Here is a 57,671-nt window from a genome sequence, read left to right as displayed (position 1 = left end):
TTGATTTAACCGCGATTTTAGCACGAGCACCTGGATCACGAGCAGCACCCATGACTTCGATCAACTCGTCATAAATCTCTGGCACTTCAACCCGAAATAGCTCAATTAACATTTCAGGCTTACTGCGCGTTAAAAACAACTGCGCGCCACGGGCCTCTGGACGTACTGAGTACAATAATGCACGTACACGGTCACCAGGACGGAAAGATTCACGGCTGATTAAATCTTCTTTAAATAACACACCATCGGCATTGTTACCTAAATCGACAACCACACTTTCTCGTGTACTTTTCTTCACCACGCCGGTAACAATTTCACCTTCACGCTCAATAAATTGTTCAACAATTTGTGCACGTTCAGCTTCACGTACTTTTTGCACGATAACTTGTTTAGCGGTTTGAGTGGCGATGCGGTCAAATGCAACTGAGTCAATTTGATCTTCGATAAACTCACCCACTTGAATCTCTGGTTCTTCATAACGAGCGGCTTCAAACGTAATTTCGCTGTATGGATTTTCCAGAACTTGACCTTGATCATCAACAACCAACCAACGACGGAAGGTGTCGTAATGGCCTGTTTTACGATCAATGGCTACACGAACTTCAATATCGCCTTCGTATTTTTTCTTTGTTGCGGTAGCCAGTGCAATTTCTAGCGCTTCGAAAATTTTCTCGCGCGGAAGGCCTTTCTCATTGGAAACCGCTTCTGCGACTAGCAGGATCTCTTTATTCATTTGGTCTTGCCTCGTTCTTCACCTGAAACTATCAAAACTTAGCGATAATGCTGCCTTTACGGATATTATCCAAAGCAACAATCAAGTCTTTACCATCAACGGTGATGGTGAGCATTTGCCCATCAACGCTATTGATGACGCCTTTTAAATTACGACTACCGGCAACAGGCATAGTCAATTGTACTTTTGCATCTTCACCTACATAGGCCGCATATTGCTCAGCGGTAAATAAGGGTCTATCTACGCCAGGTGAAGAGACTTCTAATGTATATTCTGTAGAAATAGGGTCTTCAACATCCATAACTGCGCTAACTTGACGACTGGCTTCTGCACAATCTTCAATATTGATGCCATTCTCGTGCTCAATAAAAACACGTAATATTGAATGACGACCAGCTTGAATATACTCAATGCCCCATAGTTTAAAGCCTAACGCTTCAACAGGTACTGTTAACATTTCAACTAGCTTGGATTCTATTGTTGCCAAAAATGACCCCCAAAAAAACAGAAAAAGGGCTAGTAGCCCCCATTGCAATCCGTATAAAACACGGACATTTAAAAGTCTATATAACAAAAAACCCCGTAATCACGAGGTCATTTTATTATAAAACCTGTAAATTGTAATTTATCTTCTCAAGAAGTTAAATCACAAGGAGCTGGTTGCGGGGGCCGGATTTGAACCGACGACCTTCGGGTTATGAGCCCGACGAGCTACCAACTGCTCCACCCCGCGTCAACTCATGCAAGTATATTGATTTACTCTATATCTTGCAATAACTAATCAAACGCTATCCATGATTTGTTAGTTTAAATTTGGTGCCGAGAGCGGGACTTGAACCCGCACGTCCGTTAAGACACAGCCACCTCAAGGCTGCGCGTCTACCAATTCCACCACCTCGGCGACACCTGGTATACTAGTCAGGAATTTTCGTTTCTGACTGTTCGGTTTGCACAGGCGCATCATCAATGATTTGCTCTGCTGCTGGACCTAAATCTTGCCACTGATCATTTTCTTGAGTGTGATTAGCACTTAAATTACCAATCACTAAACTCAATGCAAAGAAACCAATGGCTAATACTGCAGTACTGCGAGTCAGGAAGTTACCTGAGCCACTTGAGCCAAATAATGTGCCTGAAGCACCGGCTCCGAAAGATGCACCCATATCGGCACCCTTTCCTTGTTGGATTAAAATTAAGCCGATAAGACCTAACGCTACCACCAAGTATACAACTATAAGAACTTCGTACATATAATTATGCGCTCATCGCTATGGTACATAAACTTAAAAACTCACTTGAGTTCAAACTTGCACCGCCAATCAGACCACCATCAACATCAGGCTGGGCAAATATATCTGCCGCATTGCTTGGGGTGACACTACCACCGTAAAGAATCCTGATATTCTCTCCTATAAAAGGAGACACTTCAGAGAGGCGACTGCGAATAAACGCATGTACTTCTTGTGCCTGCTCTGGTGTAGCGCTCTTACCTGTCCCTACTGCCCATAAAGGTTCGTAGGCGATAATTGCGTTATCAAAAGCCATGGTACCGTTTTTTTCAATTACTATATCAAGCTCTTCGGCAATCACCTCAAAGGTACGTCTTGCTTCACGAGCCGGTCCTGATTCACCTACACATAAAATCGGTGTCAGACCATTTTTTTGTGCTGCGGCAAATTTCTCTGCCACTATATTACTCGTCTCTCCGTACATACGGCGACGTTCGGAATGGCCGATAATGACATATCGACATCCAGAATCTTTTAGCATCTGCCCGGATATTTCGCCGGTGTAAGCACCAAAATCATGATGACTAAGATTTTGTGCGCCCATTCTAACAAGCGCTCCGTCTAAGGTTTGCTTATTGGCTTCAAGCAGCTGCCGAACACTTTCAAGATAAATTGAAGGCGGGCATAAAACCACTTCAGCTGAATCATTTTGGAGCTTGGTAGCAAACTTCTTAAATAGCTCTTGGGCCAAGGCCGAATTACCATTCATTTTCCAGTTACCAGCGACCATAGGACGTCTGAGTGCCATTCACTGTCTCCTCTGAAAGCGGCGTGAATAATAGCGAACCACTTATCAAGTTACAAGAGCTAAAAGGGGAATATTTCACATAAGCTGTCGAAGCGGCTACTTTTTGAGCGAGCAACAACAAATTGAATATTCAAATAATTAACATGCTGCCTTTACCGCGTCAGCAATACGGTTTGCATGTGCAAGCACTTGCGGATGGTCATCCCCCTCAACCATAACCCTGATTAACGGTTCTGTTCCCGACTTTCGCAATAATACTCGCCCACGAATACCTAATTGTTGCTCAACATCAGCTTGCGCTGATCTCACAGCATCAGTATCCAGCGGGTTTGAGTTTCCTTCAAAACGGACATTTACCAATACCTGCGGCAACATCTTTATTGATTCAGTCAATTGTTCAAGTGATGCTTTTTGACGTCGCATTGCAGCTAACACTAGAATACCTGCAACAATGCCATCACCGGTGGTGCCATGATCGAGATTAAGAATATGGCCAGAGTTTTCACCTCCGATACGCCACTGTTTCTCTTTGAGTATTTCCATGACATAGCGGTCACCGACCTTTGAGCGAACAAAAGGAATATCAAGCGCTTGTAATGCTAAATCTAACCCTAGGTTAGACATTAACGTGCCCACTACACCGCCTTTTAAAATACCACGTTTTTGAGCATCTACCGCTAAAATATATAAGATTTGATCACCATCAATCACGTCACCGCGGCTATTTACCATCATAATGCGATCGCCATCACCATCTAATGCGATACCTAAATCCGCTTTTTCGGCTAATACCGTTTCACAAATTTTAGCCATAGAGGTTGCGCCGACTTTGTCATTGATGTTTATGCCGTTTGGCTTATCGCCAATAGTAATCACATCAGCACCCAATTCACGAAATACATTAGGAGCTATGTGGTAGGTTGCACCATGTGCACAATCAACAACAATTTTCAAACCTTCAAGTGTTTGATCCGCTGGAAAATTCCCTTTGCAATATTCAATATAACGCCCTGCAGCATCTTCAACTCTTCGAGCCTTGCCTAATAAATGAGATTCAACACACACTAACGGCTTTTCAAGTTCAGCCTCTATTTCTAGCTCAATGGCATCATCTAGTTTACTGCCATTGTTTGAGAAAAACTTGATACCGTTATCATAATATGGATTATGTGACGCACTGATCACCACGCCAGCTTCCGCGCGAAATGTGCGAGTTAAATAAGCAACCGCGGGGGTAGGCATTGGACCAAGTAACAAAACGTTGAGTCCCGCAGCTGACAATCCAGCCTCTAAAGCCGATTCAAACAAGTAGCCGGAAATGCGGGTGTCTTTACCAATAATCACTTTTTGGGTGCCATTGCGAGACAATACCCGCCCTGCAGCCCAACCGAGCTTCAATGCCAGCTCAGGGGTCATTTTACCCGCCCCTACTCTGCCGCGAATACCATCGGTTCCAAAAAACTTTCTTTGCTTCACAGGTCCCCACTTAAGTGATTTGACTCTACTTAACCTTATCTCACGTTAAGAGATAGGGTAAGTAAGTTTCAATAAGACTATTCACCAATTTAATATCAAACTTGCCATTTTTTGCTCACAAGACACATTGACTTGCAATAGCTAGCCTATTGCCAGTCAATGCAACACAGATAGCAGAACAAACAGCGGTTTGATAACCATTGATTATCCCATTCTGTGGTTACTTATAACGTTATCATGCCGATGTCGCTATATATTGGCCATTGTTTCTGACATCACCTTAAGTACATCGGCAGTTTCTGGAACATCATGGACTCGTATAATATGCGCACCTTGTTGAGCAGCAATTAATGCCCCAGCAAGACTACCAGCAAGGCGTTGATCGATATCGCGCGCTAACAGGTCACCAATCATGCTTTTTCGCGACAGACCAACCAATAAAGGTAAGTGAAACTCATGTAATCTTGGTAATGTCGCTAATAGGCGGTAATTATGCGCTAAAGTTTTGCCAAAGCCAAAACCTGGATCGAGAATTAAGCGTTCTCGCTCAATTCCGGCGGCTTCGCAGTAAGCAATACGCAATTCGAAAAAAGCAACCACCTCATCAATCACATCCTGATACTCAGGTTCATCTTGCATGGTTTGCGGCTCGCCTTGCATGTGCATCAAGCAAATAGGCACATCTAACGTAGCGGCCATGGCTAATGCACCAGGCATTTGTAATGCGCGCACATCATTGATCATATTGGCACCGGCATCCACAGCCTGCTCCATCACTTCAGGTTTGCTAGTATCGATTGAAATCCATACATTGTGTGTTTTAGCCGTGTATTCGATGATAGGAATAACACGAGCGATCTCTTGCTCAAGAGTGACTTCAGCAGCACCAGGTCGAGTTGACTCTCCACCCACGTCAATAATTAATGCACCTTGTTCCACCATATCGTCGACATGGCGACAGGCTTGTTCAAATCCGATATATTCGCCGCCATCAGAAAAAGAATCAGGGGTCAAGTTTACAATGCCCATCACTACAGGTGCTGATAAGTCGAGGGTTTTATTGGCATGAGTTAATTGAAACACAGGTATTGTCCTACATAAGGTTAAAAAAAAAAAACCCCTTGCGGGGTTTTCTTTATTCACTAAATTATTTATTTAGCTGGTGATTCATCCGTTTCACTCGTGTCGGTTTTAGCGTCACTAGTATCGGCTTTAACCTCATCGACAGGTGTTTCAACTTCAGATTTAGGCGTGCTATTGCCATTATCTTTATCGTCAGATGATTCATCTTTTTGCCATTCAGCAGGCATACGCACTTCACGTCGCTTCATCAAATCATCAATTTGCAACGAATCAATCGTTTCATATTTCATCAGCGCATCTTTCATCGCATGTAAAATATCCAAATTGTCGTTTAGTAACGTTTGTGCCCGTTGATAGTTTTTATCAATAAACACTTTAGTTTCTGAATCAATTAGTGTCGCAGTCTCACCCGACATAGCCTTAGATTTACCCATACTGCGGCCTAAGAAAACTTCGTTTTCTTCTTCTGCATAGAGTAAAGGACCCAGTTTATCGGAGAAGCCCCATTGGGTAACCATGTTACGGGCAATCGACGTCGCGTATTTGATATCTTGCGACGCTCCAGTAGACACTTTTTCAGTGCCGTAAATAATCTCTTCAGCTAAACGTCCACCATAGGCAACTGAAATCTGTGATTCAAGTTTGCGACGGCTTTGGCTCACAGCATCGGCTTCCGGTAGGAAGAAAGTTACCCCTAATGCACGTCCACGCGGAATAATAGTCACTTTATGCACAGGATCATGCTCTGGTACTAAGCAGCCTACAATCGCATGTCCAGCTTCATGATAAGCAGTCATCTCTTTGTCCGCTTCAGACATCACCATAGAACGGCGCTCAGCACCCATCATGATTTTATCTTTAGCACGCTCGAACTCTTCCATACCAACAACACGACGATTACCACGAGCAGCAAACAACGCAGCTTCGTTAACAAGGTTGGCTAAGTCTGCACCAGAGAATCCTGGCGTACCACGAGCAATAACACTTGCTTTAACATCGTCTGACAAAGGCACTTTACGCATATGCACTTTAAGGATTTGTTCACGACCACGCACATCAGGCAAGCCGACAACCACTTGACGGTCAAATCGACCTGGGCGAAGCAATGCAGCATCAAGAACATCAGGGCGGTTAGTTGCCGCGATAACGATAACACCTTCATTACCTTCGAAACCATCCATCTCAACCAGCAGTTGGTTTAACGTCTGCTCACGCTCATCGTGACCACCACCAACACCAGCACCACGTTGGCGACCTACAGCATCGATTTCATCGATAAAAATGATACAAGGCGAAGATTTTTTAGCTTGTTCGAACATGTCACGCACACGGGATGCGCCAACACCAACAAACATTTCCACAAAATCAGAACCTGATATGGTAAAGAATGGCACCTTAGATTCACCGGCAATCGCCTTAGCTAGCAAGGTTTTACCCGTACCTGGTTGCCCTACCATCAACACGCCAGTAGGAATCCGACCGCCTAGCTTTTGGAACTTGGTTGGGTCACGTAAATAATCAACCAGTTCTTTTACTTCTTCTTTTGCTTCATCACAGCCAGCAACATCAGCAAAGGTGGTTTTAATTTGGTCTTCGCTCATCAGTTTGGCTTTACTTTTGCCAAACGACATTGCGCCTTTTCCACCACCGCCTTGCATTTGACGCATGAAGAATATCCAAACCCCAATCAACAGTAACATCGGGAACCATGAAATAAAGATTTGGGTTAAAAAACCTGACTCTTCAGCCTCTTGGCCTTTCATGGTGATACCTTTGCGATCAAGATCATTAATTAAATCTTGGTCAACAATAGGCATAATAGTGGTGAACTTTTCGCCGGTACGTTTAGTCCCTTCAATTGTTCGTTGGTCGCTTTTTATTTCGACCGTGTTAATTTGACCATTTCGAACATTGTCCAAAAAGGCGGAATAATCCATCTTCTGCGTATTCGAAGAAGAGGGGGAATAACCCTGAAACACTGACATCAGTACAACAGCGATGACAACCCAGAGAATTAAATTTTTTGCCATGTCACTCAATTTACTAGACCTCTTAACAGTCCTGCGATTATTAACGTTAGACTACTACAACTTGTAACCAGTCGCCACTAAGTAGACTTCTCGAGAGCGTGCTCTAGAGGAGTCTGGTTTACGGGTTTTTACTACTTTGAATGCCTGTTTAACTGTTTTTATGTAGTCGTCAAAGCCCTCCCCCTGAAAGACTTTAACAGCAAAACAGCCGTTGGGCGTCAACACTTGATGACACATATCTAACGCTAATTCAACTAAATACATACCTTTAGGTTGATCAACAGCATCCGAACCACTCATGTTCGGGGCCATATCTGATAGTACCACATCCACTTTATCTTGACCTACACGCTCAAGCAATGCTTCGAGTACTTTGTTTTCTCTAAAATCACCTTGAAGGAAATCAACACCAACAATCGGATCCATTGGTAAAATATCACAAGCAATGACTTTACCTTTGTCGCCAGCAAGTTTAACGGCCACTTGCGACCAGCCACCCGGTGCTGCACCTAAATCAACAACTGTCATCCCCTGTTTTATCAAGTGATCTTTTTGTTGGATCTCTTCTAACTTAAATGCTGCTCGTGAACGTAAACCGCGTTTCTGGGCTAATTTCACATAGTGATCATCAAAGTGTTCTTGCATCCAGCGACTTGAGCTCGCCGTACGTTTTTTTGTTGTCATTAAAATTCCGCAACGATTCAGAGTTACATAAGGTGTATATAAGGGTAGAATACCCGTTTTTCAACAGTAACTCAGCAAAAGTTGGTACAAATGAACTTAACAACCAAACAAAAACAGCATTTAAAAGGTCTGGCGCACAGTTTAAAACCAGTGGTGCTGCTTGGTGGCAATGGACTAACTGAAGGTGTTCTGGCTGAAATTGATAGCGCGCTTACACATCATGAATTGATTAAAGTAAAAGTAGCCTCTGCCGACAGAGAGCTCAAAAATGCCATCGTTGACGCCATTGTACGTGAAACCCAGTCTGCGAAAGTGCAACTTATCGGTCATGTCTTAGTCATTTTCCGTCAGTCTGCCGAAATGAAGATTGCTTTGCCTAAAGCCAAATAATCTCGCATTCTTTTATAAAAAGCCGCTGAATTCAGCGGCTTTTTTATTAGAGATGAATTATCATTAATCAAGGATGGTTGGGTAAAGGAACGACTTAATAATGTTGTGCCTTTAATCCTAAAAATTCAGGCAAGGTAGCATCAATTGAAAAAAATGACCAAGTACCTGTAACGATCCCAATAAATAATGCGATTAAATTCCCTCCAATAGTGCTCCACCCATTATCCGTAATCCATAATCCATAATCAATAATGCGTATACAGTTTATAATGTAGTCTCTGATGTCACCATTGAGCTCAAAAAAGTCGACTTAATAGCGCCATTATTAATGTCCGGCACATCCCACAAAGGCTTTGTAATAAGTTGTTTACCCATCTTATTTTCGATAATAGAGTCATTAAACGAGTAAGCTAAAATAGCCGCCAGTACGGTTAAATTTGATTCCATTTGGCTTACCGCAAAAAACCAACACAAACACCACATCATATACCAGAGCCAATAACGCACCAGAAGCTGTACGCCACTCAAAGCGAAAACTTGAATATTCCATAATACACGGCATAGCCATTAGACAACACAAGCCACCTTTGACGACCAATTATTGATCGACTTAAGACCCCCCCGTTGCTGCATAATACGTTAATACATTATTTAATACGGCTAATACCATTTTGAGATCAAAACGTTTATTTTTAATAAGAATATCGGCACCATTTATTGCCACAAACAAATTATCTTGTTGCTGTTCGATGCGTAACCTGTTGATCCCCGCTTAATATAGCAGATGATGGAATTGCTCTACTGTCAGTGATTGGGCCGGGTTAATTGTGAGTTTACCGCGACTCTTCACCATACCAAGACGCTAATGCACTCATAAACAAGATGATTAATATGCTAATTAATAACCAGTATTTCCACTGAGAATAATGATTTAATTAATGCGTTTTCGATTTGGATTTCATAATATTTGATCTCACTAAATCGAGGTGAGTTAAGCCTGGATAAAAAATGTATAGCCAGTAATGAGCGGTTTTAACCAACTCATCTATCTACAGTAAAGCTCATTAGTAAAGCTAATGACGTTTTCAATCAATGCAGAAAATCGTTAGCTGATGTGAGCGTGAACGAAAAGTAAATTAGATCTTTCTAGGCGGAAAGTCTTGAAGGGGCGACGTCGTTGACAAAATCCAGTCCAATTGTGGATTGACGTTAATTGGATACCCTATGGTTAAACTCGCTATTGGCGGCGAAAAAACTCATAGCCCAATACATCATTAGGACTTGTTTCATTTAATTGACGTTGAGCAATACTGATATAACGTGCCGAATAAGTGGCCACATAATAAATATCATTTGGATTAGATTGCTCAAAAATAGAGCCTGTTGATAATAGTTCCTAACTAGCTCAATAATGCACTGTTAACCTCTATGAGCGTGTCACTTAAGGCTGTTGGTTTATGTCAACGCACATCACTATCAATTGAACTATCAATTGAACCATCGACTAACTGAACTGAAGACAGCATTATATCAAGAGAGGTTAAACTTATTGGCTGTTGACAAATACGATCATCTGTCACCGTATCCACATCATATGGGTAAGAGTATCCAGGAGACGTAGCAAATGGCACCGACGCTAACACCAACACGTGGCTATTGATGAGAAAGATTGAACACAACCCCACAATTACCAGCATGAGTAGTATACGAGCCCATGGAAACGTCATAATGACCTTATTTTATCAAACGACATAGTTGCTAGTATTTGAAATCAAAATGTCGAAATATAATTTAAATAGAAGATAGAAGATAGAACATAATTTCAAAGCAATGTTTCAACGGGATCTGTCAACGGAATGTTTCAAAAAATGTTGTATTTTGCCCGACAAAATGTAACAGCAATGTAAATCCAGGCGATAATATCTGTTGCACCTTTAATGTGCAAATGAATTTTTTTACATTTATTTTGGTCTATATGGAATGCACTCTGTTTGTAATAGATATAAAAAAGCACTAAATAGTATTCTATTTAGTGCTAGGTCAGGCTAGTGATCATTTATATCGATAATGGATTTAGCATAAAATAAAATAAATACTTAACCGGCTTTTTTAATTTAACAATTAAAACATATTGTTAGAAAATATTTACCCTAGCTGACTCACATCGCTTAAATATATTTAACCGCAACGATCTCATAATCAGTCAAGCCACCGGGTGTGGTAATCGATACTTCATCGCCTTCACTTTTACCAATTAATCCACGTGCAATCGGTGAATTAACAGAAATTAAATTTTGTTTAATTTCTGCCTCGTCATCACCCACAATACGATAGGTCACTTCGGCATCCGTATCCAAGTTCAAAATAGTCACTGTAGTACCAAAAATGATCCGGCCGGTATTGTCTAATGTGGTGACATCAATAATTTGAGCATTAGATAATTTACCTTCAATGTCACGAATACGCGCTTCACAAATCCCCTGATCTTCACGGGCAGCATGGTATTCTGCATTTTCTTTTAAATCACCTAATTCACGCGCAGAAGCAATCGCTTCGGTAATTTTTGGACGGCGATCGAACTTTAATATTACCAGTTCTTTACGTAGTTGATCTGCGCCAATTACAGTCATTGGGACCTTACTCATAATGTCTTTGTCTCCTTTAAAAACAAAAGCATCCCGTGCTGACAAAATCAACACAGTCAAAATTCAGTTGGAAGTACGCATTCTAGTTAGCATGCGTCTCTTGGATGCATCTTTTAGATGATGGCAGACAGCTTACCTAAGCTTTTACCGACTTGCTAGTCATGCTTCACCAAAATGTCATAAAAAAGGTCGCCTAATGGCGACCTTAATCATTAGCACACAATAAAGTTAACCTTTAATGCGTTTGTGTAACTCTTGCACTGAGGTCACTTTGATACGATCATCTGCAGCATGCGCTAAACACGTCGCAAAAGCGGCATTTAATGTCGTAGTGTAATTTACCTTATAGCGCAATGCTCCACGGCGGATCTGGCGAGAGTCTTCAATGGCTTGACGACCTTCTGTGGTGTTAACAATGTAGGTATATTCACCATTCTTAATACGATCAAGAATGTGTGGACGACCTTCATGTACCTTGTTAACTAAACGAGGATTAATCCCAGCTTCACCCAAGATAATGGCGGTACCATGAGTGGCATCAATTTGATAACCTAGCTCAATTAACTTAGAGGCTAAATCAGCAACACGTTTTTTATCACTATTACGCACAGATAATAACGCACGACCAGACTTAGGTACTTCAGATGTGGCACCCAGTTGTGCTTTTGCATACGCTTCAGCAAAAGTATCGCCAACGCCCATCACTTCACCAGTTGATCGCATTTCAGGACCTAACAGTGGATCAACACCTGGGAACTTGTTAAATGGCAATACCACTTCTTTGACAGAGAAATAAGGTGGGATCACTTCTTTGGTAAAGTTTTGTGAAATCAGGCTTTGGCCAACCATGACACGCGCGGCAATTTTAGCTAAAGGAACACCTGTCGCTTTAGACACAAACGGGACGGTACGGGCTGCACGTGGATTAACTTCAATCATATAGATTTCGTTATCTTTTACCGCAAACTGCACGTTCATTAAGCCGATTACGCCTAACTCAAAAGCCAATTTAGAGACTTGGTCACGCATTCTCGCCTGAACATCAGCACTTAAGGTATAAGGTGGTAATGAACAACCTGAGTCACCAGAGTGAACCCCTGCTTGTTCAATGTGCTCCATAATGGCGCCAACCACCACAGTTTCACCGTCACATACAGCATCTATATCCACTTCAATGGCATCATCTAAGAAGTGATCAAGTAATACTGGTGATGCATTAGAGACTTTAACCGCTTCATTAAAGTAGCGCAGTAAATCTTGCTTGTCGTAGACGATTTCCATCGCACGGCCGCCCAACACATAAGATGGACGAACTACCAGTGGATAACCGATAATTTCAGCTTCAATCACCGCACTTTCAACCGTCGTCACGGTAGCATTTTCAGGCTGCTTCATGTTTAAACGTTGAATCGCTTGTTGGAAGCGTTCACGGTCTTCTGCACGGTCAATCGCATCAGGACTGGTACCGATAATCGGTACGCCTGCGGCTTCTAATTCTCGCGCGAGTTTAAGCGGGGTTTGACCACCGTATTGTACGATTACGCCTTTTGGCTTTTCGATACGCACGATTTCGAGCACATCTTCTAACGTTACAGGCTCAAAGTACAAGCGATCAGATGTGTCGTAGTCGGTTGATACCGTTTCAGGGTTACAGTTAACCATGATGGTTTCATAACCGTCTTCGCGTAATGCTAATGCCGCATGGACACAACAGTAATCGAACTCAATACCTTGTCCGATACGATTCGGTCCACCACCCAGAATCATGATTTTTTCACGGTTCGATGGGTTAGCTTCACACTCTTCTTCATAGGTTGAATACATGTAAGCTGTATCAGTTGAAAATTCAGCAGCACAAGTATCTACACGCTTATAAACTGGGTGAATTTCATGGCGATGACGTAGTTTACGAATTTCACTTTCATTGACACCTAACACATCGGCTAAACGCGCATCAGAGAAACCTTTACGCTTTAATTGGCGTAAGTAGTTTTTCTCTAAACCTGACATACCCAGTTCAGCGACTTTCGCTTCTTGGTTAATCAAATCTTCGATTTGAACCAAGAACCAATGGTCAATATTAGTCAATGTGAAAATATCGTCACGACTTAACCCTGCACGGAATGCATCAGCGATGTACCAAATACGATCACAACCCGGCTCTTTTAATTCATGACGAATACGTTGCATAGCTTCGGGTGATTGTAAATCAACAACCGAATCAAAACCGTTACGACCCACTTCAAGGCCGCGTAAGGCTTTTTGCAATGACTCTTGGAAAGTACGGCCAATAGCCATTACTTCACCCACAGACTTCATTTGCGTCGTTAAGCGGTCATTTGCACCAGCAAACTTTTCAAAATTAAAACGCGGTATTTTGGTGACAACGTAGTCGATAGCAGGCTCGAACGATGCGGGTGTTTTACCACCAGTAATGTCGTTACTTAGCTCGTCTAATGTGTAACCGACAGCCAGTTTTGCGGCGATTTTAGCAATCGGAAAACCAGTCGCTTTAGAGGCTAATGCAGATGAACGAGATACGCGTGGATTCATCTCAATAATGACCATACGGCCCGTATCAGGACAAATACCAAACTGTACGTTTGAACCACCGGTTTCAACACCAATTTCACGCAATACGGCTAAAGAAGCGTTTCGCATTAATTGATATTCTTTGTCGGTAAGGGTTTGTGCTGGCGCAACGGTAATTGAGTCACCGGTGTGAACACCCATTGGGTCAAAGTTTTCGATAGCACAGACGATAATACAGTTATCGTTGCGGTCACGAACCACTTCCATCTCATATTCTTTCCAACCAATTAATGATTCATCAATCAATAATTCGTTAGTTGGCGACAAGTCTAAGCCTTGAGAACAAATCTCTTCAAACTCTTCTTTGTTGTAAGCAATCCCCCCGCCGCTACCACCCATGGTGAAAGACGGACGAATGATACAGGGAAAGCCCACCATATCTAATACGCCATAAGCTTCATCCATGTTATGCGCAATTCCAGCACGAGGACAATCTAACCCAATAGATTTCATCGCTTTGTCGAAACGACTGCGGTCTTCAGCTTTATCAATCGCATCCGCTGTCGCACCAATCATTTCAACATTAAACTCTTTTAGCACTCCTTTTGCTTCAAGCTGAAGGGCGCAGTTCAGTGCAGTTTGTCCACCCATAGTCGGTAGAATTGCATCAGGACGCTCCTTGGCAATGATGTTGCGTACCACTTCCCAATGTATTGGTTCGATATACGTTGCATCGGCCATTTCAGGGTCGGTCATAATGGTCGCAGGATTAGAGTTGACCAAAATGACACGATAGCCTTCTTCACGAAGCGCTTTACAGGCTTGCGCACCTGAATAATCAAACTCACACGCCTGACCAATAACAATTGGACCGGCACCTAGGATAAGAATACTTTTTATATCTGTACGTTTTGGCATTGCGTCGTCTTCTCCCAGATAACTACTTAGCGTGCTGACGGTATTGTTCAATGAGCTCGATAAAATGATCGAACAGTGGCGCGGCATCGGTTGGGCCTGGACTCGCTTCAGGGTGACCCTGAAAACTAAATGCAGGCTTGTCAGATAGATGAATACCTTGTAATGAACCATCAAATAATGACTTGTGAGTCACCTTAATGTTAGCCGGTAACGTGGTTTCATCGGCAGCAAAACCGTGGTTTTGACTGGTGATCATCACGCTGCCATTTTTAAGATTGCTCACTGGATGGTTTGCACCATGGTGACCAAATTTCATTTTTAAGGTTTTAGCACCAGAGGCAAGCGCTAATAATTGGTGACCTAGACAAATGCCAAATACAGGGATCTCTGTTGTTAATATTTGTTGAATCGCTGTAATGGCGTAGTCGCATGGCTCAGGATCGCCAGGTCCGTTTGATAGGAACACCCCATCTGGGTTCATCGCAAGTACATCGGCAGCAGAGGTTTGCGCGGGTACTACAGTCACATCACAACCACGATCAACCAACATACGCAAAATATTACGTTTTACACCGTAATCGTACGCGACAATTTTATATTTGAGTTCCGCTTCTGGTGTTTCAGACGGTAAACCACCGACTAATTTCCAGCTACCCATGCGCCATGTATACGCTTTATCGGTGGTCACTTCTTTGGCTAAATCCATGCCTTTTAGCCCTGGGAACGCTTTCGCGGCTGCCAGAGCTTTCGCTTCATCTAGGTCGCCGACCATAATACAACCGGCTTGAGCGCCTTTTTCACGCAAAATTCGAGTGAGTTTGCGAGTATCAATATCAGCAATACCAACCACATTATTCGCTTTTAAATAATCGCTTAATGATTGTTGGTTGCGGAAATTACTCGCCATAAGCGGTAAGTCACGAATAATTAAGCCACATGCATGAACCGAATCCGATTCTGTGTCTTCATCATTAGTACCTGTGTTACCGATGTGAGGATAGGTTAATGTTACTATTTGGCGTGAATATGAAGGATCCGTAAGGATCTCTTGGTAACCTGTCATTGAAGTATTAAATACCACTTCACCAACAGATATACCTGTAGCACCAATTGCGGTGCCAGAGAATACGGTTCCATCTTCGAGTACGAGTAAGGCAGACTGTGTCAACGCGACCTCCAGAAAAGAGCCAAGCCACTTAAATTAGGTGTTTTTATTTTGCACTATTTTTATTTTGCATTAAGATATCAATTTTCATTACATTACGAAATTTTGACAAATTCTAGCGAGTCTATAAGAAATTAACTTTTACGTCTATATTTTGTCGGATTGTTTTCAAAAAAAAACACCAACGAGTGGTGTTTTTATTATCTAGTTCAATCCTAATACTTGCTGCATGTCATACAGACCTGCATTTTGATCTGAGAGCCAAAAAGCCGCCCTCATCGCCCCATTAGCAAAGGTCATCCTGCTCGTTGCTTTATGGGTTATTTCCAACCGTTCGCCCATATCAGCGAACATAGCGGTGTGTTCACCCACAATGTCACCAGCACGAACCGTTGCAAAACCAATGGTATTACGTTCGCGTTCACCGGTAATACCTTCACGTCCAAATACCGCACATTGCTCTAAATCACGACCCAATGTTTGGGCTATAATTTCACCCATTTTAAGCGCGGTACCTGACGGGGCATCTTTTTTATGCCGATGATGGGCTTCGATTATTTCGATATCGGTATAATCACCCATGACTTCTGTCGTCAGTGCGAGCAATTTCCACATCACATTCACACCAACAGACATATTAGGCGCTAACACCACGGGTACTTGTTCTGAATAGGCACCAATTAGCGTTTTTTGAGCATGATTAAAGCCTGTGGTACCGATCACGATTGCTTTGTGATTTTTCGCACACCAATCAAGATAAATAATTGAAGATTCTGGTGAGGTAAAATCGATCAGTACGTCAAAGTCATTAACAACACTATCAAGTGAATCGGTAATAGCAACATTCATTGCGCCGACACCAGCGAGTTCACCAGCATCAACACCAATTAGACTTGACCCGGTACGATCAATAGCAGCGCCAAGTACTATGACTTCTTGCTGTTTAGCAGATTCAATCAGTGTACGGCCCATACGGCCACTGGCACCAACTACAGCAATTCTCACTTTTGCAGTCATTTATTTCTCCCAGTTTTAACTAAAGGTAAACACAAAAACAGCATATACAAAAACGCCTAAGTTAACTTAGGCGTTTTTAATAACTAGATAATTTCTAACAACTCAATTTCGAATACCAAAGCTGAGTAAGGCGGGATTGATGCACCCGCGCCGCGCTCACCGTAAGCTAAGTGATGCGGGACATATAATTTAAGCTTAGTGCCAATAGGCATTAACTGTAATGCTTCAGTCCAACCGGCAATCACGCCAGATACTGGAAACTCAGCAGGCTGGTCACGAGCAACAGAGCTGTCGAATACATCACCACTGATAAAAGTACCATGGTAGTGAGTACGTACAGTTGAATCGTAAGTTGGTTTTTCGCCGTCACCTTGTACAAGCACTTCGTATTGAAGGCCAGACTCAGTTACCGTAATATCATCACGATTTGCGTTTTCTGTTAAGAATGCCTCACCTTCAGCAGCAGCTTCTTCTGCAGCAGCTTCTTGCTCTTCTTGTAAACGACGACTAATTTCAGTAAATGCAACTTGAAGCTCTTCCATTGATACTGCGCTTTCTTTACCGGCAAATGCATCAGCAAGACCAGCCTGAACGGCAGGGATATCAATACCTTCAAAAGAGTTTGCTGCTAGTTGCTCGCCCATTTGACGACCTACACCGTAGCTAGCATGCTGTTCCATTGTGCTGAACAAATCTGACATAATAATTTTCTCTCAATAAACATAAAAAATTCGCACCAGAGTTTATCACAATTAACTGCGTCAATGTTGGCAAAAAACGCTATTTAACGTGAGCCATTTTACACTCAGTCAAAGACTGTTTCCTTGCCTGTGTATAAAGCGGCATCACTTGATTTTGTGCCGCTTGCAAGTCTTCAATGCGATGACTGTGTGACGGATGCGTCGACAACAGCTCTGGCCCTTGCGCACCACCCGCTTTGGCCATGTTTTGCCACAAGGTAATACTTTGGTTAGGATTAAAGCCCGCTTTAGCCATTAACTCAAGACCGACGATATCAGCTTCTGATTCTTGGCTGCGACCAAAGGGTAAAATAATCCCCACTTTAGCCCCTAACCCAAGTCCGGCCATATACAGATCTTTATTGGCAACTCCCGATGCCCCAATAGCAGCATCCGCAGCCTGCATACCCAGCCCTGTTAGCTGGGCACGAGACACTTGCTCGTTACTATGTTGGGCTAATACATGGGCCACTTCATGTCCCATTACAGTAGCAAGCTGATCTTGGTTAACCGCGACGTTTAATAATCCACTATATACGCCAATGTGACCGCCGGGCAATGCAAATGCATTCACTTGATCTGATTCAAATAATACTACGTCCCATTGTTGCGACTGAACGGGTAATACTGCCGTAATACGCTTGGCAACACAGTTTACATAGTGGGTTTGCGCTTGGTTTTGACTTATTTTTTCAGTTTTCTTCATGGTCTCAAACGACTGAGCGCCCATCTGCTGCATCTGCGTATCAGAAAAAAGCAAGGTTTGCCCTCGACCTGTCGGCGATTGATTATTCACACAGCCAACTAATAAAGAAGTCAACAACATACTGAGTACTAACGGTTTCATCTGGTAAATCCTTATACTATTCACTTGCCATAGCGGTCAGTAAAATAATTATAGTCATTGATTATGGATAAGCGATGACTCATTTTACTGGGCAAACGTGTTATTGCCAAATGACAATGTCATTATGAGTGGCAGTCGAGACTAGATTACTGAGTATCAATTAAATCAATTAGGTCTTTTTATGGGGTGTAAAGTCACGAATACTGCGTTTGTTGGTTGTGCGTCGATTAGCTTGTTTGTCGCGAGGCGGACGTTTACTGCTTGAGTCGCTCGGTTTATCTGTCACCGGAAAACCCACTAATGCTTGCAAAGGTAATGCCTTTTGTGTCAACGCACGAATGGCATTTAAGCTTTCCATTTCACTATGACTCACCAAAGATATTGCAACACCTTGCAACCCAGCTCGGGCAGTACGGCCTATTCGATGGACATATACAGGAGCACTATTGGGTAAGTTAGCGTTTATCACCACAGGTAACGCTTCAATATCGATCCCACGAGCGAGTAAATCCGTTGCCACTAATACACTCACTTTTTGGGCTTTAAAATCAGCCAATGTCTGTCGGCGTAATGTTTGATCTTTATCGCCGTGAAGCGCGGCAGATGAAATTCCGGCTTTGAGTAGCTTTTTGGTTAATGAATCAGCATCATCTTTAGCATTAATAAACACTAAAACTTGCGACCATTGATGTTGATTAATCAAATTAATCAAGGCTTGTGCCTTGCTGCCTTTATTGACTAAATACAATTGTTGCTCAATTTCATCCACGGCGCTATTCAGGACGTTTGCTTCAATTCTTTGGCAGTTTTTGGACAAGACTTGCTGGGTTAATTGCACTAATGGCTCTGGAAATGTTGCTGAAAATAATAATGTCTGTCTGTTTGGCATTAGCGCTAATAGCTTGGTGATATCGGCTATAAATCCCATATCGAGTAAACGATCGGCTTCATCAAGCACTAATCGTTTTACTGAGCTCAAATCCACTATTTTCTGCTGGGTCAATTCCAATAACCGCCCCGGTGTAGCCACTATAATGTCTGCAGGCTTGTGTAAACGATCAACTTGTAACGATTGTAATTCTCCTCCGCAAAGCAAATCCATTGTGATATCAAGCGCCATTGCTATAGGGTTAAGAGTATCATGCACCTGTGAAGCCAGCTCTCTGGTTGGCACAATGACTAAAGCCTGTATTGCCGTTATATCGGCATTAACCTGGGCATTAACAGTCTGCAGTAAAGGGAGACCATAAGCATAGGTTTTGCCACTGCCAGTCTGCGCCAAGGCTAGTACATCTTTTCCGGCCAAAATAGCTGGAATAGCCAGAGTTTGAATACGAGTCGGCTCGTGGAGCCTTGCCGGTAATGCAGACAGTAAAGCAGGAGATAACGCTAAGGTTGAAAAAGGCATGGGATTATCACTAAGTGAACAATGGACGAAGTCTACTGAGGACGGTTGCAGAAGTAAAATAACTCACTATAAATAAAAAGGTTGCTTACCCTTGAGGTAAACAACCTTAATCGTCGTACGAGATAAAATAGGGCTATTAGCTATTTAAGTCTTGAAAAAAACTTTTAACCCCATCAAAAAAACCTTCTGCTTTTGGGCTATGTTTTTTTGATTCACCGGTTAATGTCGCTTCAAACTCCCGCAGTAACTCTTTTTGCGTGTCATTCAGATTAACAGGTGTTTCCATTACGACTTTGCACAACAAGTCGCCTACTGCATGGCTGCGAACTGACTTGACCCCTTTACCGCGTAAACGGAACATACGCCCAGTTTGAGTTTCTGTTGGGATCTTAAGGCTAACTTTGCCATCTAAGGTTGGTACTTCAATCTCGCCGCCTAATGCCGCTTTACTAAATGAAATAGGCACTTCACAGTATAGATTGTTGGCATCACGGGTAAAGATAGCGTGTTCACGTACACTGACCTGAACATATAAATCACCAGGAGGAGCGCCAAACTCGCCCGCTTCACCTTCACTGGTCAAACGAATGCGGTCACCCGTATCAACACCGGCTGGAATTTTAACTGACAGTGTTTTACTTTGTTCAACACGGCCTTCACCATGACATTTGCCACAAGGATCTTTAATGATTTTACCGCGACCATGACAAGTAGGACAGGCTTGCTGAACAGCAAAAAAGCCTTGGCGCATTTGTACTTGGCCTTGGCCATGACAAGTACCACAGGTGCTTGCCGAGGTACCTTTTTTAGCACCACTACCGTCACATAAATCACACGCGGCTAATGTCGGAATTCGCAGCTCTTTGGTCAATCCTCGTACGGCTTCTTCCAAAGACAATTCAAGGTTGTAACGTAAATCACTGCCTCGTGCAGCTTGACGTTGACCACCTCGGCGGCCACCACCAAAAATATCGCCGAAAACATCACCGAAGATGTCGCCAAAATCACCTTGGCCACCGCCGTGTCCACCACGATTAGGATCGACACCTGCATGACCAAATTGATCATAAGCCGCTTTCTTGTCGCTGTCGGTTAAAATTTCGTACGCTTCTTTAATTTCTTTAAAGCTGGCTTCTGCGGCTTTGTCACCCGGATTACGGTCAGGGTGAAATTTCATCGCTAAGCGTTTGTACGCTTTTTTAATTTCGCGTTCACTGGTGTCTCGTCCAACACCTAGAACTTCGTAATAATCACGCTTTGACATAGTGTTCAGTTTCTCGAAGGTGTGAGTAATTTGATAAACTTAATTTATACAAACGGGCGTTTGAGGATAACCCCAACGCCCGCTTTAATAGTAACTAACTGAAATTGCTAATTACTTTTTGTCTTCTTTAACTTCTTCGAACTCAGCATCAACAACATCATCAGCAGGCTTATCTTGGCCAGCATCTTGCGCTTGACCTTCTGCATCACCTTGAGCTTTAGCTTGAGCAATTTCCATTAGCTTAGCAGACGCTTCGATCAGACCTTGAGTCGCGGTATCAATGGCTTCTTTATCTTTGCCTTTAATGGCCGTTTCTAAAGTGGCGATTGCCGCTTCAATCTTTTCTTTTTCGTCGCTAGCTAACGCATCACCGGCTTCTTCAACTTGTTTTTTAGTTGAATGAGCTAAGCCATCGGCTTGGTTACGTGCATGAACTAACTCTTCAAATTTCGCATCTTCATCAGCATGAGCTTCTGCGTCACGTACCATTTGTTCAACTTCTTCATCAGACAAACCTGAAGAGGCTTTAATGGTGATGTTTTGTTTCTTACCTGTTTTCTTGTCTGTTGCAGACACATGTAAGATACCATCAGCATCGATGTCGAACATCACTTCTACTTGTGGTTGGCCACGTGGTGCTGGCTCAATACCTTCAAGGTTGAATTGACCTAATGACTTGTTCGCACTTGCTTGCTTACGCTCACCTTGAAGTACATGGATAGTCACGGCACTTTGGTTGTCGTCAGCGGTTGAGAATACTTGCTGAGCTTTAGTCGGGATAGTGGTGTTCTTCTCGATAAGCTTAGTCATCACACTGCCCATGGTTTCAATACCAAGAGATAGTGGTGTAACGTCAAGTAGAAGTACGTCTTTCACTTCACCAGAAAGTACGCCAGCTTGAATGGCTGCGCCAACGGCAACCGCTTCATCTGGGTTAACGTCTTTACGTGGCTCTTTGCCGAAGAAGTTAGTGACCGCTTCTTGTACTTTAGGCATACGAGTCTGACCACCAACAAGAATCACTTCATTGATGTCTGAAATTGATAAATCAGCATCAGCTAAGGCAACTTTTAACGGCTCTAGAGTACGTTGAATTAAGTCTTCAACCAATGACTCTAACTTGGCACGGGTAATTTTAACCACTAAGTGCTTAGGACCTGTTGCATCGGCTGTGATGTAAGGTAAGTTGACTTCAGTGTGGTTAGTGCTTGAAAGTTCGATTTTTGCTTTTTCAGCGGCTTCTTTCAAACGTTGCATAGCCAATGGATCGCGACGTAGATCTAAACCTTGGTCTTTTTTGAACTCATCGGCTAAATAGTTGATCAAACGGTTATCAAAGTCTTCACCACCTAAGTGAGTGTCACCATTGGTTGCTAACACTTCAAATGTTTGATCGCCATCATTGCTGTCGATTTCGATGATAGAGATATCGAATGTACCACCACCTAAGTCGTATACTGCAACAACGTTATCGCCTTGCTTCTTATCGATACCGTATGCAAGAGCAGCAGCAGTAGGCTCGTTGATGATACGCTTAACATCAAGACCTGCGATACGACCGGCATCTTTCGTTGCTTGACGTTGTGAATCGTTAAAGTAAGCAGGAACAGTAATAACCGCTTCGGTTACTTCTTCACCTAAAAAGTCTTCTGCTGTTTTCTTCATCTTTTTCAAGATTTCAGCAGAAACTTGTGGTGGTGCCATTTTATTTCCACGTGACTCAACCCATGCATCACCATTATCAGCTCCGATAATTTTGAATGGCATGATGTTCACATCACGTTGAACTTCGTCATCTTTAAAACGACGTCCAATTAAACGCTTAATGGCGAAAAAGGTGTTTGTTGGGTTGGTTACCGCTTGACGCTTGGCAGGTTGGCCAACAATAATTTCATCTTCGGTATAAGCGATGATTGATGGGGTTGTACGCTCACCCTCTGCGTTTTCGATTACGCGTGCTTTGCCGCCATCAAGGACTGCAACACACGAGTTTGTTGTGCCTAAATCGATACCAATAATTTTGCCCATGGGGTCCTCCGGAATTGACGTTATTCGTCGCTAATATGTTATTTGATGTTGATATGGGGATGATCAGCAAGTATTTCAAGCATTTTGTTACTTAACTTGAGATTCATAATTGACCACTCATATCAGCCTTGATACCTATATTGGGACAACAAAGTGAATTACAAGGGGATAAGTAAAATTTATCATCTAAAATTTATCATCAATTGCAGATATCGTTATAGCGCCAAGCTAAGTAAGTAAAGGGATATTATTTATCAATGCCATTGGCGGCTTAAGTGACCATAATAGTGAAAGCAACAACCGTGAGGTCAGCCCAATCGGGTACTGATATGATTTAGGCGCGGTATTATTATGGGCGACAGTGGCGACCGCCTTTTAAGTGCATTCGTTTTTTTAGCTCGTTACAACGGAGGTTGGTCGCAGTATTAACCTTAATAATGGCGTTGTTAATTATTCTGCCGTTTTAGCAATTTAATCCTCAACCGACAATATTAGCGCTAGGGTACTTTTAACACCGGTATTATTGATTGGTATTATTAATTGGAGGTTGAATTAGATACTAGGTTCTAGTGTCGCTGCTATAGCGGACTACGTCCTGCTAGTTCGCTACGCGGATAGAGCGCTGCGCTTCTAGAGCGGACTGCGTCCTGCTAGGGACAGCTTCGCTGCTAAGATCCTAGGCCGCTATGCGGATAGGCTGTTGATTTTATAGAATCTAGCAGCGAAGCGCTCTAGCCTCTAGGCCTATTACTTTTAGCTTATATAAAATCTAGCTGCTAGGCCTTTATTGTCATAAGCAACGCAAACAACACCGGTTATTGTCTACTGGTATAATCCCCCCAAGCTAGCCACTTATACGTGGTCAGTGCATCTAACCCCATCGGACCTCGGGCATGCAGCTTCTGCGTACTCACGGCCACTTCGGCGCCAAGGCCAAACTGTGAACCATCAGTAAAACGAGTACTGGCATTAACATACACAGCCGCTGAATCAACTCGGTTCAAAAAGTCACTCGCCGTATGAATGTTATCCGTTAAAATGGCCTCAGAATGCCCAGTAGAATATTGACGAATATGCGCCACAGCTTCGTCAATATGATTGACGATTTTGATCCCTAATGTGAGCGATAACCACTCGGTTGAGAATGACTCATCATGTGCCGGTGTCACCTCAAAACCTAACCCCTCAAGATAAGGTAAGGAGCTTGCACAAGCATGGAAGCGAACGCCCAACGAGTGCAAATGTGATGCTATATTGGGAATAAACTCGGCAGCAACGTGTTGATGTACTAACAAAGTATCCAGTGCATTACACACAGTAGGGCGCTGAACCTTAGCGTTGGCAATCACCTCGATTGCGCGCACTAAATCGGCTTGCTTATCGACAAATAAATGACAAATACCAATGCCACCTAAAATCACCGGAATACTCGACTGCTCAGCACACAATCGCTGCAGATTATGGCCACCGCGAGGAATAATCATATCCACATATTTGTCGAGTCTAAGTAAGCCGCTAACAAGACTACGCTCTGGTGAATCGATTAGCTGTACAGCATCTTTAGGCAAGTCTTCGCTAACAAGCGCATCACGGATCACGTCACTTAATACTTTATTTGTGGTTAAGGTTTCTTTACCGCCACGCAAAATCACTGCATTACCGGTTTTTAATGCTAACACGGCTATATCCACAGTGACATTTGGGCGAGCCTCATAAATAACCCCCACCACACCTACTGGCACACTGCGACGAGTTAATCGTAAGCTGTTATCTAATACCCGACTTTCAGCTTCTTTGCCGATAGGATCAGCCAGTGCGATAACATTATCAATGTCGGTAATAATAGCGCCCAAGCGCCCCTCATCAAGCATCAATCTGTCTATCATAGCTTCAGTTAAACCATTTTGTTTCGCCGCGGCAACATCTTGCGCATTCGCTTGTAAAATATCATTTTTACGCAGTGCTAAGCGATCGGCAATTGTCATTAATAATACCGATTTTTGTTTAGGGGTTAAACTCGCTAAGATAAAACTTGCTGCCTTAGCGCGTTGCCCTAATTGGGTTAAATATTCTGTTTCTGAGGCTGACATCTGCTTATCCTTAATTATCAAGTATGACCATATCATTGCGATGAACCACTGCATCACCGTAGTTATAGCCTAGTAAACTTTCTATCTCATCAGAGTGTTTACCGCTAATTTTGGTTAGATCATTGGCACAATATCGACTAATTCCTTTAGCCAAAATCTTGCCTGTTTGATTAACAATGAGTAAGGTCGCACCACGCTCAAAATGACCTTCAATATCAACAATACCTTTTGATAATAAGCTGCGACCATTAGCAACCACCGCGACAGAGGCGCCGGCATCAACAATTAATTTCCCTTGTGATGCGGGGCCAGCAAGGATCCATTGTTTACGACTCTCTAATGGGTTTTCTATCGCACTAAAATGAGTGCCAACCGACTCCCTAGCAGCCACTTTGGCAATCACATCAGGGTGATGTCCAGACGCTATCACGACTTCGATGCCTGCACGGCGCGCCACATCGGCCGCTTCTAGTTTAGTTGCCATCCCGCCGGTGCCAAGTCCGGAAACAGAGCCGCCAGCCAGTAAACGTAAACTGTCATCAATATTGACGACTTGTTTAATCAATTGCGCATTAGGATGAGTGCGAGGATCGGCATCAAATAAGCCTTTTTGATCAGTGAGTAAGATGAGTAAGTCAGCATCACAGAGCAGTGCGGCCCGCGCAGACAAATTATCATTATCACCGACTTTAATCTCATTGGTTGCGACGGCATCATTTTCGTTAATAATAGGGATAATATTATGCGCTAATAATGCATTTAAGGTGTCGCGGGCATTAAGGTAACGTTCGCGATCTTGTAAATCTGCACGCGTTAATAATAGTTGGCCAACTTGTAAACCATAAATACTGAATAATTGTGACCACGCCAAAATTAACTGACCTTGACCCACAGCAGCAAGTAACTGTTTGTTCGCCATAGTATCGGGCAACACCGGATAATGTAAATGCTCTCGCCCAGCAGCAATAGCACCCGATGTACACAAAACCACCTCAATGCCTGAACGCATAAGCGAAGCCATTTGCCTGGCTAATTCAACCATATGTGCTCTATCAAGCTTCTTACTGCCAGATGTCAGCACACTGGTACCCAACTTAACTACTACGCGGCGATAACCCATTTGTTTTACTCAATTTACCAAAACATTCAGTCCATTTTTATACCTAATTCACTCGATAATTCATAGTAAAAGCCGCTAATAGTAGATTATTTATCTAGATTAACCTCGGCTCGGGATAATAAACGGTTATCAAACAGTTCTTTGCCCCGCTAACTGCATTGCATTGACTTGCAATAGGCCGGCTATTGATGCGTCAATACGCCTTATTAGAAAAACAAAAAAAGGGCTATTAGCCCTTTTTTTATTGGCCTTCGCCAATTTATTACCGTTTGCCCATATTCATGGGATGCCCGTTAACCATAAATAAACTTGGCAATAAACAATGCCGCCACCACTAGAATACCTGAATTTAAATCTTTAAAACGCCCTGTCAGCAATTTGATCACCGCATAAGAAATAAACCCAAGACCAATAGCATTGGCAATAGAAAAAGTTAACGGCATTAATAAGCAAGTGACTACTACAGGAGCCGCTTCAGTTATATCGTCCCAATCAACATTCACTAACCCCGACATCATTAAGATAGCAACATAAAACAATGTCCCTGTTGTCGCATAAGCTGGCACCATAGCGGCTAAGGGCGAGAAAAATAATGACGCTATAAATAACAATCCAACGACTACTGCGGTTAAACCAGTACGACCGCCGGCACTCACCCCAGCAATACTTTCAATGTAGCTCGTGGTGGTTGATGTACCCAATGCTGCACCGGTAATGGTGGCAACGCTATCGGCGGTTAAAGCACGTTTTACACGAGGTAAACGCCCTTTTTCATCAAGTAATCCACCGCGTTGTGCAACAGCAATTAGGGTGCCTGATGTGTCAAATAGATCGACAAACAAAAAGGCAAACACCACAGATAGCATGCTCACTTCTAATACACTCGACAGGTCCATTTTCATAAATGTCGGTGCGATAGACGGTGGCATAGCCATTAACCCTTGATACTGCACATCACCAAAAAAGATGCCTAAAATCGTCACGATCAGAATACTGAAAATAACCGCGGCCTTTAGACCGCGATGAACCATGGCAATAATCAAGAAAAAACTTAACGCAGCCATCACAGCAGGAAACGAAGTAATATCCCCCATGGTCACTAACGTAGCCGGACTTGCTATCACAATCCCAGCATTTTTTAAGCCTATTAACGCTAAAAACAACCCAATACCGGCCGCAATACCAAAACGCAACGACATAGGAATACTATTGACAATCCATTCACGAATTCTGACTAAGGATAAAATCAAGAAGCACACCCCAGACATAAACACAGCGCCAAGTGCGGTTTCCCAGCTATAACCCATTTCCCCTACAACCGTGTAAGTAAAAAAGGCATTCAGTCCCATACCGGGGGCTAATGCAATAGGATAATTTGCCAATAACCCCATGACTAAACAACCAATCGCTGCGGCTAAACATGTTGCAACAAATACCGCACCATGGTCCATCCCGGCATCAGCAAGCATCATAGGGTTGACAAAAATGATGTAGGCCATTGTTAAAAAGGTAGTAAGTCCGGCCACAGCCTCTTGCTTAAGACTTGTGTTGTTCTGTTTAAGTTTAAATAATTTTTCTAACATGGAACGCGGTTCCTTGGGCAAAGGTTAAAATTGAATTAATAGCGTTAATAGTTTTGACAGTGTTATTAGCTACAGATGAGGATGCGGTAAGCCATATACCGCTTAACATTGTCACTACGTCGACATCTTTACAGAGGGCTTACTTTAATGCGGGGGAATTATAAGTACTTACGACCTTGATAGCTATAAATAGCCTTTTTCCTGAAAGATTTCAGTTTTTTATATAGCGCACGAAACTGCGACAATTCAGCTAATAACATCCTAAATCAATGCCGCTAACACTAAAACGATCCCAAATCACTACAACTAAATTATCACACCAAAATTGGGACAAAAAAAAGCCTACTCAATAGAGTAGGCAGACATGTTACAAGCATCCCATATGGGGAGAGGAAAACTAGCATCACTTAACATGATGAGGCGATAAATTAATTTACCACCCTGTCTAAAAACGTCAAACAAGACGAACAAAAGGTTGATGAATATTAAAACGACGTAAAGAGGGTCAATTCTTAACGTTTCATGGCGAATATACCGCCACGTAAAACGGTTACATCAGCAAACCAAGTGTTTTGCCAATAAAATTTGCTGTTACCTGTATAAGACATGGTCTTCTCCTGAATAATGTAAAGTTGCATAAACCTAGTAAAGCTTGGCTCGATTCCCTGGAACGTACATTTCTCAAATCCATTGAGACAACTTGTCACTCAGATCCTTGGAGGCTATATCCATCCTGGATTAACTAGAGCCGACAACCACAATGCTTGTCGACCCGATGAATTATACCGAACTGTAATTAAATTACAAGTATTATCGGCTTTAATTCACAAAAAACGCATTAAAAGTGACTTTATTACATTAAACCCGGATTATAATTATGTAATTATATTGTAAATAGCATGTTTTATTTATATTAAAATCTATAATATCATGCACTTAATAAGGTATTTACCACAACTTAGACAAGTGTAATAAAGCAACCAAAGGGCTTGCCGTTGGCTTACCATAGAGAGGATCGCCCTCAACAGCACTGCCAGCAATATCAATATGAGTGAATGCCAGTGTTGTTTGCATTAGTCCAGAGGCTTTTATTAAGAATGCTGCAGGATATTGATGTCCGCGAGCCGTAATTGAAGACGGTCCATTATTAGAAGACACCACATCGGCAACGCCATTTTTATCGGCAACCTTGTCAAAATCCTCAGTGCGTAAGCGAGAGACCTCGAACGGCTCACCCCATAATTCACCCACGTCTGCTAATAATGCGGCGACGCCTTGCTGTTTAGCGGCGCTATTTTCAACTAATGCTGGATAACCACCGTACGCGCGCACGACGTGACCGGTTAATGTTGCCAACGAAAATAATTGTGGATTCACAGCTGTTTGTGCCTGTATACGCAAATGTGATAACAAGTCAGCTAACACTAAACGACCTTCGGCATCAGTATTACCTATGCGAACTCGTACACCCGCATGGCTAGTAATAATTTCATCGGTGACAAACGCATCACTGCCGATACTATTTCTAACCAACCCAAGCTCTGCAACCACTTTGATACCTTTAGGTTTAAGTATCGACAATGCTTTCATTAATCCGGCGACAGCAGCTGCACCGCCTTTATCACGACTCATACCTGCCATAGAACCGGCCACTTTAATGTCAGCCCCGCCAGTATCGTAAATCACCCCTTTGCCCGCAAAGAATAACGTTTTTGTTATTGTTCCTTCGCCAACATATTCAAGCTTTACCACTCGAGGATGATGACGTTCAACCCCAAATGAGCTTCTGCCAACCGCACTCAATAGGGGATATTGCGCCTTCAACTGCTCCACTTGATCAATCACAGACACAGCTAAACCGCTATCAGCAAAAGCATCAATACAATATTGTGCAAACCCAATAGCGGACATCCGCTCAGGCTCTGTACCGCAGAGATCGCGTGCCAACACTCGCCCGGACTCCGCAGCATTAAGTAACATACTGTGTGCCGATGTATTCAATAATCCGATAGCCTCTAAACTTGGTAGTAATGACTTTGCTTCTCGCGCCTCTAAGGGTTGCCATAGCTCTTGCCCACACGCCAATGCTGCAACTTGTTCTGCATAGACAAAACGTTTATCGCTCACGGCGGGGACCACTAACAAAGGTTTAATGGCTCCCGCTGCTTTGGCAATGGCAATACCTTCTCGGGCGGCTTTAGCAAAAATTCTGACATCGCTGTACTCGTTAACGCTATCGGTCACGGGCGAGATAATCAAGCGACCGCCGGCTAAGCCAGGTGCAAATAATAGTGTTGCACTTTTACCGACACGCATATCGATTTGACTGGCGTGCGCCGCCAGTAAACTGATTTCATCTTGCTTAATCTCAGCCAAACTTGTCGCGACGACGACTACCGCATCCCAACCTTCACCTTCAAAAATGGCTTCATCACTGGCGACATCAATAATGGGCACTTGAAATGCAGTAACAGCTTTGTTTGCTTGGTTCATAAAAAATCCTTAATCAATGGGTATACCGGTAGATTGATGGGTTCATAATTATTTACAGGTTTTGTGGACTAAACCTTGGCAAATTGATATCGCAATATCAAGTAACCGCGCAGAATATGTTAAAATAAATGACATTATATTTTGTGTCGTATATCGACTAAATTCATCTTAGAGGGCGTTTCGTGACTGCATTAACTCAATTATATCCTCAGCCTCTTTGGCAATGGTTCGAACAAATTTGCGCTATTCCACATCCATCAAAACATGAACATGCGTTGTCGCAACACATTCAACAGTGGGCAAAAGCCCAAGGCCTTGAGGTTGTTGAAGACAAAGTAGGTAATTTAATCATCCGTAAGCCTGCCACTGCTGGAATGGAAAACTGTAAAATAGTGGTATTGCAAGCACACATTGATATGGTGCCACAAAAAAATACTGACAAAGTACATAACTTTGAAACGGACCCAATTGAAGCCTATGTTGATGGTGATTGGGTTAAAGCCAGAGGGACAACGTTAGGATCAGATAACGGCATTGGTATGTCTTCAGCGCTTGCGGTATTAGGCAGTAAAGACATCAAGCATGGGCCACTGGAAGTACTGCTCACCATTGATGAAGAAGCCGGTATGACAGGTGCTTTTGGTTTAGAAGCAGGTTACCTTGATGCAGACATCTTGATCAACACCGATTCTGAACAAGAAGGTGAAATTTACATGGGTTGTGCAGGCGGAGTTGATGCACATATCAGCGTACCTATGTCATGGCAAGCCCCTGAACACACAAATAGCAGTTTTCAGCTGACATTAGCTGGACTTAAAGGCGGTCATTCAGGGGTGAACATTCACCTTGGTCGCGCCAATGCAAACAAACTACTTGCCCGCTTTTTGTTTAAACACAGTGATGAACTGGCATTAGAACTTGTCAGCTTTAGCGGTGGCTCATTACGTAATGCCATTCCGCGTGAAGCCCATATCAGCTTTATGCTTCCTGCTGAAAATGTTGATAAATTACATCAAGCGATGGAGGCTTTCCAAGCATTAGTAAGACAAGAGCTCGCGCTCGTCGATCCAGCAATGGTGCTCAGCCTAGAGTCCATTGACGCCCCCACCAAAGTGATGGATGAAGAGGCACAAAATACCTTAATCGACTTATTGCATGCGAGCCCTAACGGCGTGATCCGCATGAGTGATGAAGTTCAAGGTGTGACTGAAACCTCGCTTAATATCGGCGTGATCAGTACCGAAGATGAAAGCGTTGAAGTCTTGTGTCTTATTCGCTCGCTAATCGATTCTGGTCGTGAAGAAGTCACAGGAATGCTCACCGCTCTGACTAATTTGTCGGGTGCAAGCATTGACCTAAGTGGTGCTTATCCCGGTTGGAAGCCAGATACAAGCTCACCCATTATGGCGATTGTGCGTGAAACTTATAACGACATTTATAAAAAAGACCCAACCATCATGGTGATCCATGCTGGTCTTGAATGTGGCTTATTTAAACAACCTTATCCACTTATGGACATGGTCTCAATTGGGCCAACCATTCGCTATCCCCATAGCCCTGATGAAATGGTCAACATCACCACCGTTGGTCAGTACTGGCAATTGCTACTTGCGGTACTAGAGCGTATTCCAGCTAAAGATGCTTAATCCGTTTTAGTGATGACGTTATCAACACAATAAACAAATTAAAAGGCGACAATAATGTCGCCTTTTAATTTTTGTATTGTTCCAGTGTTAAAACTGTAAATCGAGCTGGGTGATTTTATCCGCACCATTATCTGTCGCTGCCAACGTCACGTCGGCTAAACCAACACTCACGCCAATCAAACGAATACCCCGCCCTTGGCTACGCTGCAAAGCTTGTTGCAGCAAGTCATGAAACAAGTTAATCGAAATCTCATCACTGCGATGCTCGATTGTGGTCTGTTTAAAATCATTAAATTTAAGCTTAACAACCTGTTTGTGGATCTGTCGGTCTTTAGCACTGCGATGTACCCGAGCACTGAGTTCTTGAATAAGCTGTGGTAACACTTGATGACATTGTTCTAAGGTAAAAATATCCTTGGCTAAGGTGGTTTCAACCCCAACAGACTTACGCACTCGGTGTGGACTAATTTGCCTTGAGTCGATCCCTTGTGCACGCTCAGCCAACACATGGCCAAATTTACCGAAAGCCTTAATTAATTGAGCCTTAGGATATTGTTGCACGTCATAACAAGTGGTTAAGCCAATATCGGCTAACTTTTTTGAAGTAACCTTGCCAACGCCAGGAATTTTACTCAGTGGCAAGTCTTTTACAAAATCACTAATTTGATTAGGGGTGATCACATATTGACCATTGGGCTTATTTAAATCGGAAGCGATTTTGGCTAAAAACTTAATCGGTGCAATACCCGCTGAAGCCGTTAATCCTGTGGCCTCAAAAATATCGTTGCGAATGGCTTTAGCAATTAATGTGGCACTGCCTTGGTGAACGTTGCAATCGCTGACATCAAGGTAAGCCTCATCTAAAGATAATGGCTCAACGAGATCTGTGTATCGATGAAAAATCTCACGAATTTGCAATGAAACCGATTTATACACTTCCATGCGTCCAGGCACTAAAATTAACAGCGGACACAACTGCAGTGCATGATAACTGGACATCGCGCTACGCACCCCAAATTGACGGGCCTCATAACTGCATGTGCTTATTACACCTCGGCGATCACTTCTGCCACCGACAGCAATAGCTTTGCCTCGTAGTTCAGGAAAATCTCGCATTTCAACGGCAGCGAAGTAGCAATCCATATCGATGTGAATGATTTTACGCATTCTATGACCATCATCATTAACTCAATTACCATGATGATACTGTATATATAAACAGTATTCAATCATTGTCTCACTGACACAAAAAAGCCCAAACTCAGTTGGGCTTTAGTAAATGGTAACCTGTATCAATGGATACGTTACATTTTGGTCTGTAAATAATTCTGTAAACCAACCATCTCAATCAGACCTAATTGCTTTTCTAACCAGTACATGTGATCAGACTCAGTGTCATCCAACAACACCTCTAAAATTTCGCGAGTTTGATAATCACTTTTGTCTTCGCATAGCGCGATCACCTTACGTAAATGATCAGCAACATGATATTCATAGGCTAAATCACTTTTAAACATTTCTTGCACATCTTTACCAATGTTCAACGCTTCACGACTGGCAACATCGGGAGTGCCTTCAAGAAATAAAATCCGTTGGACTAATTTAGCAGCATGCAACTTTTCGTCGTCTGACTCGTGCAAAATTCGGGTATACAGTTCGTTGAATCCCCAGTCTTCGTACATATGAGCATGGACGAAATATTGATCCATGGCAGACAACTCGCCGGTTAATAAACTATTTAGTGCATCGATGACTTCTGGATGGCCTTTCATGATAATTTCCTATTAGTCGTTAATTTGTGATTGAAGATAATTTTGAATACCCGTTTGATTGATAAGCTCTTGTTGCGACTCAATCCAATCTAAATGTTCTTCTTCATCTTCGAGTAAATCTTCAAATAAATCGCGGCTAACATAATCTTGCTGAGTTTCGCATACCTTAATGGCTTCACGCAAAAGCGCAATTTGTGCTGTTATAGCCGCCAGATCGCAGTTGAGCATTTCTTCAGCATGCTCACCGATACGCAATTTATCTAATTGTTGCAGATTAGGTAAACCTTCAAGAAACAATACACGTTCAATCAGCTTATCAGCATGCTTCATGTCTTCAATCGATTTTTTATATTCTTTCTCATTAAGCTTTTCCAATCCCCAATGTTTAAACATGCGTGCATGTAAAAAGTATTGGTTAATGGCAGTCAGCTCACAGGTAAGTACTCGATTGAGTTGGCTAATGACTTTAGGATGACCTTTCATAGTAATGCCCTCGATAAATAACGTGATCTAGATCAATTACAAATAGAATAAAACACTATAGGGGAAAAGGCAAATTTTCCTTTCTTTTCACACACTTACTATTGATAACCATTATCATTATAACTAAGATTTGTAACTCACTAGTAATACACAAACATAAAAAAAGCCTTCAAAATGAAGGCTCTTTACAAAGCATTAGTTTGGTAACCTAGGCTTTAAATGACAAACGTCGTTAAATAATTCGATTTTGATTAAGCAACTCATTTCGAGCTTGCTCTTTTTCCATACGGCGTTTGCGGCTATCACATGGGTCGTCACAGTCACACGCCTTCTCAATACCTAAAACGCCTAAGCCACCACAACTGCCTGCTACGGCTTTCTTCTTTACAATATAACCCACAGACATAAATAAAAAGAACAATAATAATACTACAAACGCTGCAATAAATGTGCTCATCACAAACTCCAATTAACTCATTTAGATTAGGGTACTACTAGTTGAATCAATCAGTCGTTTAATCAACTAGTTTAAAAATAAGGAACCTACTCAAGATACGATTTAAACGCATCGCTGTAATAGACCTGATATCCCTGCTCTTGCTTCTCAATTAACATTACGGCTAAATTTTTCTCTCTAGCAAGTGTCAATGAAGCTTGTGTACCTAACACCATCATGGCCGTTGCATATCCATCCGCTGTCATACAACTAGAGTGTAACACGGTTGCAGAAGCAAGTTGATGCTTTATCGGGTAACCGTTACGAGGATCAATTAGATGTGAAAAGCGTTCGCCATTGTCTTGATAAAAGTTACGATAATCACCCGATGTTGCTAATGACATAGTCCCGGGCTCAATCACTTGCTGCACCGCTTGTCCTTCGCTTGTTGGCTGTTCTACTGCAACTCGCCAGGCGACATTATGGGCTTTAGTGCCTTTAACATTCAGTTCACCACCAATTTCGACTAAATAACCAGACACGTGATATTTGTCTAATATTGATGCAATTTTATCGACACCAAACCCTTTTGCTATTGAGGATAAATCAACATACAAGTCTGCATTGTGCTTAATTAATGTTAAGCCTTTTATCGACAGTTCCTTGATCCCCATCTTAGCTTTAGCGGCGTCAATTTGAGCTTGAGTCGGGATCGTTGTAGGCCGCTTATCGGGGCCAAACCCCCACAGGTTAATCACTGGCCCTAAGGTGATATCTAACGCACCATCAGTCTCTTGATAAAGACGCATGCCCTCTTTTATGACTTTAATAGTATCGGCCGATACTTTAACGCTTTGCTGTACTTGCAATTGATTAAACTTAGACAGTTCTGAGTCATGTCGGTAAGTCGACATTTGATTGTTAACCACGTCCAATGCCATATCAATTTCGGCTTGTAATAATTGTGGTCCTGGCAAGCTGCCATTGGGGACCACTTTAATATGATAAGTGGTCCCCATGGTACTACCAGATAATGAAATAATCGGATCTGGTGAGCTGCAGCTACTGGTCAATAATATTGGCAGTAACAATATTGGCAGTAACACTTGCTTGATTGATTTTACAGTCATCTCAAATTTACACTTGTATTAAATGAACAAAAAAAATTGCAGCGTGCAAGACTCGTGTTTGACCACCCTGTCTGCACTGCTGCAATTTAATGACTTACATGTCAATGTTATAAGTTAACGCATTAACCACCAAAATCATCTAATAAGATGTTTTCGTCTTCGACACCTAAATCTTTTAGCATACCAATAACCGCTGCGTTCATCATTGGAGGTCCACACATGTAAAACTCACAATCTTCTGGCGCATCATGGTCACGTAAGTAGTTTTCATACAATACGTTATGAATGAAGCCTGTATAACCAGTCCAGTTATCTTCAGCTTGCGGATCCGATAACGCTACATGCCATTTGAAATTTTCATTTTCAGCCGCTAAGCCGTCAAAATCTTCAACGTAGAACATTTCACGTTGCGAACGCGCACCGTACCAGAAGCTAATCTTACGTTTAGATTTAAGACGCTTTAACTGATCGAAAATGTGTGAACGCATTGGGGCCATACCGGCACCACCACCAATGAATACCATTTCCGCATCGGAGTCTTTAGCAAAGAACTCACCAAATGGACCAGAAATAGTCACTTTATCGCCAGCTTTTAAGCTCCAAATATACGAAGACATTTTACCACAAGGCAAGGTTAAATTACGTGGCGGTGGCGTAGCAATACGCACGTTTAACATAATTATGCCAAACTCTTCTGGGTAGTTAGCCATAGAGTAAGCACGAATAGTTTCTTCGTCTACTTTTGATTCTAACTTAAAGAAACCAAAGTGTTCCCAATCGCCACGGTACTTATCAGGCACTTCAAACTCAGCATATTTAATATGATGAGCAGGCGCTTCAATCTGAATATAACCACCGGCACGGAAAGGCACGGTTTCGCCATCAGGGATTTGCAGCTTAAGTTCTTTAATGAAGGTCGCTTTGTTATCGTTAGAGACAACGTCACATTCCCATTTTTTGATGCCGAATATTTCTTCATCAAGCTCAATTTCCATGTCAGTTTTCACGTTTACCTGACAAGATAAACGACACCCCTGACGGGCTTCGCCTTTACTAATGTGGTCAAGTTCAGTGGGTAGAATATCACCACCACCAGACATAATGTTGACACGACACTGGCCACAAGAGCCACCGCCACCACAAGCACTTGAAATGAAGATACCGTTGTCGGCTAAAACGCCAAGTAACTTGCCGCCAGCACCTGTTGTAATTGTTTTATCTGCGTTGCCGTTAATACCAATCATGATATCACCGCTTGCCACCAGTTTTGATTTAGCGAATAAAATCACTAATACCAACACTAAGACAATCACAGTAAACATACTCACACCTAGATAGACATCTAGTGGAGTAGATTCAAGAATACCCATTCACTTATCCTTAAAGGTTCAAATTAATGTGTCGACTCAGTGACTCTTACAGAGAAACACCTGAGAATGACATGAAACCTAGAGCCATAAGGCCTGCTGAAACGAAGGTTATACCTAGGCCACGTAAGCCATTTGGCACGTCAGAATATTTCATCTTTTCACGAATACCGGCTAACAATACAATTGCTAATGCCCAACCAATACCTGAGCCGATACCAAATACTACGCTCTCGCCAAGGTTATAATCACGCTCTACCATGAAAGAGACTGCACCAAAAATTGCACAGTTCACGGTAATTAAAGGTAAGAAAATACCTAACGCGTTGTACAAAGGTGGGAAATATTTGTCTAACGCCATTTCCAAAATTTGTACCAATGCTGCAATCACACCGATAAAGGTGATGAACTTCAAGAAGCTCAAATCAGCTTCAGGCAAACCAGCCCAAGCTAATGCGCCTGGAGCGAGTAAACTTTGATAAATAATTTGGTTAGCAGGAACCGAAATAGCCAGTACCACAATAACGGCAACACCAAGTCCCATCGCAGTAGTCACTTTCTTTGATACCGCTAAGAAAGTACACATACCTAAGAAGAACGCTAGCGCCATGTTTTCAATGAAAATTGAACGAATTAATAAACTAATATAATGTTCCATTGCGTTTACCCTTTTGCTTCAACTTGCTCTGGCTTATAAGTACGGATCAACCAGATCAACCCACCGATCAAGAAGAATGCACTGGGTGGCAACAGTAATAAACCGTTAGGCTGATACCAACCACCATCAGAGATTTTGCTGAGGATTTCTACGCCAAATAATGAACCATTACCAAATAGTTCTCGCACAAAACCAACAGACAATAGAATAGCTCCATAACCTAAACCGTTACCGATCCCGTCCATAAAGCTCATCATAGGAGGCGTTTTCATTGCGTAAGCTTCAGCACGACCCATTACGATACAGTTAGTAATAATCAAACCAACAAATACTGACAACTGTTTAGAAATGGCATAAGCATAAGCTTGCAGTAGTTCGTCTACTACAATCACTAATGAAGCGATAATGGTCATCTGTACAATAATACGCACACTGCTTGGAATATGATTACGAATAAGCGAAATAAACAGGTTAGAAAACGCTGTTACCGCTGTTAATGCAATCGTCATTACCAATGCTGTTTCTAATTTACTGGTCACAGCAAGTGCACTACACACACCCAAAATTTGCAATGCAATTGGGTTGTTATTGATAATTGGTCCGGTCAGAATCTGTTTAAGTTCTTTAGCGTCAGCCATTAGCTTAACCCTCCGTTGCGTGCTTTAGCGATAAAGTCAGCAAAACCTTCTTTACCTAACCAAAAATCCAATGAGTGTTGAACACCGTTACTGGTCAATGTTGCACCGGAAAGTGCATCAACACCATGAACAGAGCTCGCCACTACAGGGTTTTTAGTTACACTAATTGCCAAGTTACCTTGAGCATCAAATAACTCTTTACCTTTCCACAATGCTTTCCATTTTGGATTTTCAACTTCGCCACCTAAACCAGGGGTTTCACCTTGGTCATAATAAACGAGTCCTTGCACCGTATTTAGGTCTGTGTCTAATGCCAAAAATGCATACATAGTTGACCACAAACCATAACCGTGGATAGGTAAAATCACGCTATTCAGTTTACCTTCGTCATTACGAACAAGGTACACAACCGCTTTATCTGCAACACGTTTGATTGAGGCAACATCATTTTCAGGGATAGATGACCGGGCAGTATCACGAGAGGCTTTACGTTGATCATAAACGTTAGCATCACCCTCAACAAATTCACCGGTTTTAAGGTCAACTAACCGAGCTTCAACATATTGCTCGTACTTGCTTAGAATTTCTTTTTTGGTGACGTTACCTTCTTTGGTATTGATAAGGCTCGCCGCATCAAGAATATACTTTTGCTTATCGAGTAACTTATTTTCTTGCTGAATAGGTTTTAATAACACCGCCGCAGTTGAAACAAGCACTGAACAAATAAGACATAAGCCGACAACAACAAATAGCGTTCTACCGAACGAATCTTTATTACTAGCCACGAGCAATCCTCCGCTTAATATTTGCCTGTACTACAAAGTGGTCAAATAATGGCGCAAATAAGTTAGCAAACAGAATAGCTAACATAATGCCTTCAGGGAATGCAGGGTTAACCACACGGATAAACACCACCATTGCACCAATAAGGAAACCGTATGCCCACTTAGCCGTACTCGTAAACGACGCTGAAACAGGATCTGTCGCCATAAACATCATACCAAAGGCAAAGCCACCTAACACTAAGTGCCAATACCATGGCATTGCAAACATCGGGTTTGTGTCGCTACCAATCATATTAAGTAGAGTAGAAATTGCCACCATACCTAAGAAGACACCACCGACAATACGCCAAGATGCAATACGGGCATAAATAATAACTAGACCACCTAGTAAAATAGCAAAGGTAGACCCTTCACCTACAGAACCGGGGATAAAGCCCATGAAAGCATCAATCCAGTTGGTGGTTGAGGCATAGTCGAAAGTACCTTGTGCCGCTTGACTTAACGCCGTTGCACCAGAGTAACCGTCAGCGACAACCCATGTAGTATCACCAGACATGCTTAAAGGGTAAGCAAAGTATAAGAAAGCACGGCCAGCTAATGCAGGGTTTAAGAAGTTACGCCCTGTGCCGCCGAAGATTTCTTTTGCAACTACCACACCAAAGGTAATACCTAGTGCGACCATCCACAATGGGATAGTTGCTGGTAAGGTCAGTGCAAAGAGAACCGAAGTAACGAAGAAACCTTCGTTAATTTCATGGCCACGCACTGACGCAAACAGCACTTCCCAAAAACCACCGACAATAAAAGTCACTGCATAGATAGGTAGGAAGAAGCACGCACCATAGAACATCAAGGACGCAATGCCAGAGTCTGCAGAAAGTTGAGCTCCAAATAATTCAAATAAGCCTACTTGCCAAATATCGGGGGAACCGAAATCGGCGCCCATCGCGATTTGAGCTTGTAAACCTACGTTGTACATACCAAAAAACATTGCTGGGAATGTACATGCCCAAACCGTAATCATAATACGTTTTAAGTCAACATTATCGCGAACATGGGTTGCCCCGTGATTCACTTTACCTGGAGTATAAAATACTGTGGCAGCCGCTTCATAAAGGGCATACCACTTTTCGTACTTGCCGCCTTTTTCAAATTGCGGCTCAATACGTTCGATAAAATCTTTCAAACTCATTAGCCTTCCCTCTCGATCGTATCTAGACAGTCACGCAAATATGAACCGTAGTCATACTTACCTGGACATACGAACGTACACAATGCCAAGTCTTCTTCATCTAACTCTAATGCGCCTAAACGGGCTGCGCCGTCAAAATCACCAGAGAGTAAATCACGAAGTAGCATAGTAGGTAGGATGTCTAGAGGCATCACGCGTTCATAGTTACCAATAGGCACCATTGCACGGTCTGAACCGCAAGTGCTAGTGGTCATATTAAATAGACGCGATGGGCTTAAGTGACCTAAGAATGCACGAGTGATAGAGAACTTATCGGCACCAGGCATAGCCCAACCAAATAATTCTTTCTCATTACCTTCTTCCAGTACACTTACCTGTTGATGATATCGACCCAAATAAGCTTGAGGTCCTACCGCAGTAAGGCCGCTTAACACTGACCCCGAAATCACACGAACACCATCACCAACCGTTTCATCAGCAGTCAGTTCAGTGATGCTAGCACCTAAAACGCTACGAACAAGACGAGGGTTTTTCGCTTTAGGACCGCCAATCGCAACCACACGCTCAGTGTTTAACACACCTTGAGTAAACAGTTGGCCAAAAGCAATCACATCCTGATAGCCAACATGCCAAACAGTTCGTGCTGCAGAAGCGGGAAGAACGTGATGAATATGCGTACCCACCAAACCTGCTGGGTGTTTACCCGCAAATTCTTGAACGTGAGCATTGGCTGCTGGAATATCGGCACCTTGTGCTTTACATAGGTAAACTTTACCTTCAGTTAATCGTGCTAGGACATTAAGGCCGTTAGCAAAATCTTCTTTATGTTGAGCTATGACTACCACAGGATCGGCAGCAAGAGGTTGGGTATCAATGGCAGTCACAAAAATACCTGCTGCAGTAGAATCTACGGCGGGCACTTTACTGAAAGGGCGTGTACGCAAAGCCGTCCATAAACCTGAGTTAATCAGATTATCACGAACAACTTGTGCGTCTAACGTGTCTAACTTATCAGCATCATATTGAGCAAAAGCAACGCTATCGTCACCTTCCACAGCAATAACTACTGACTGAAGTACACGTCTTGCACCTCGGTTTATTTCTAAAATAGTACCACTGGCTAAAGCCGTATATTTAACGCCTAGATTCTTTTTATCTTCAAAAAGAACTTGGCCTTTTTGTACTTTGTCGCCCACTTTGATCTTCATCGTAGGACGTAAGCCAATATACTCTTCACCCAAAGTAGCTACGTGTCTAATGGCTGGGCCATTATGGATAACTTGCTCTGGACCGCCTGCTATAGGCAGTTCCAATCCTTTCTTAATTGTAATCATATCCACAAGCACTACGTTTGAAGGAAAGACAATGCGCCACGTTCCGCTAAAAAAACAAAGTATTAACATATACTTGCTATTTGAGCTAGCGCAGATTTAACTCGAAAATGCGATCATAATCACGCTGGTCGCGCGCATTTTACCGCAAATATGAGACTATCGCCACGAAAATTATAGGTGTTTTCATAACAATACATTACTTTGATAAATGGATTTTAGATCAGACTAAACGGATAAGAACCTGAGGGGGTTATGCCGTATGCTAGATTCTAACAAAGAGACTATAGCATTAATTTTAAAGAAATAATTTTAGTTGTTCACTCACAAAAACAGTTGTAGCAAAAATAATACCACCCAAATGAGTAGTCACTTGGGTGGTATTGGTGTTTTGACATAAAAACAACATAAGCTGTAACCAAATATGACTCAAGCTTGCCAGCGTCTAGAAACGACTCTCTAGAAATGACCTTTATAACCAAAATACGTGGTCATTTCCGACTGTCCTTGAAATCCCATTGCAGTGACATTTGCGACTAATTCTTCCTCTAACAGATTTTCAACTCGAGCATATAATTCATGTTGTGCGGTCAAACGATAAGTTGCGGCTAAATCAACCTTCCACTGACTGTCAATAGTACGCTCATTAGTAAGTGTTGCTTGATAACCTAACTCAGATTGATACAAGGCTTGCGCTATAATAGACATGTCGCCATAAATAACACCCGAGCTTAACGTCAGTTGTTGTTCTGGTACCCATGGTAATTGGCTATTAGTAGCAAAGCATCCCATCAACTCATTGCAATCGGCGTTATCGGTTTCAGCTTGGGTATATTGGTACTTTACGTTCAATGGAATAGAAAAGTGATCAAATGTCAGCCCATACGCTATGCTCAAGTCTGCGCCCACAACAGAAACGTCATTAATATTCTCTTGTAATGATATTTGTTCGTAGTCACATATCATGCCCTGCATACAGCTTACGTGTTGGCTATCGTAATCATGCATATAACCCGTCATTGCAATCGATAAAGCATCTTGCTGGTAGCTTAATGCTAATTGATATTGCAGTGCTTCTTGAGCAGTTTGCTCAATATTCCCCGCTGAAGCGACTGTCCAAGCTTGTTTGACTTGCAGCGCGGTTAACCATGATCCACTCTGATAAGCCACTTCAACAGAAGGCGACCAGCCATCATCAGAAAAGTCCGCCGCATTAAGGCTCGTATTTACATCACCAAGCTCACGAGAAACGCTGACATGTTCATAACCTAAACCGAGATTGATAGACCACTGATCATAATTTAATTTAGTGTCTACCGCTGATGAAAAAGCAGAAGCATCATCAGTATAGGTAAGCGCATACTCATCATCTGTTGTCGGCGTCAGTGATAAATCATTGTTCCACGACCACTCACGTTGACCTAAACGCATTTCAGCTTTATCTGTATGGTAGCGCGCACTATAAGTCACCTGATGCTGACCATACATGCTGACACCTTTGGTTTGCATACCAAAGCCTGCAAAATCGTTATTTTGTGTTAACGATCCTAAGTTCATCCCATCCGCGGTGGGAACGGCTTCAAACATGGCGATACTAGACAACAAAGCGCTGTCAATTTGCTGACCATCAACAAAACGCATTTCTCGAGATTGTTGTGAATAGGTTTGGTAATAAAAGTCTGTCGCCATCGTCGAAGTGGCAGACAATATGACCTTATGGGCTAATACGTAGCGTTGACGTTCGCCTTCAATATTGTCGGTGCTGGCTGCGGAGTATAATTGAGTCGGGTCTAACGAAAAATCAGCAGCTGTTAACCCCAATGTTCCTCGATCATCATCTTGCGATGAATATTGATAACTGAACTCGGTCGTTTGTTGATTGCTTGCACCAGCTAAACTATCGGCCGCAATTTTGAATAGAATATCTTTATGAGTAGCATCTGCATCTTGCGGGGCACGATAACCCACATCGTCAGATGCCGATTGATAATCGAGTGCCAGTAACATGCCATTTTGCTTTGTAGTACCGCTCACTACTACGCCACCATTTATTGCATTACTGTCACTGCCTTCGAGGTTGAGATCAGTTGCATATTTTTGGGGACTAATTTTTATAGACTGATAGTCAAGCTTACCAAAAGCCGCTTGCGAACTCTCCGTCACACTGGTCATGCTCGAAAAAGACACTTTTTGCTGGTGCAATAAATTGGGCTGCAACACTAAATGTTGTCCAGAATACGGCGCAGGAGAAAAGAAAATACCATCCTGTAAAATGGCTACACCGTCAATGGCACCTGCATGTGTGATGGTCACATCCTGATGTGATCCGGTAGGTAACACTGTCGCGCCCGTCAACCCTAGCGCAATATCACTTTGGCGATAATGAAATTGGCTTATCGATGACTGCTGCAAATCGAGTTGATTATTAAGGTTATCAATAGACTCTGTTACCGTTTCTGCAACGGCATTGGTAGAATGACAAACATAAAGCACTGCGGCTGCTAGCACTGACAGGCTAAATGGGTGGTTAGACATATTAATCTCCGTATATGTGTCTGTTCACGCAAAAGATCGTTTAAAATGACGAATAAATCACTAAGTTACGCTTATTACAATAACGGTTTCAGTTACATAAAAATAGCGTGCTATTAACGTTTACTCGACATTGGGTGTTTTATTAGCAAAAAAAAGCGGCCAAAGCCGCTTTTCTCGTGGGTATGAACTCAATCAATTAAATTAAAGATTGCCTAAAATTTCGTCACTCAGTTTTAAGTCATCATTTTGGTTAACGCTCACGCCCGCGGCAATGATCATCCGAGCAATGTCTTGCGCTTGTGTTAACGAATGCATTTCGTAAGTACCACATTGATATTCATTTAACTCAGGAATATCTTTCTGGTCAATGACATTGGTTACGTCAATCATTGCCGCTAGCCAGGCATCTGCAACTTTACTTTCTGTCGGTTGACCAATTAAGCTCATGTAAAAACCGGTACGGCATCCCATCGGTGAAATATCAATAATCTCTATACCATCACCGTTTAAATGTTCGCGCATAAAGCCTGCAAACAAATGCTCAAGGGTATGGATACCTCGTTCACTGAGGATATCTTTATTGGGTGCACAAAAACGCAAATCAAATACAGTAATAGCATCGCCACTAGGGGTGCTCATGTGCTTGGCAACGCGAACCGCTGGAGCATTCATACGAGTATGATCTACGGTAAAACTGTCTAGTAAAGGCATTGATTTCTCCCTAAATAAATAAAATAATTCGACAATATATTGCCTAATTCCAAGATAATACCACTATTCAAACATTGTCACAGTCTGAGTTTACTCTTGCTGTTGCGCGTCTAATTCAAACCGACTTAACGCATCTTCAGTATAACTAAAATAGCGTTTTACTGATTTTTCATTGGCTATGTAAGACTCAAGAACTTTATTAAACAGCACATCTTTAGCGGCTTCATGGTCAAGAACTTCATTTCTTGCTTGTTTTAACGCACGGATCACAGCATTAGGGAAGGGTTTAACCTGCACATGGTGTTCATTAAGCAAAATGTCCATCGCAGCGATATGGCCTTGAGTATAATCATCTAGCATATCTTGATTTATCTCTCTGGCAGCTACTTTCACAATCGCTTGTAAATCATCGGGCAAGGTCGAAAAAGCCTGCTTATTGATCAGAAATTCCATCGTTGACCCCGGTTCATGCCAACCAGGGTAATAGTAATATTTGGCCACCTGATCTAGTCCAAGAGGCAAGTCATTATAAGGTCCAACCCATTCGGCAGCATCAATCGCGCCAGTCTGCAGCGCACCGTATAATTCTCTACCCGCTAGCGCCGTTACCGGAATGCCCCCCAGTTTCTTAAATACTTCGCCACCAATGCCCGGTAAACGCATCTTAAGACCCTTAAAGTCTTCAGGTGTTGCAATGATTTTATTAAACCAGCCCCCCATTTGCATACCGGTGTTTCCACCTGCAAGCGGTAAAATACCAAAAGGCTGATAAACTTCCTCCCACAGCTCCATCCCGCCGCCATAGTGAAGCCATGCATTCATTTGTTGTGCCGTTAAACCAAAAGGGATCGATGAGAAAAACTGGGCTGCGGGCGCTTTTTCTTTCCAATAATATGCCGCGCTATGCGCCATTTCAATCGTGCCATTGCTAACAGCATCGAACACGGATAAGGCTGGCATTAACTCGCCCGCACCGTAAACATTGATCACTAAACGGCCGTTAGACATCTTATTGACTAGTTGAGCAAACCGTTCTGGTGCCATGCCCAAACCGGCTAGGTTTTTTGGCCATGACGTTGCTAAGCGCCATTCAATCACTTGAAGGGGGGGTTGATCTATTTGAGAAAGAGAATTTGTCTTTGAAGGAGTCTCTTGTTGGCAGCCCAACAACAAGGTTAGGCCCATTAACCAGCAGGTTTGAATCACCTTGCTCATGTAAATATCCTTTTCAATCGCACTCTTCTATTTCATAACTGTAACATAATCATAACCAGTGACAAATACCGCCACGTTACAATACAAAATAAAAAAGCCTCACATAATCCGTGAGGCTTTTTTATAAATAGACCAGTAAGTTAATAACAATTAGCCTTTACAATTAGGGGTTTTAGGTACTTTATCCAATGCTTGCCATTCTGGCTGAGTATAAGCATTGATGGATAATGCATGCACACCGTTAGCTAACTCATCTGCAAGCGCTTGGTTAATCAAACGGTGACGGGCAAGCAAACGCTGGTCACTAAATTTATCGCTAACCACAACCACTTTAAAATGGGTTTCAGAATTAGGCGGAACATGATGACGATTACTTTCGTTAATCACCTCAAGATGCAATGGCTCGAAGGCATGATTCAATTTATCAGTAATGATTTGTTGGACAGACATAGTAATACTCTTGTTAATCCATATCGATGAAATCGAAGGGTACTGCTTTGCCGAATAAAGGTCAAACAAGCAGACTAAAACTTAAAGTTTGTGCACACCTTCTGTCGAGTCGATATCGACGCATATTAATGACCATTATCGATCAGCTTCTTGGCCAATCTGCTATATCGACACTATCCATGCAATACGCAGCATTGACCTCGTCTTGTTGTTGTAACACCTCACGCCCTAGCCATGCATTGATAAATAGCCCGTGTGGGTCATATGTCTGCTGCTGTTTTTCAAGATTAAAGTGCCTAGCGCCGCGGGGATCGGCGCCAACACCCGCCAGATACTGCCAATTGCCCCAATTCACGGCAACATCATAATCAATTAACTGCTGTTGAAAATAAGCGGCACCATAACGCCAATCACATTGTAGTTCATTCACAAAGCAACTTGCCACAATTTGCCTACCGCGATTTGACATATAACCAGTGTCATTTAATTGCTTCATCAACGCATTCACTAAAGGGAAAGGTGTACTGGCAGTTTTCCACGCTTGAATACGTTGCACATAAAAACTGGTTAACGGCTTACGCCCACTAATGCCAGAGAATCGAAATAGCTGTTTATTGAATTTAAAGCCATACCAATGAAAATACTCACGCCAAAGTAGCTCATACAAAATCCACTGGCTTGATTGGCTCGCACCATGTTGTGATTCAAATTGCTGCAAGGCAGACACCACTTGCCTTGCAGATAAACAACCATTAGCTAACCAAGGTGAAAACTTTGTCGAGCATTCCCAACCATCAAGCTCATTACGCATCTCCTTGTAGTGATGCGCTAAGTTTGAAGAAAAATAGCATTCTAATTGTAATAGCCCTTGTGCTTCGCCACCGCAAAATACATTGCTCATCATTTGAGTTTGTGGCACCCAGTCGGGGTAAGACAGCCAAGCCTGAAGCTGTTTATCTTGCTGCTTAAGCGCGACCATAGGTGGCAACCAAGATATTGCGTCAGCTGCTGCGGTAATATTGATGTTCTCGACTTGCTTGCGAAATTGACTGAATGTTGGCGCAAGTTCGGCTAGCTCAAAAGGAAGTTGCTGTGAGTGAAACAGAGTTTGAGTGGTCATGGTCGAATATTGAATATCGGGGCATTGCTGCTGAATCGATTGCCAAGCGGTCTGCTCATCTGCACCACAATGATCACTACGATAGACCCGGGAAATATCATGGGCTTGGATAATATAAGCCAAGGATTTTTGCGCTGAAGCGTAAACAATATGCAGCTGTTGACCATATTGATTGAGCGCTTCGTCTAATGCCCGTAATGACTCAAGCAAAAATCGTAACCTGTGCTTACCAAGATACTGAGCTTGATATTGGGCTGTTCGAAACCAATTGGGGTCGATGCAATACACTATCATCAACTGCTGAGCATGCTGAGCAATATCAGAAAATATCGCATTGTCTGCCATTCGCAGGTCATCACCTAACCAATAAAGCGCCCGGACTGTTGATTGCGATGTCGTTTTTATGTTTGAGTCTACGCAACCTTTGCCACCCGCATTGTTCATCTATTTATTACCACATCTTGAAACCATACCTAATAGGTACGTAAACACAGTGGTTAACGGTTCAGTAATAATCTATTTTCGCTATATACCCAAACTAGCTCGACCTTCGGTCTGCGAGGTTCTAGAGTCGCTTCGCTGCTAGTTCGCTACGCGGATAGAGCGCTTCGCTTCTAGGGACAGCTTCGCTGCTAAGATTTTATAGCATCTAACCGCGCAGCGTCCTAGGCGCTTAGCTTTTTCACTCGTTATCGCTTGTCATCTATAGTTATCGCCTGTCATCTCTGGGATAGGATCAGCTTGGCTGCTAAGATTTTATAGCATCTAGCCGCGCAGCGTCCTAGCCGCTAGGCCTTTCGCTTTTAGCTATGGCCATTAACGATATCTATTAACGATAATAATTGGGGATGATTTGTCGAAAGGTAAAGTTAATACGCGGCTCAACAACCTTAAGGCGTTTAGGCAAAGCATGCTGCCAGTGCTGCTGCATACCGGGATGCATAATAAGTAAGTCCCCCGATGCGAGCGCAAAATTAACTTTGGTCTTAGTTTGCTTATGGCGCACAACAAAGTCTCGACAGGCCCCCAAGGTAACCGATGCAATCGCCGAACCACTGACAATCTCAGGTTCATCATCACTGTGCCATCCCATACAGTCGTGGCCATCGGCATAGCGATTAACTAATACTGAATTAGTGTCGATTTGATGATCGTTAAGCAATTTTGCACGTAATCGGCTTAATACTTTTGGCCAAGCCAGTGCAGTGATGTGTAATTTGGAGTAATGATAATCGCAACCGGGGTCGCCAAACCAAGCCTGGGTTCGAGGAGTCAGATGTTGCTTACCATACACTTGTATAGAAACCCGCTCTAACGGATAGTGATTAACTTCATTTATCAATAACTGTTGCTGCTTAGGCGACAAAAAACCTTTAATCCAAGTGACAGGTGGACTGATTTGGTTTTTAGTCCTTGCCTCGACAATATCATCTTGAGTTAAGCCGTCGTGAGGATCGCCAAAATCTAACCCATGTTGAAACTTTGTCACCTCAATAGCCTCCTTTAATCACTCACTTCGATTAATACCAACGCTTTATTTTAGCTATCCACAAGCCTGATAACACAATCACTGCCATTAGGCTCAATACTGCAAAATAGCCAAAGTGCCATTTTAACTCAGGCATATTATCAAAGTTCATTCCGTAAATGCCCGCGACTAAGGTTAATGGTAGAAAAATGGCCGTGACCATGGTTAACGTCATCATCACTCGATTGGTTTTATGGGCACTGACTGAAATATAGCCATTGATTAAGCTGTCCACTAAACCTTGATAAAGACTGGCTCGACTTGATAACCGTTCAAACTGGTTATATAAATAACTCAGTTGTTCATAGTCCATCTTAATATGCTGATGGCTGTCATCGCGAAGCCATTGTTGCAATATCTCTTCATGGTAACTAAACGAACGTTTTGCTTTTTGTAATTTACTGCTATAAGCGATTAACTCTGCAAGTAAATCATCGGTTGAAACATCAAAAATCTCATCTTCTATTTCACTTAAACGTTCTTCTAACGCCAACATCACTGCCAGATAATCAATCACAATTTGACGCATTAGTTCAAAACACACTTGGCTCATGTCCGTGCTATCTAGGTGACCTTGCTCGCGGATCCGTTGGATAACTTTGCTGACACTGATTGACGGTTTAAGGTGTTGTGTCACTAAAAAATGGTCATTCACATGTAGCAGTAACTGGCTACGCTCAAGCAGAAGATACTCTTCCCTGTCTTTAAGCTCGTGGGTTAACAAATACGAATGGGTGCCATATTCTTCAAACTGTGGAGGATGACGTTCACGCTGTGCTTCTTCAAAATCGAGATGATCAATACCAAAGTCAGGATGTTGCTTAAAAAACGCTTGGCTATGCTGACCCGTAATATCGACCCATATTAACTGCTGTTGCGGATCATATTGACTCATGAGAGTCTCATCACCTTCAGCTAACAACAGACCTTGCCCATTGAATAATAGTATCTGTATCGCCATGAATAGCCCTTTCAACAACAAATTATTGCAGTATAAACCGCTTAACGGGTCATGTCTGACTCGCTCACCATTTCAATGTGTTGTTTGATCTGCTCGAAATGGCTATTCACCCAAGCACTGCTGATTGGGCCCCAAGTTGAAATGCGATAATAGCCTTCATTATGACGCTGGCCTTGCTGAACAAAATCCACTTCAATACCAATATCGACAAATGCCGCTAGCGCATCTTGCAATGTCCTTCGTGGCATAAGCGTCAGTTTTTGCAAGCTTAATAAGTTATGTTGTTCTTCATCTAGCAGATGCGCTAAATACAATTTTCGTAAAAATGCTTTTTGCGATTTATTGATCACGTAATTATTCGAAAACATCCTTCACACGCCCTATTATCTCTACATCACTGGATAGAAATTACTGTATGTCTAGCCAGTCACGCAAGCACTATTGCCAATGTGGGCAAATTGCGGCGTAATTTATCACTGATTTTGACGCTAATAGATTGATTTATCGATAACCAATATGATTAACACTACCTAAGTTGCGACAATCTCGTTATAGTTTTTAACAATAGAAATAGCCGACATGGAAAGCGAACAAACATGGATACTCCGCCGCACTCAAAGAGCCCATTAGCGCCATCGCCAATAACAGATCCGTCAACGCTAAACGATACATCTTCATTGTTGGCAGTAAAAGCAACCTCAGCAGACACTTATGACCATGGCCCACGTTTATCCGAAGATGATTATATTCAACTTGCCGACTTGCCACTGAGCAATATTGATCCTAATTACCCTAAACTATTATTGATAATTAGCAGTGTCGTTATGATGATTATCATCACGGCCTTAACGGTGTTTCTGCTGATAATTAACCCGCTGCCATTGATAATCGCGACCGGGTTTATAGTATTGACAATCTTGGTGGCTGCCCTGGTGATAAAACTCATTCACCTCAAAGCAAACAAAATTGCTTATGGCTTGTTTAAACATGAAATGGTGTTACGTGAAGGGTTATTTTGGGTGTCAACAACGGCACTGCCCTACACTCGACTGCAACATGTTAATTTATCTCAAGGCCCCGCAGAACGAAGGTTCAACTTAGTCACCTTAAAATGCTTCAGTGCAGGCAGTGGCTTAGCTGAAATTGATCTACCAGGCCTCAATGCCGATTTAGCAGAAAATTTACGCCAACATTTATTGAGCCAAGCGGCAGCAAGTCATCAACTACCTGCCACTAAATTAAACACACGCGAGCATTCAACATCAGTTGATGACCCTACACCAGCCATTGAACGATCTCAGCAGGATAACTATAATGGATAAGTCACCAGCATCACAGGGTGATGATCCACATCTTGACTCAAAAGATATTGTTACCAATAAATCGATCAATTCAGAGCAAACCAATACCGATGATTTACAGCAGTGGCAAGCACTTTCAGCTTGGTCCGTCGTCAGTAATATTTTCAGTACCTTAAAATACATCCTCAGCAATGGTTTTGCTATCGTACCCATTGTTTATACTGGATGGCGGCAAGGCTTTGATATGCAATGGGGCATATTGGCTTCTAGCCTACTATTATTGCTGGTGACACTTTCTGCGATAATAGAATGGCGGAAATTTCGCTTTCGTCTTAATAACCATCAACTTGAAGTGAAACGCGGCTTATTGTTTACCAAAAAAGATGAAATACCGCTGAGTCGCATTCAAAATATTCGATATGAACAACCGTTTTATTTTAAGCCATTGTCACTCGGTACCCTCGTGATTGAAACGGCAGGGTCTAAAAGTGACGAAGCTCATTTAGCCGCTTTAGATACGCAACAAGCGCAAACCTTAAAACGTTTACTGCTAAATTTAAGTCACACTGATGCTACTGCACCGACACACGAGCATCCGCATACTGATAATCAACATGGCATCGAGAATACACAGCCGATTGTGCGTAAAAGTTTATGGGATTTAATCTTATTTGGTTTTTATCAAAATAATTTTATTTGGTTTGCCGTAATTGTGGGCCCCATCGCTGGTCAAGTTGATTTGGATAAAATATTCGACTCCCCACTCGCGCAGCAATTTTGGTTATGGGTCCAACAGCAAACTCATCAAAATATTGGCTTGCAGACCATCATGGCAATCGTGGGGTTGTTTGCGCTATACAGTTTGTTTGCGTTAATTTCAATTGTCGCGGCAATGTTAAAATATCACCCATATCAGCTCGATAAACATGATGACACTTTACAACGAAGTGGCGGTGTCATTTCACACCAGCAAGATGCGTTGGCCATAAAACGTATTCAATTAGTCCATCTTCAACAACCCGTTATTGCACGCTTATTTAAACGCTGGACCTTATACTTTAAGCAAGTCAAAGGACATGAAGTTGGACATAAAACCAAACAACACATGTTAGTTCCAAGTGTTAAATCCACTGAAATCGAATTACTCTTGGCCAAAATCCCTCAACTCAGTGGCGGTGCCAGCGCATTACCCAGCAGTTACTCGTCTATTGATATTAATTGGCTAACCAAGAGAATTGCCTTGCCACTGATCCTGGCCAGTATACTCACCATCATGGGTTATTATGGCCATCAAAGCCCTGGTTTTTTTGAGTTCACTTGGTTCATCACCTTCGTGGTGATATTAGCGATTTACATACGATACAAGCAATGGGGATATGTTGTGGCAGATAAAGTCATTTGGCAACATAGCGGCTTTTTCGGTCAACAATGGCAGCGGGTCGCATTTGAAAAAGTTCAACACGTTAACATCATCCAAACTCAAGGCCAAAAACAAGCTCAGTTAGCCTATGTAGAAGTCGGATTAGCCAGTGGCAGTGTGGTGTTCCCCTATATTCCCACTCATGTGGCAGAGCTAATTATTACTCGGTCACTCAATGCTACTAGTCACGATAACCGTAATTGGATTTAGCCTAATGAATGAAATAAAAACGACACAGGTCACCGTCGATGATGTTATTGATTTTTGGTTTGTTAAAATTTCACCTAAACAATGGTGGATAAAAGATACCGAGCTTGATTTACAGATAAAAAAGACTTTTGGCACCGCTTTAAACGCTGCCATAATGGGAGAGTTACAACACTGGCGTAAAGACACTCAAGGGCGATTAGCCGAAATTATCGTACTAGATCAATTTTCGCGAAATATTCATCGCGATACGCCAGCCGCATTTGCCGCTGACAATATCGCGTTAGTGCTTGCGCAAGAAGCCGTTGCATTAGGTTGTTTAGCAGAGTTACCGACTCACCAAGCTGGATTTTTAATCATGCCCTATATGCATAGCGAATCAATGATTATCCACCAGCAAGCATTGCCATTATTTGAGCAATATGCGCCGAATAATCTACACAGCCAACGACAACATCAAGCCATTATAGCTCAATTTAATCGTTATCCTCACCGAAACGCGATCTTAGGGCGCGACTCAACGGCTGCCGAAATCATCTTTTTAACTCAACCCGATTCCAGCTTTTAACCAAGCTATACTCCAACGCCAGCTTCTATAGCCGATGCTATTTGACCACTAGAACAGGGCATGTGGCTTTATTTGCAATAGTTTCGGCGACATTATCATTCAAAAAATGAGACAGTCCGCTTCTACCATGGCTGGCAATAACCACCATACCAATATCACCGCTATTGGCCTCGGCCAAAATTTCGGCAATAGCATCACCACGTCGAATCACCGTTTCAATCTTTAAGTCGGTATTAAGTTGACCCAATAAATCATGCATTTTCTTGGCCGCAGCAGCTTCCATCGTTTTCGCCAACTCTTCAGGGGTAACGGCAAGGATCATATAATTCTCATCACCGAAAGGCTGATCAACTACGTGCACGATACGAATGCCAACTTTATATAAGTTAGCCATTTCAATTGCGTAACTTAAAGCATGTGACGACGTGTCAGAAAAATCGGTAGGCCATAAAATATTACGTGTTCGCATATTATCCTCCTTCGCAGTGTAAAATGTGTCTTTGTAGTGACATTTTATGCCTCACAGAAACACACCCAGTTCCATCTCAACAATATAACTAATCTAAACTCTGGATAATAAATCCGTTGTTAACGATTTATTCCATCTCCTACCCCGAGTTAAGTTTTAGTATAGTCAGTATTAAAGACCTCATTAGTGATTAATATCAAATTAAACCCGAAAACTTGCTTTAGATCAAAAACGAACATAACATAAAACCGACTAATCAGTCGGTTTGCTGAGTGGGTTAATCACACTTCATCAAACCAACATCGTTATTTTTTGCTGGAGATCAAATATGAATATGGCCGTTGATAACATTCAAACACAATTACAACAATTACTCACAGATCAACGCGCGCGTTTTCAAGCTAATCCAGCGCCTCATTATCAATCACGGGTAGATAAGTTAACCCAATTAAAACAAGCTTTGCTTGATAATCAACAATCTATCATCGACGCATTAATTAACGATTATGGCCATCGCTCTGCAAATGACACCATAATTTCGGATATTATGCCTTGTGTAAACAACATCAATTACACCATCAAACACCTTAAGTCGTGGATGAAACCCAGTCGTCGTCATGCAGGTTTATTACTATCGCCCTCTAAAGTGTCGGTGCAATATCAGCCCTTGGGCGTGATCGGTATTATTGTGCCGTGGAACTTCCCGGTGATGTTATCAATGGGCCCATTGATCACGGCCATTGCTGCAGGCAACGGGGCCATGCTAAAAATGTCCGAATTCACCCCAGCAACCAATGCGGTATTGCGCAAGATGTTGGCAACGATTTTTGCCCCAACTGAAGTCGAGTTAGTTGAAGGTGAAGCTGATGTGGCCGCAGCATTTTCAGCATTACCGTTTGACCATATTCTGTTTACGGGTTCTTCCGTTGTCGGCCGCCATGTTATGCGTGCCGCAGCCAATAACCTGACGCCGGTAACATTAGAATTAGGCGGTAAGTCCCCAGCGATCATTGCCGCTGATATGCCAATAGACACAGCGGTAGAACGGCTTATTTTTGGAAAATGTTTAAATGCAGGTCAAATTTGTGTCGCCCCTGACTATGTATTGTGCCCAGCGGAAAAAGTCGAGGCGTTTATTGCCGCTTATCAACGTCGATTTAATAAAATGTACCCTAACTTCGACACAAACCAAGACTACGGCAATATCATTAATGATCGTCAACACCAACGCTTACTCGGAGTATTAGAAGATGCCAAAGCCAAAGGTGCAACCGTCACCTCCGCAATTGATGGCCCAATATCAACAACGCAACGAAAAATAGCCACTCAGCTAGTCACACATACCACAGACGACATGCTCATTATGCAGGATGAAATATTTGGACCATTGTTACCGATTATTAGCTATCAGTCGGTTGATGAAGCGATAGGTTATATCAACCATCATGATCGCCCCTTAGCCCTATACATCATGAGCTTTGACGATAAAACGCAGCAAGACATTCTGCAGCAGACTCATTCGGGCGGAGTGTGCATTAATGACACGGTATTTCATGTTGCCGCTGATGACGCACCCTTTGGCGGTATTGGTCCATCGGGCATGGGACACTATCACGGCAAAGAAGGCTTTCTAACCTTTAGCCACGCTAAAACAATCCTCAACAGTGGTAAAATTAATACCGGCATATTTGTTCATCCACCTTATGGCGGCGTGATCCAACGATTATTGATGAAATTTTTCTTGCGCTAACACCTCAAAATATCACTACGGCAAGTATTACTTTAATGAGTGATACTTGCTGAGCCGAATCCGACATTAACCAGTCCGCAATCAAACTGATTTAATGAATAAACGGTAGATAAACAGACACTAGATAGAATAGGTATGTGACTCAATGAGCAGTAAATCCATTAGCAGTAAATCGATTGTTACCACAGATAAAAAACAAGCTATTCTAGACTCGGCATTACAGCTGTTTGTTAATAATGGTTTTAATGCTACATCGACCGCATCAATTGCCAAAGCGGCTGGGGTGGCAACGGGCACTTTATTTCATCATTTTCCGACAAAAAAAGACATCATGAGCCAGCTTTTTTTATCCATTAAACAAGAGTTTGCTACCAACATGGTTAGCAGCACTCATTTTAGTGGTGATATCGAACAAGATGCCAATACCCTATGGCAAAAAGCCATCGACTGGGCCATTGCACAACCGTTAAAACAGCTTTTTTTTCTACAGTACTCTATGTCCGCAGACATCGATGCCGACGTCAGAAAGCAAGCGATGAACAGCATTCTAGGATTTGTTGTCGAATTGATTAATCAAGGTAAACAGCAGCATATTATCGCTAACTTTCCCAATGCGTTATTGCTCGAAAACTGCCATGGTCAGTACTTAGCTGCCATTCGTTTTTTTACCGACAATCCTCATTTAGGTAACGATGACATTCACCGATGCGCCAGTTTCAGGCTATTTTGGCAAGCGATGAAAGCCTAAGCCTGTTGACCTTTCGTGTTTACAATTTGTTCGAACTAAACGGTTTTCTGCTTACATAAGAATGCTGTGAAAAGACTAGAGATAAAGTCTTTAACTAGCCTAATACCTTGCAACAAACTTATTTTATAATAATAACTAGGACGGTTTAGGCGGACCCTTCGGGCTGCGTTCGTGGCTTCTTTGTACTGGGTTATCGCTTATTTAAGGAGAATAACGACATCTCATCAGCTCTGCCTTGTAAAAAATGGCCACTAACAGCAGCAAAATTCATCTTGAAGGTTCAACAGGCTCTAGCATTTATCCCATACATTATTCATCTAAACTAAAATTCGTTAGATCAATCTGTTCATTTTCAGCCTTTGTCTGGGTGTCAAAATCTAATTGAAGAGTATGCGACGTTTGTTCAACTTGTAGCGCCAGTTGCTTCGCTTTATGAATAGCATATTGACGACGTCGTTTGCGCTGTAAACACAAACGGATCACATCTTGTTTTCTTAACTCGCTGTAACTCATCCAGTTAAATCGTTCATCTCGGCTTCGAAGGCAGCCCATACAATAGCCACGACTGTCAGACTGACAAACGCCAACGCATGGACTGGGCACCGCAAAAAAAACTTAACTGTTCCATCATTAGAGTGCTTAACCTCAGCTAATATTGAATTTAGTACGTAAATGCTAAATATACGATATAGTCATTGGTAGGTTGATTTAATGATGAGGCTAGTACTTAACCAACCAAAGTCACCATCAAATACCGTTATGTTAAGGTTATACTAATTGAGTTAATTTTGTACATTATTGCACGTTAATCGGAGGGCTCATGACAACATCAAGGCGTTCGAGTAAAGGGTTAATACACACAATGGCAGCTTGTAAGCCCATTTTACTTTTATACCCGTGATCATTGAAAATGCTTGATTTTGTCCCAAATGGGATCATCATAGCCCTATGAAACAAATTACACTCT

At 42.4% G+C, this 57,671-nt stretch carries 50 protein-coding genes, 2 tRNA genes and 2 pseudogenes (1 of these 54 running past the window's edge); 7 read left to right on the top strand and 47 right to left on the bottom strand.

The features are described 5' to 3' along the window. The 10 genes from nusA to rlmE form a co-directional block, all read right to left on the bottom strand. A protein-coding gene (gene nusA, locus AAEZ02_RS08695) for a transcription termination factor NusA (protein ID WP_101032516.1) crosses the window boundary here: on the bottom strand, window positions 1–733 show its 5' portion. The gene continues 767 nt to the left of window position 1, outside the view; only the first 733 of its 1,500 coding nucleotides appear in the window; the start codon lies at window positions 731–733; the stop codon falls past the left edge of the window. 31 nt (window positions 734–764) lie between these two features. Next, entirely contained in the window at window positions 765–1,220 is a 456-nt protein-coding gene (gene rimP, locus AAEZ02_RS08690; protein WP_101032517.1) for a ribosome maturation factor RimP, read from the bottom strand. 170 nt (window positions 1,221–1,390) lie between these two features. Then, a tRNA-Met gene (locus tag AAEZ02_RS08685) sits at window positions 1,391–1,466 on the bottom strand. 81 nt (window positions 1,467–1,547) lie between these two features. Next, window positions 1,548–1,634: transfer RNA gene (locus tag AAEZ02_RS08680), tRNA-Leu, on the bottom strand. A gap of 13 nt (window positions 1,635–1,647) precedes the next feature. Continuing rightward, window positions 1,648–1,983: a preprotein translocase subunit SecG gene (gene secG, locus AAEZ02_RS08675; RefSeq protein WP_101032518.1), complete on the bottom strand. Its 336-nt coding sequence runs from the start codon at window positions 1,981–1,983 to the stop codon at window positions 1,648–1,650. A 4-nt stretch (window positions 1,984–1,987) separates the two neighbouring features. Further along, window positions 1,988–2,770, bottom strand: coding sequence for a triose-phosphate isomerase (tpiA, locus tag AAEZ02_RS08670; RefSeq protein WP_101032519.1), 783 nt, complete (start codon window positions 2,768–2,770; stop codon window positions 1,988–1,990). 138 nt (window positions 2,771–2,908) lie between these two features. Beyond that, window positions 2,909–4,246 carry a phosphoglucosamine mutase gene (gene glmM / locus AAEZ02_RS08665; protein WP_124012078.1) on the bottom strand — a complete coding sequence of 446 codons (1,338 nt, stop codon included), beginning with the start codon at window positions 4,244–4,246 and terminating at the stop codon, window positions 2,909–2,911. A gap of 249 nt (window positions 4,247–4,495) precedes the next feature. Further along, on the bottom strand, window positions 4,496–5,275 hold the full coding sequence (gene folP / locus AAEZ02_RS08660) for a dihydropteroate synthase (RefSeq protein WP_502959555.1): 780 nt from the start codon (window positions 5,273–5,275) through the stop codon (window positions 4,496–4,498). A 122-nt stretch (window positions 5,276–5,397) separates the two neighbouring features. Then, window positions 5,398–7,368, bottom strand: coding sequence for an ATP-dependent zinc metalloprotease FtsH (ftsH, locus tag AAEZ02_RS08655; protein WP_101032522.1), 1,971 nt, complete (start codon window positions 7,366–7,368; stop codon window positions 5,398–5,400). Between the two features lie 45 nt (window positions 7,369–7,413). Then, the gene (rlmE, locus tag AAEZ02_RS08650; RefSeq protein ID WP_101032523.1) at window positions 7,414–8,043 is read right to left on the bottom strand and encodes a 23S rRNA (uridine(2552)-2'-O)-methyltransferase RlmE; all 630 of its coding nucleotides are present in this window, start codon (window positions 8,041–8,043) and stop codon (window positions 7,414–7,416) included. A gap of 90 nt (window positions 8,044–8,133) precedes the next feature. Here rlmE and yhbY point away from each other — a divergent pair, with 90 nt between their 5' ends. Beyond that, the gene (yhbY, locus tag AAEZ02_RS08645; protein WP_101032524.1) at window positions 8,134–8,433 is read left to right on the top strand and encodes a ribosome assembly RNA-binding protein YhbY; all 300 of its coding nucleotides are present in this window, start codon (window positions 8,134–8,136) and stop codon (window positions 8,431–8,433) included. Between the two features lie 94 nt (window positions 8,434–8,527). On the opposite strand, the pseudogene AAEZ02_RS08640 reads toward yhbY, so the two are convergent. The 16 genes and pseudogenes from AAEZ02_RS08640 to AAEZ02_RS08565 form a co-directional block, all read right to left on the bottom strand. Then, window positions 8,528–9,031, bottom strand: a pseudogene (locus AAEZ02_RS08640) (protein translocase subunit SecF); the annotation flags it as partial. 235 nt (window positions 9,032–9,266) lie between these two features. Further along, window positions 9,267–9,326 (bottom strand): hypothetical protein, encoded by a 60-nt coding sequence (locus tag AAEZ02_RS08635; RefSeq protein WP_351122779.1) that lies wholly within the window; start codon window positions 9,324–9,326, stop codon window positions 9,267–9,269. A gap of 567 nt (window positions 9,327–9,893) precedes the next feature. Beyond that, window positions 9,894–10,160 (bottom strand): hypothetical protein, encoded by a 267-nt coding sequence (locus AAEZ02_RS08630; protein ID WP_351077015.1) that lies wholly within the window; start codon window positions 10,158–10,160, stop codon window positions 9,894–9,896. Between the two features lie 441 nt (window positions 10,161–10,601). Further along, complete coding sequence (gene greA, locus AAEZ02_RS08625; RefSeq protein ID WP_101032525.1) at window positions 10,602–11,078, bottom strand: transcription elongation factor GreA; 477 nt, start codon at window positions 11,076–11,078, stop codon at window positions 10,602–10,604. A 228-nt stretch (window positions 11,079–11,306) separates the two neighbouring features. Continuing rightward, window positions 11,307–14,528: a carbamoyl-phosphate synthase large subunit gene (carB, locus tag AAEZ02_RS08620; RefSeq protein WP_124012081.1), complete on the bottom strand. Its 3,222-nt coding sequence runs from the start codon at window positions 14,526–14,528 to the stop codon at window positions 11,307–11,309. 22 nt (window positions 14,529–14,550) lie between these two features. Next, entirely contained in the window at window positions 14,551–15,708 is a 1,158-nt protein-coding gene (carA, locus tag AAEZ02_RS08615; RefSeq protein ID WP_124012082.1) for a glutamine-hydrolyzing carbamoyl-phosphate synthase small subunit, read from the bottom strand. A 189-nt stretch (window positions 15,709–15,897) separates the two neighbouring features. Further along, entirely contained in the window at window positions 15,898–16,710 is an 813-nt protein-coding gene (dapB, locus tag AAEZ02_RS08610; protein WP_124012083.1) for a 4-hydroxy-tetrahydrodipicolinate reductase, read from the bottom strand. A gap of 83 nt (window positions 16,711–16,793) precedes the next feature. Further along, window positions 16,794–17,411: a BamJ family beta-barrel-assembly machinery protein gene (gene bamJ / locus AAEZ02_RS08605; RefSeq protein ID WP_101032529.1), complete on the bottom strand. Its 618-nt coding sequence runs from the start codon at window positions 17,409–17,411 to the stop codon at window positions 16,794–16,796. A 79-nt stretch (window positions 17,412–17,490) separates the two neighbouring features. Next, window positions 17,491–18,297: a M48 family metallopeptidase gene (locus AAEZ02_RS08600; RefSeq protein ID WP_124012084.1), complete on the bottom strand. Its 807-nt coding sequence runs from the start codon at window positions 18,295–18,297 to the stop codon at window positions 17,491–17,493. Window positions 18,298–18,466: 169 nt separating this feature from the next. Then, on the bottom strand, window positions 18,467–19,705 hold the full coding sequence (locus AAEZ02_RS08595) for a DEAD/DEAH box helicase (protein WP_124012085.1): 1,239 nt from the start codon (window positions 19,703–19,705) through the stop codon (window positions 18,467–18,469). Between the two features lie 136 nt (window positions 19,706–19,841). Further along, on the bottom strand, window positions 19,842–20,969 hold the full coding sequence (gene dnaJ / locus AAEZ02_RS08590) for a molecular chaperone DnaJ (RefSeq protein WP_101032532.1): 1,128 nt from the start codon (window positions 20,967–20,969) through the stop codon (window positions 19,842–19,844). 111 nt (window positions 20,970–21,080) lie between these two features. Then, entirely contained in the window at window positions 21,081–22,997 is a 1,917-nt protein-coding gene (dnaK, locus tag AAEZ02_RS08585; protein WP_124012086.1) for a molecular chaperone DnaK, read from the bottom strand. Between the two features lie 815 nt (window positions 22,998–23,812). Further along, complete coding sequence (locus AAEZ02_RS08580) at window positions 23,813–25,087, bottom strand: glutamate-5-semialdehyde dehydrogenase (RefSeq protein WP_351122763.1); 1,275 nt, start codon at window positions 25,085–25,087, stop codon at window positions 23,813–23,815. A gap of 10 nt (window positions 25,088–25,097) precedes the next feature. Continuing rightward, on the bottom strand, window positions 25,098–26,207 hold the full coding sequence (proB, locus tag AAEZ02_RS08575) for a glutamate 5-kinase (RefSeq protein WP_101032535.1): 1,110 nt from the start codon (window positions 26,205–26,207) through the stop codon (window positions 25,098–25,100). A 293-nt stretch (window positions 26,208–26,500) separates the two neighbouring features. Then, on the bottom strand, window positions 26,501–27,790 hold the full coding sequence (locus AAEZ02_RS08570; protein ID WP_101032536.1) for an NCS2 family permease: 1,290 nt from the start codon (window positions 27,788–27,790) through the stop codon (window positions 26,501–26,503). Between the two features lie 948 nt (window positions 27,791–28,738). Then, window positions 28,739–30,283, bottom strand: coding sequence for a M17 family metallopeptidase (locus tag AAEZ02_RS08565; protein WP_351077000.1), 1,545 nt, complete (start codon window positions 30,281–30,283; stop codon window positions 28,739–28,741). Window positions 30,284–30,465: 182 nt separating this feature from the next. Here AAEZ02_RS08565 and AAEZ02_RS08560 point away from each other — a divergent pair, with 182 nt between their 5' ends. Further along, window positions 30,466–31,929 (top strand): aminoacyl-histidine dipeptidase, encoded by a 1,464-nt coding sequence (locus AAEZ02_RS08560; protein WP_124012089.1) that lies wholly within the window; start codon window positions 30,466–30,468, stop codon window positions 31,927–31,929. 87 nt (window positions 31,930–32,016) lie between these two features. Here AAEZ02_RS08560 and dinB read toward each other — a convergent pair whose 3' ends face one another. The 19 genes from dinB to AAEZ02_RS08465 all read right to left on the bottom strand — a co-directional run bounded on the left by dinB (window position 32,017) and on the right by AAEZ02_RS08465 (window position 50,609). After that, window positions 32,017–33,096 (bottom strand): DNA polymerase IV, encoded by a 1,080-nt coding sequence (gene dinB / locus AAEZ02_RS08555; protein WP_124012090.1) that lies wholly within the window; start codon window positions 33,094–33,096, stop codon window positions 32,017–32,019. 137 nt (window positions 33,097–33,233) lie between these two features. Further along, window positions 33,234–33,701: a bacterioferritin gene (gene bfr / locus AAEZ02_RS08550; protein ID WP_124012091.1), complete on the bottom strand. Its 468-nt coding sequence runs from the start codon at window positions 33,699–33,701 to the stop codon at window positions 33,234–33,236. A 12-nt stretch (window positions 33,702–33,713) separates the two neighbouring features. After that, the gene (gene bfr / locus AAEZ02_RS08545) at window positions 33,714–34,184 is read right to left on the bottom strand and encodes a bacterioferritin (protein ID WP_101032541.1); all 471 of its coding nucleotides are present in this window, start codon (window positions 34,182–34,184) and stop codon (window positions 33,714–33,716) included. A gap of 232 nt (window positions 34,185–34,416) precedes the next feature. After that, window positions 34,417–34,641, bottom strand: coding sequence for a (Na+)-NQR maturation NqrM (gene nqrM, locus AAEZ02_RS08540; protein WP_101032542.1), 225 nt, complete (start codon window positions 34,639–34,641; stop codon window positions 34,417–34,419). Between the two features lie 86 nt (window positions 34,642–34,727). Continuing rightward, window positions 34,728–35,750, bottom strand: a complete 1,023-nt coding sequence (locus tag AAEZ02_RS08535; protein ID WP_124012092.1) for an FAD:protein FMN transferase — start codon at window positions 35,748–35,750, stop codon at window positions 34,728–34,730. Window positions 35,751–35,872: 122 nt separating this feature from the next. Then, window positions 35,873–37,120 carry an NADH:ubiquinone reductase (Na(+)-transporting) subunit F gene (gene nqrF / locus AAEZ02_RS08530; protein ID WP_124012093.1) on the bottom strand — a complete coding sequence of 416 codons (1,248 nt, stop codon included), beginning with the start codon at window positions 37,118–37,120 and terminating at the stop codon, window positions 35,873–35,875. 46 nt (window positions 37,121–37,166) lie between these two features. Next, window positions 37,167–37,775: an NADH:ubiquinone reductase (Na(+)-transporting) subunit E gene (gene nqrE, locus AAEZ02_RS08525; protein WP_101032545.1), complete on the bottom strand. Its 609-nt coding sequence runs from the start codon at window positions 37,773–37,775 to the stop codon at window positions 37,167–37,169. A 5-nt stretch (window positions 37,776–37,780) separates the two neighbouring features. Continuing rightward, window positions 37,781–38,413, bottom strand: a complete 633-nt coding sequence (locus AAEZ02_RS08520; RefSeq protein WP_101032546.1) for an NADH:ubiquinone reductase (Na(+)-transporting) subunit D — start codon at window positions 38,411–38,413, stop codon at window positions 37,781–37,783. Further along, window positions 38,413–39,198: a Na(+)-translocating NADH-quinone reductase subunit C gene (locus AAEZ02_RS08515; RefSeq protein WP_351122758.1), complete on the bottom strand. Its 786-nt coding sequence runs from the start codon at window positions 39,196–39,198 to the stop codon at window positions 38,413–38,415. The genes AAEZ02_RS08520 and AAEZ02_RS08515 overlap by 1 nt, the downstream gene beginning before the upstream one ends. Next, window positions 39,191–40,390: an NADH:ubiquinone reductase (Na(+)-transporting) subunit B gene (locus AAEZ02_RS08510; protein ID WP_101032548.1), complete on the bottom strand. Its 1,200-nt coding sequence runs from the start codon at window positions 40,388–40,390 to the stop codon at window positions 39,191–39,193. The genes AAEZ02_RS08515 and AAEZ02_RS08510 overlap by 8 nt, the downstream gene beginning before the upstream one ends. Further along, window positions 40,390–41,724 carry a Na(+)-translocating NADH-quinone reductase subunit A gene (locus AAEZ02_RS08505; RefSeq protein WP_124012152.1) on the bottom strand — a complete coding sequence of 445 codons (1,335 nt, stop codon included), beginning with the start codon at window positions 41,722–41,724 and terminating at the stop codon, window positions 40,390–40,392. The genes AAEZ02_RS08510 and AAEZ02_RS08505 overlap by 1 nt, the downstream gene beginning before the upstream one ends. A 456-nt stretch (window positions 41,725–42,180) precedes the next feature. After that, complete coding sequence (locus AAEZ02_RS08500) at window positions 42,181–44,256, bottom strand: TonB-dependent receptor domain-containing protein (RefSeq protein WP_124012095.1); 2,076 nt, start codon at window positions 44,254–44,256, stop codon at window positions 42,181–42,183. A 201-nt stretch (window positions 44,257–44,457) separates the two neighbouring features. Then, entirely contained in the window at window positions 44,458–44,967 is a 510-nt protein-coding gene (gene luxS / locus AAEZ02_RS08495; RefSeq protein WP_101032551.1) for an S-ribosylhomocysteine lyase, read from the bottom strand. Between the two features lie 90 nt (window positions 44,968–45,057). Continuing rightward, on the bottom strand, window positions 45,058–46,182 hold the full coding sequence (locus AAEZ02_RS08490; RefSeq protein WP_351122755.1) for a TRAP transporter substrate-binding protein: 1,125 nt from the start codon (window positions 46,180–46,182) through the stop codon (window positions 45,058–45,060). A 150-nt stretch (window positions 46,183–46,332) separates the two neighbouring features. Beyond that, window positions 46,333–46,632 carry a BolA family protein gene (locus AAEZ02_RS08485; protein ID WP_124012098.1) on the bottom strand — a complete coding sequence of 100 codons (300 nt, stop codon included), beginning with the start codon at window positions 46,630–46,632 and terminating at the stop codon, window positions 46,333–46,335. Between the two features lie 142 nt (window positions 46,633–46,774). Further along, window positions 46,775–48,196, bottom strand: a complete 1,422-nt coding sequence (locus tag AAEZ02_RS08480) for a DASH family cryptochrome (RefSeq protein WP_351076983.1) — start codon at window positions 48,194–48,196, stop codon at window positions 46,775–46,777. A 385-nt stretch (window positions 48,197–48,581) separates the two neighbouring features. Continuing rightward, window positions 48,582–49,241 carry an alpha-ketoglutarate-dependent dioxygenase AlkB family protein gene (locus AAEZ02_RS08475; protein ID WP_124012100.1) on the bottom strand — a complete coding sequence of 220 codons (660 nt, stop codon included), beginning with the start codon at window positions 49,239–49,241 and terminating at the stop codon, window positions 48,582–48,584. Between the two features lie 31 nt (window positions 49,242–49,272). After that, entirely contained in the window at window positions 49,273–50,241 is a 969-nt protein-coding gene (locus tag AAEZ02_RS08470) for a magnesium transporter CorA family protein (RefSeq protein WP_351076978.1), read from the bottom strand. Window positions 50,242–50,282: 41 nt separating this feature from the next. Further along, window positions 50,283–50,609 carry a winged helix-turn-helix domain-containing protein gene (locus tag AAEZ02_RS08465; protein WP_124012102.1) on the bottom strand — a complete coding sequence of 109 codons (327 nt, stop codon included), beginning with the start codon at window positions 50,607–50,609 and terminating at the stop codon, window positions 50,283–50,285. Between the two features lie 228 nt (window positions 50,610–50,837). Between AAEZ02_RS08465 and AAEZ02_RS08460 the strand changes: the two genes are divergently transcribed. Genes AAEZ02_RS08460 through AAEZ02_RS08450 form a run of 3 tightly spaced genes read left to right on the top strand, consistent with a single transcriptional unit; the run spans window position 50,838 to window position 53,737 of the window. After that, window positions 50,838–51,563 carry a PH domain-containing protein gene (locus tag AAEZ02_RS08460; protein WP_351076974.1) on the top strand — a complete coding sequence of 242 codons (726 nt, stop codon included), beginning with the start codon at window positions 50,838–50,840 and terminating at the stop codon, window positions 51,561–51,563. Continuing rightward, on the top strand, window positions 51,556–53,172 hold the full coding sequence (locus AAEZ02_RS08455; protein ID WP_351122752.1) for a PH domain-containing protein: 1,617 nt from the start codon (window positions 51,556–51,558) through the stop codon (window positions 53,170–53,172). The genes AAEZ02_RS08460 and AAEZ02_RS08455 overlap by 8 nt, the downstream gene beginning before the upstream one ends. 4 nt (window positions 53,173–53,176) lie before the next feature. Continuing rightward, window positions 53,177–53,737 (top strand): DUF924 family protein, encoded by a 561-nt coding sequence (locus AAEZ02_RS08450; protein WP_351076968.1) that lies wholly within the window; start codon window positions 53,177–53,179, stop codon window positions 53,735–53,737. A 37-nt stretch (window positions 53,738–53,774) separates the two neighbouring features. On the opposite strand, the gene AAEZ02_RS08445 is transcribed toward AAEZ02_RS08450, so the two are convergent. Then, the gene (locus tag AAEZ02_RS08445; RefSeq protein WP_101032560.1) at window positions 53,775–54,206 is read right to left on the bottom strand and encodes a universal stress protein; all 432 of its coding nucleotides are present in this window, start codon (window positions 54,204–54,206) and stop codon (window positions 53,775–53,777) included. A gap of 328 nt (window positions 54,207–54,534) precedes the next feature. Here AAEZ02_RS08445 and AAEZ02_RS08440 point away from each other — a divergent pair, with 328 nt between their 5' ends. Continuing rightward, window positions 54,535–55,956, top strand: coding sequence for a coniferyl aldehyde dehydrogenase (locus AAEZ02_RS08440; RefSeq protein WP_351122749.1), 1,422 nt, complete (start codon window positions 54,535–54,537; stop codon window positions 55,954–55,956). A 145-nt stretch (window positions 55,957–56,101) separates the two neighbouring features. Then, the gene (locus tag AAEZ02_RS08435; protein ID WP_351122746.1) at window positions 56,102–56,704 is read left to right on the top strand and encodes a TetR/AcrR family transcriptional regulator; all 603 of its coding nucleotides are present in this window, start codon (window positions 56,102–56,104) and stop codon (window positions 56,702–56,704) included. Window positions 56,705–57,013: 309 nt separating this feature from the next. On the opposite strand, the pseudogene AAEZ02_RS08430 reads toward AAEZ02_RS08435, so the two are convergent. Beyond that, window positions 57,014–57,332: pseudogene (locus AAEZ02_RS08430) on the bottom strand (DUF1289 domain-containing protein). Between the last annotated feature and the right edge of the window lie 339 nt (window positions 57,333–57,671).

The organism is Shewanella sp. T24-MNA-CIBAN-0130 (assembly GCF_040310185.1).
In the GTDB taxonomy this organism is placed as follows: domain Bacteria; phylum Pseudomonadota; class Gammaproteobacteria; order Enterobacterales; family Shewanellaceae; genus Shewanella; species Shewanella psychromarinicola.
This window is presented reverse-complemented; position numbering and strand designations above follow the sequence as displayed.

Bases quoted from the DNA above. Each gene is read 5' to 3' on its own strand.
- bfr (WP_101032541.1), bottom strand. From the start codon at position 34,184: ATGAAAGGTCATCCTAAAGTCATTAGCCAACTCAATCGAGTACTTACC.
- luxS (WP_101032551.1), bottom strand. From the start codon at position 44,967: ATGCCTTTACTAGACAGTTTTACCGTAGATCATACTCGTATGAATGCT.
- rlmE (WP_101032523.1), bottom strand. From the start codon at position 8,043: ATGACAACAAAAAAACGTACGGCGAGCTCAAGTCGCTGGATGCAAGAA.
- tpiA (WP_101032519.1), bottom strand. From the start codon at position 2,770: ATGGCACTCAGACGTCCTATGGTCGCTGGTAACTGGAAAATGAATGGT.
- AAEZ02_RS08520 (WP_101032546.1), bottom strand. From the start codon at position 38,413: ATGGCTGACGCTAAAGAACTTAAACAGATTCTGACCGGACCAATTATC.
- bfr (WP_124012091.1), bottom strand. From the start codon at position 33,701: ATGAAAGGCCATCCAGAAGTCATCGATGCACTAAATAGTTTATTAACC.
- carB (WP_124012081.1), bottom strand. From the start codon at position 14,528: ATGCCAAAACGTACAGATATAAAAAGTATTCTTATCCTAGGTGCCGGT.
- AAEZ02_RS08565 (WP_351077000.1), bottom strand. From the start codon at position 30,283: ATGAACCAAGCAAACAAAGCTGTTACTGCATTTCAAGTGCCCATTATT.
- AAEZ02_RS08460 (WP_351076974.1), top strand. From the start codon at position 50,838: ATGGATACTCCGCCGCACTCAAAGAGCCCATTAGCGCCATCGCCAATA.
- AAEZ02_RS08600 (WP_124012084.1), bottom strand. From the start codon at position 18,297: ATGAAACCGTTAGTACTCAGTATGTTGTTGACTTCTTTATTAGTTGGC.
- proB (WP_101032535.1), bottom strand. From the start codon at position 26,207: ATGGGTTATCGCCGCGTAGTAGTTAAGTTGGGTACCAGTGTGCTGACA.
- AAEZ02_RS08490 (WP_351122755.1), bottom strand. From the start codon at position 46,182: ATGAGCAAGGTGATTCAAACCTGCTGGTTAATGGGCCTAACCTTGTTG.
- nqrM (WP_101032542.1), bottom strand. From the start codon at position 34,641: ATGAGCACATTTATTGCAGCGTTTGTAGTATTATTATTGTTCTTTTTA.
- AAEZ02_RS08505 (WP_124012152.1), bottom strand. From the start codon at position 41,724: ATGATTACAATTAAGAAAGGATTGGAACTGCCTATAGCAGGCGGTCCA.
- secG (WP_101032518.1), bottom strand. From the start codon at position 1,983: ATGTACGAAGTTCTTATAGTTGTATACTTGGTGGTAGCGTTAGGTCTT.
- AAEZ02_RS08450 (WP_351076968.1), top strand. From the start codon at position 53,177: ATGAATGAAATAAAAACGACACAGGTCACCGTCGATGATGTTATTGAT.
- dinB (WP_124012090.1), bottom strand. From the start codon at position 33,096: ATGCGTAAAATCATTCACATCGATATGGATTGCTACTTCGCTGCCGTT.
- AAEZ02_RS08440 (WP_351122749.1), top strand. From the start codon at position 54,535: ATGAATATGGCCGTTGATAACATTCAAACACAATTACAACAATTACTC.
- AAEZ02_RS08630 (WP_351077015.1), bottom strand. From the start codon at position 10,160: ATGACGTTTCCATGGGCTCGTATACTACTCATGCTGGTAATTGTGGGG.
- bamJ (WP_101032529.1), bottom strand. From the start codon at position 17,411: ATGTCAGATTTGTTCAGCACAATGGAACAGCATGCTAGCTACGGTGTA.
- AAEZ02_RS08435 (WP_351122746.1), top strand. From the start codon at position 56,102: ATGAGCAGTAAATCCATTAGCAGTAAATCGATTGTTACCACAGATAAA.
- AAEZ02_RS08570 (WP_101032536.1), bottom strand. From the start codon at position 27,790: ATGTTAGAAAAATTATTTAAACTTAAACAGAACAACACAAGTCTTAAG.
- nqrE (WP_101032545.1), bottom strand. From the start codon at position 37,775: ATGGAACATTATATTAGTTTATTAATTCGTTCAATTTTCATTGAAAAC.
- AAEZ02_RS08535 (WP_124012092.1), bottom strand. From the start codon at position 35,750: ATGACTGTAAAATCAATCAAGCAAGTGTTACTGCCAATATTGTTACTG.
- AAEZ02_RS08455 (WP_351122752.1), top strand. From the start codon at position 51,556: ATGGATAAGTCACCAGCATCACAGGGTGATGATCCACATCTTGACTCA.
- dnaK (WP_124012086.1), bottom strand. From the start codon at position 22,997: ATGGGCAAAATTATTGGTATCGATTTAGGCACAACAAACTCGTGTGTT.
- folP (WP_502959555.1), bottom strand. From the start codon at position 5,275: ATGGGCATTGTAAACTTGACCCCTGATTCTTTTTCTGATGGCGGCGAA.
- dapB (WP_124012083.1), bottom strand. From the start codon at position 16,710: ATGACTGCAAAAGTGAGAATTGCTGTAGTTGGTGCCAGTGGCCGTATG.
- AAEZ02_RS08485 (WP_124012098.1), bottom strand. From the start codon at position 46,632: ATGTCTGTCCAACAAATCATTACTGATAAATTGAATCATGCCTTCGAG.
- AAEZ02_RS08465 (WP_124012102.1), bottom strand. From the start codon at position 50,609: ATGTTTTCGAATAATTACGTGATCAATAAATCGCAAAAAGCATTTTTA.
- nqrF (WP_124012093.1), bottom strand. From the start codon at position 37,120: ATGGGTATTCTTGAATCTACTCCACTAGATGTCTATCTAGGTGTGAGT.
- AAEZ02_RS08445 (WP_101032560.1), bottom strand. From the start codon at position 54,206: ATGCGAACACGTAATATTTTATGGCCTACCGATTTTTCTGACACGTCG.
- AAEZ02_RS08480 (WP_351076983.1), bottom strand. From the start codon at position 48,196: ATGAACAATGCGGGTGGCAAAGGTTGCGTAGACTCAAACATAAAAACG.
- AAEZ02_RS08470 (WP_351076978.1), bottom strand. From the start codon at position 50,241: ATGGCGATACAGATACTATTATTCAATGGGCAAGGTCTGTTGTTAGCT.
- AAEZ02_RS08595 (WP_124012085.1), bottom strand. From the start codon at position 19,705: ATGCCTTTTTCAACCTTAGCGTTATCTCCTGCTTTACTGTCTGCATTA.
- yhbY (WP_101032524.1), top strand. From the start codon at position 8,134: ATGAACTTAACAACCAAACAAAAACAGCATTTAAAAGGTCTGGCGCAC.
- AAEZ02_RS08500 (WP_124012095.1), bottom strand. From the start codon at position 44,256: ATGTCTAACCACCCATTTAGCCTGTCAGTGCTAGCAGCCGCAGTGCTT.
- dnaJ (WP_101032532.1), bottom strand. From the start codon at position 20,969: ATGTCAAAGCGTGATTATTACGAAGTTCTAGGTGTTGGACGAGACACC.
- AAEZ02_RS08510 (WP_101032548.1), bottom strand. From the start codon at position 40,390: ATGAGTTTGAAAGATTTTATCGAACGTATTGAGCCGCAATTTGAAAAA.
- AAEZ02_RS08580 (WP_351122763.1), bottom strand. From the start codon at position 25,087: ATGTCAGCCTCAGAAACAGAATATTTAACCCAATTAGGGCAACGCGCT.
- greA (WP_101032525.1), bottom strand. From the start codon at position 11,078: ATGAGTAAGGTCCCAATGACTGTAATTGGCGCAGATCAACTACGTAAA.